53 protein-coding genes and 1 pseudogene (1 of these 54 running past the window's edge) are annotated in these 57389 nt (G+C 71.9%); 35 read left to right on the forward strand and 19 right to left on the reverse strand.

The window, feature by feature from the left end; translation table 11 throughout:
- The coding region (locus AWQ71_RS42895; protein ID WP_218002089.1) for a hypothetical protein at positions 1-678 on the reverse strand (678 nt) is incomplete at its 3' end.
- Here AWQ71_RS42895 and AWQ71_RS34445 point away from each other — a divergent pair.
- A complete protein-coding gene (locus AWQ71_RS34445) occupies positions 667-1599 on the forward strand; it encodes a hypothetical protein (RefSeq protein WP_245658764.1) in 933 nt (310 codons plus the stop codon). The genes AWQ71_RS42895 and AWQ71_RS34445 overlap by 12 nt on opposite strands.
- Positions 1600-1720: 121 nt before the next feature.
- Here the strand turns inward: AWQ71_RS34445 and AWQ71_RS34450 are convergent, their stop codons facing one another.
- Positions 1721-2647: an MBL fold metallo-hydrolase gene (locus tag AWQ71_RS34450; RefSeq protein ID WP_067141934.1), complete on the reverse strand. Its 927-nt coding sequence runs from the start codon at positions 2645-2647 to the stop codon at positions 1721-1723.
- A 91-nt stretch (positions 2648-2738) separates the two neighbouring features.
- Between AWQ71_RS34450 and AWQ71_RS44745 the strand changes: the two are divergent.
- Positions 2739-3005: pseudogene (locus tag AWQ71_RS44745) on the forward strand (single-stranded DNA-binding protein); the annotation flags it as partial.
- A 284-nt stretch (positions 3006-3289) separates the two neighbouring features.
- Here AWQ71_RS44745 and AWQ71_RS34455 read toward each other — a convergent pair.
- The gene (locus AWQ71_RS34455; protein WP_245658765.1) at positions 3290-4516 is read right to left on the reverse strand and encodes a DUF1015 family protein; all 1227 of its coding nucleotides are present in this window, start codon (positions 4514-4516) and stop codon (positions 3290-3292) included.
- A gap of 87 nt (positions 4517-4603) precedes the next feature.
- On the opposite strand from AWQ71_RS34455, the gene AWQ71_RS34460 reads away from it, so the two are divergent.
- Together AWQ71_RS34460 and AWQ71_RS34465 are read left to right on the forward strand one after the other, a co-directional pair.
- The gene (locus tag AWQ71_RS34460; protein WP_067141731.1) at positions 4604-5026 is read left to right on the forward strand and encodes a tetratricopeptide repeat protein; all 423 of its coding nucleotides are present in this window, start codon (positions 4604-4606) and stop codon (positions 5024-5026) included.
- A gap of 8 nt (positions 5027-5034) precedes the next feature.
- Complete coding sequence (locus AWQ71_RS34465; RefSeq protein WP_067141734.1) at positions 5035-6039, forward strand: HAD-IIA family hydrolase; 1005 nt, start codon at positions 5035-5037, stop codon at positions 6037-6039.
- A gap of 96 nt (positions 6040-6135) precedes the next feature.
- Here AWQ71_RS34465 and AWQ71_RS34470 read toward each other — a convergent pair whose 3' ends face one another.
- A complete protein-coding gene (locus tag AWQ71_RS34470) occupies positions 6136-6483 on the reverse strand; it encodes an SCP2 sterol-binding domain-containing protein (RefSeq protein WP_067141738.1) in 348 nt (115 codons plus the stop codon).
- 526 nt (positions 6484-7009) lie between these two features.
- On the opposite strand from AWQ71_RS34470, the gene AWQ71_RS34475 reads away from it, so the two are divergent.
- The 13 genes from AWQ71_RS34475 to AWQ71_RS34535 all read left to right on the forward strand — a co-directional run bounded on the left by AWQ71_RS34475 (position 7010) and on the right by AWQ71_RS34535 (position 20199).
- Positions 7010-7213, forward strand: a complete 204-nt coding sequence (locus tag AWQ71_RS34475) for a hypothetical protein (RefSeq protein WP_067141741.1) — start codon at positions 7010-7012, stop codon at positions 7211-7213.
- 118 nt (positions 7214-7331) lie between these two features.
- Entirely contained in the window at positions 7332-8141 is an 810-nt protein-coding gene (locus AWQ71_RS34480; RefSeq protein ID WP_067141744.1) for a TlyA family RNA methyltransferase, read from the forward strand.
- Positions 8138-9058, forward strand: a complete 921-nt coding sequence (locus AWQ71_RS34485; RefSeq protein ID WP_281196437.1) for an NAD kinase — start codon at positions 8138-8140, stop codon at positions 9056-9058. The genes AWQ71_RS34480 and AWQ71_RS34485 overlap by 4 nt, the downstream gene beginning before the upstream one ends.
- An 80-nt stretch (positions 9059-9138) precedes the next feature.
- The gene (gene recN, locus AWQ71_RS34490) at positions 9139-10857 is read left to right on the forward strand and encodes a DNA repair protein RecN (protein WP_067141748.1); all 1719 of its coding nucleotides are present in this window, start codon (positions 9139-9141) and stop codon (positions 10855-10857) included.
- A 73-nt stretch (positions 10858-10930) separates the two neighbouring features.
- On the forward strand, positions 10931-12127 hold the full coding sequence (steA, locus tag AWQ71_RS34495) for a putative cytokinetic ring protein SteA (RefSeq protein ID WP_067141751.1): 1197 nt from the start codon (positions 10931-10933) through the stop codon (positions 12125-12127).
- Positions 12124-13104: a copper transporter gene (locus AWQ71_RS34500; protein ID WP_067141754.1), complete on the forward strand. Its 981-nt coding sequence runs from the start codon at positions 12124-12126 to the stop codon at positions 13102-13104. Before steA ends, AWQ71_RS34500 begins: the two co-directional genes overlap by 4 nt.
- Before the next feature lie 91 nt (positions 13105-13195).
- Positions 13196-14158, forward strand: a complete 963-nt coding sequence (locus AWQ71_RS34505) for a hypothetical protein (protein ID WP_439650386.1) — start codon at positions 13196-13198, stop codon at positions 14156-14158.
- Between the two features lie 13 nt (positions 14159-14171).
- The gene (murJ, locus tag AWQ71_RS34510) at positions 14172-15857 is read left to right on the forward strand and encodes a murein biosynthesis integral membrane protein MurJ (RefSeq protein ID WP_157570754.1); all 1686 of its coding nucleotides are present in this window, start codon (positions 14172-14174) and stop codon (positions 15855-15857) included.
- On the forward strand, positions 15850-16974 hold the full coding sequence (locus tag AWQ71_RS34515; protein ID WP_067141760.1) for a glycosyltransferase family 4 protein: 1125 nt from the start codon (positions 15850-15852) through the stop codon (positions 16972-16974). Before murJ ends, AWQ71_RS34515 begins: the two co-directional genes overlap by 8 nt.
- A gap of 237 nt (positions 16975-17211) precedes the next feature.
- Entirely contained in the window at positions 17212-18174 is a 963-nt protein-coding gene (locus tag AWQ71_RS34520; RefSeq protein ID WP_067141762.1) for a TerC/Alx family metal homeostasis membrane protein, read from the forward strand.
- Positions 18175-18311: 137 nt separating this feature from the next.
- Positions 18312-18956: a phosphatidylserine decarboxylase gene (locus AWQ71_RS34525; RefSeq protein ID WP_067141765.1), complete on the forward strand. Its 645-nt coding sequence runs from the start codon at positions 18312-18314 to the stop codon at positions 18954-18956.
- Positions 18943-19800: a CDP-diacylglycerol--serine O-phosphatidyltransferase gene (pssA, locus tag AWQ71_RS34530; RefSeq protein ID WP_067141768.1), complete on the forward strand. Its 858-nt coding sequence runs from the start codon at positions 18943-18945 to the stop codon at positions 19798-19800. The genes AWQ71_RS34525 and pssA overlap by 14 nt, the downstream gene beginning before the upstream one ends.
- Positions 19801-19905: 105 nt before the next feature.
- Positions 19906-20199, forward strand: a complete 294-nt coding sequence (locus AWQ71_RS34535) for a hypothetical protein (protein ID WP_067141770.1) — start codon at positions 19906-19908, stop codon at positions 20197-20199.
- A 22-nt stretch (positions 20200-20221) separates the two neighbouring features.
- Here AWQ71_RS34535 and AWQ71_RS34540 read toward each other — a convergent pair whose 3' ends face one another.
- The gene (locus AWQ71_RS34540) at positions 20222-20872 is read right to left on the reverse strand and encodes an MBL fold metallo-hydrolase (protein WP_067141774.1); all 651 of its coding nucleotides are present in this window, start codon (positions 20870-20872) and stop codon (positions 20222-20224) included.
- Positions 20873-21095: 223 nt separating this feature from the next.
- Here AWQ71_RS34540 and uvrA point away from each other — a divergent pair, with 223 nt between their 5' ends.
- The 11 genes from uvrA to AWQ71_RS34595 all read left to right on the forward strand — a co-directional run bounded on the left by uvrA (position 21096) and on the right by AWQ71_RS34595 (position 33490).
- Positions 21096-23936 (forward strand): excinuclease ABC subunit UvrA, encoded by a 2841-nt coding sequence (gene uvrA / locus AWQ71_RS34545; RefSeq protein WP_067141777.1) that lies wholly within the window; start codon positions 21096-21098, stop codon positions 23934-23936.
- Positions 23937-24099: 163 nt separating this feature from the next.
- A complete protein-coding gene (locus AWQ71_RS34550; RefSeq protein WP_084259624.1) occupies positions 24100-24522 on the forward strand; it encodes a Rieske (2Fe-2S) protein in 423 nt (140 codons plus the stop codon).
- Between the two features lie 72 nt (positions 24523-24594).
- Complete coding sequence (gene uvrC, locus AWQ71_RS34555) at positions 24595-26601, forward strand: excinuclease ABC subunit UvrC (protein WP_067141780.1); 2007 nt, start codon at positions 24595-24597, stop codon at positions 26599-26601.
- A complete protein-coding gene (gene rapZ, locus AWQ71_RS34560; RefSeq protein ID WP_067141783.1) occupies positions 26601-27473 on the forward strand; it encodes an RNase adapter RapZ in 873 nt (290 codons plus the stop codon). Before uvrC ends, rapZ begins: the two co-directional genes overlap by 1 nt.
- Positions 27470-28438, forward strand: coding sequence for a gluconeogenesis factor YvcK family protein (locus AWQ71_RS34565; protein WP_439650383.1), 969 nt, complete (start codon positions 27470-27472; stop codon positions 28436-28438). The genes rapZ and AWQ71_RS34565 overlap by 4 nt, the downstream gene beginning before the upstream one ends.
- A 63-nt stretch (positions 28439-28501) precedes the next feature.
- Positions 28502-29482 (forward strand): DNA-binding protein WhiA, encoded by a 981-nt coding sequence (gene whiA, locus AWQ71_RS34570; protein WP_067141786.1) that lies wholly within the window; start codon positions 28502-28504, stop codon positions 29480-29482.
- Positions 29483-29702: 220 nt separating this feature from the next.
- A complete protein-coding gene (gap, locus tag AWQ71_RS34575) occupies positions 29703-30707 on the forward strand; it encodes a type I glyceraldehyde-3-phosphate dehydrogenase (protein ID WP_067141789.1) in 1005 nt (334 codons plus the stop codon).
- The gene (locus tag AWQ71_RS34580) at positions 30707-31897 is read left to right on the forward strand and encodes a phosphoglycerate kinase (RefSeq protein WP_067141792.1); all 1191 of its coding nucleotides are present in this window, start codon (positions 30707-30709) and stop codon (positions 31895-31897) included. The genes gap and AWQ71_RS34580 overlap by 1 nt, the downstream gene beginning before the upstream one ends.
- Positions 31894-32676, forward strand: coding sequence for a triose-phosphate isomerase (gene tpiA, locus AWQ71_RS34585; RefSeq protein ID WP_084259625.1), 783 nt, complete (start codon positions 31894-31896; stop codon positions 32674-32676). The genes AWQ71_RS34580 and tpiA overlap by 4 nt, the downstream gene beginning before the upstream one ends.
- Before the next feature lie 109 nt (positions 32677-32785).
- Complete coding sequence (gene secG, locus AWQ71_RS34590; RefSeq protein WP_061255550.1) at positions 32786-33016, forward strand: preprotein translocase subunit SecG; 231 nt, start codon at positions 32786-32788, stop codon at positions 33014-33016.
- A gap of 126 nt (positions 33017-33142) precedes the next feature.
- Positions 33143-33490, forward strand: coding sequence for an RNA polymerase-binding protein RbpA (locus AWQ71_RS34595; protein WP_084259626.1), 348 nt, complete (start codon positions 33143-33145; stop codon positions 33488-33490).
- Between the two features lie 82 nt (positions 33491-33572).
- Here AWQ71_RS34595 and AWQ71_RS34600 read toward each other — a convergent pair whose 3' ends face one another.
- Both AWQ71_RS34600 and AWQ71_RS34605 read right to left on the reverse strand, forming a co-directional pair.
- Positions 33573-35189, reverse strand: coding sequence for an amidohydrolase (locus AWQ71_RS34600; protein WP_067141798.1), 1617 nt, complete (start codon positions 35187-35189; stop codon positions 33573-33575).
- 107 nt (positions 35190-35296) lie between these two features.
- Positions 35297-36694, reverse strand: a complete 1398-nt coding sequence (locus AWQ71_RS34605) for an NAD(P)/FAD-dependent oxidoreductase (RefSeq protein WP_067141802.1) — start codon at positions 36692-36694, stop codon at positions 35297-35299.
- 191 nt (positions 36695-36885) lie between these two features.
- Here AWQ71_RS34605 and AWQ71_RS34610 point away from each other — a divergent pair, with 191 nt between their 5' ends.
- Entirely contained in the window at positions 36886-37917 is a 1032-nt protein-coding gene (locus tag AWQ71_RS34610) for a GNAT family N-acetyltransferase (RefSeq protein ID WP_067141805.1), read from the forward strand.
- 43 nt (positions 37918-37960) lie between these two features.
- Here AWQ71_RS34610 and AWQ71_RS34615 read toward each other — a convergent pair whose 3' ends face one another.
- The 7 genes from AWQ71_RS34615 to tkt form a co-directional block, all read right to left on the reverse strand.
- The gene (locus tag AWQ71_RS34615) at positions 37961-38320 is read right to left on the reverse strand and encodes a hypothetical protein (protein ID WP_067141807.1); all 360 of its coding nucleotides are present in this window, start codon (positions 38318-38320) and stop codon (positions 37961-37963) included.
- A 61-nt stretch (positions 38321-38381) separates the two neighbouring features.
- A complete protein-coding gene (pgl, locus tag AWQ71_RS34620; protein WP_067141810.1) occupies positions 38382-39158 on the reverse strand; it encodes a 6-phosphogluconolactonase in 777 nt (258 codons plus the stop codon).
- 41 nt (positions 39159-39199) lie between these two features.
- Positions 39200-40114, reverse strand: a complete 915-nt coding sequence (locus AWQ71_RS34625) for a glucose-6-phosphate dehydrogenase assembly protein OpcA (protein ID WP_067141813.1) — start codon at positions 40112-40114, stop codon at positions 39200-39202.
- Between the two features lie 16 nt (positions 40115-40130).
- Positions 40131-41714 carry a glucose-6-phosphate dehydrogenase gene (zwf, locus tag AWQ71_RS34630; RefSeq protein ID WP_084259635.1) on the reverse strand — a complete coding sequence of 528 codons (1584 nt, stop codon included), beginning with the start codon at positions 41712-41714 and terminating at the stop codon, positions 40131-40133.
- A gap of 180 nt (positions 41715-41894) precedes the next feature.
- Positions 41895-43520 (reverse strand): phosphoglucose isomerase-related protein, encoded by a 1626-nt coding sequence (locus tag AWQ71_RS34635; protein ID WP_067141818.1) that lies wholly within the window; start codon positions 43518-43520, stop codon positions 41895-41897.
- A 1-nt stretch (position 43521) separates the two neighbouring features.
- Complete coding sequence (gene tal / locus AWQ71_RS34640) at positions 43522-44625, reverse strand: transaldolase (RefSeq protein ID WP_067141821.1); 1104 nt, start codon at positions 44623-44625, stop codon at positions 43522-43524.
- Between the two features lie 7 nt (positions 44626-44632).
- Positions 44633-46735: a transketolase gene (tkt, locus tag AWQ71_RS34645; protein WP_439650384.1), complete on the reverse strand. Its 2103-nt coding sequence runs from the start codon at positions 46733-46735 to the stop codon at positions 44633-44635.
- A gap of 282 nt (positions 46736-47017) precedes the next feature.
- Here tkt and AWQ71_RS34650 point away from each other — a divergent pair, with 282 nt between their 5' ends.
- Positions 47018-47968, forward strand: coding sequence for a heme o synthase (locus AWQ71_RS34650; protein ID WP_439650385.1), 951 nt, complete (start codon positions 47018-47020; stop codon positions 47966-47968).
- 25 nt (positions 47969-47993) lie between these two features.
- On the opposite strand, the gene AWQ71_RS34655 is transcribed toward AWQ71_RS34650, so the two are convergent.
- Positions 47994-49574 (reverse strand): N,N-dimethylformamidase beta subunit family domain-containing protein, encoded by a 1581-nt coding sequence (locus tag AWQ71_RS34655; RefSeq protein ID WP_218002086.1) that lies wholly within the window; start codon positions 49572-49574, stop codon positions 47994-47996.
- Positions 49575-49766: 192 nt separating this feature from the next.
- On the opposite strand from AWQ71_RS34655, the gene AWQ71_RS34660 reads away from it, so the two are divergent.
- Complete coding sequence (locus tag AWQ71_RS34660) at positions 49767-50993, forward strand: PrsW family intramembrane metalloprotease (protein WP_067141827.1); 1227 nt, start codon at positions 49767-49769, stop codon at positions 50991-50993.
- Between the two features lie 39 nt (positions 50994-51032).
- On the opposite strand, the gene AWQ71_RS34665 is transcribed toward AWQ71_RS34660, so the two are convergent.
- From AWQ71_RS34665 to AWQ71_RS34675, 3 genes are read right to left on the reverse strand one after another with little or no spacing between them, the layout of a single operon-like run.
- On the reverse strand, positions 51033-51743 hold the full coding sequence (locus AWQ71_RS34665; RefSeq protein ID WP_067141830.1) for a SanA/YdcF family protein: 711 nt from the start codon (positions 51741-51743) through the stop codon (positions 51033-51035).
- Between the two features lie 24 nt (positions 51744-51767).
- Complete coding sequence (locus tag AWQ71_RS34670; RefSeq protein ID WP_067141833.1) at positions 51768-52436, reverse strand: response regulator; 669 nt, start codon at positions 52434-52436, stop codon at positions 51768-51770.
- Between the two features lie 17 nt (positions 52437-52453).
- Positions 52454-53656 carry a histidine kinase gene (locus tag AWQ71_RS34675; protein ID WP_067141836.1) on the reverse strand — a complete coding sequence of 401 codons (1203 nt, stop codon included), beginning with the start codon at positions 53654-53656 and terminating at the stop codon, positions 52454-52456.
- Positions 53657-53766: 110 nt separating this feature from the next.
- Between AWQ71_RS34675 and AWQ71_RS34680 the strand changes: the two genes are divergently transcribed.
- The 3 genes from AWQ71_RS34680 to AWQ71_RS34690 are packed head-to-tail and all read left to right on the forward strand — an operon-like array spanning position 53767 to position 55996.
- The gene (locus tag AWQ71_RS34680; protein ID WP_067141839.1) at positions 53767-53991 is read left to right on the forward strand and encodes a hypothetical protein; all 225 of its coding nucleotides are present in this window, start codon (positions 53767-53769) and stop codon (positions 53989-53991) included.
- Positions 53988-54482 (forward strand): PH domain-containing protein, encoded by a 495-nt coding sequence (locus tag AWQ71_RS34685; protein WP_067141842.1) that lies wholly within the window; start codon positions 53988-53990, stop codon positions 54480-54482. Before AWQ71_RS34680 ends, AWQ71_RS34685 begins: the two co-directional genes overlap by 4 nt.
- Positions 54479-55996, forward strand: a complete 1518-nt coding sequence (locus tag AWQ71_RS34690; protein ID WP_067141845.1) for a PH domain-containing protein — start codon at positions 54479-54481, stop codon at positions 55994-55996. Before AWQ71_RS34685 ends, AWQ71_RS34690 begins: the two co-directional genes overlap by 4 nt.
- A gap of 4 nt (positions 55997-56000) precedes the next feature.
- On the opposite strand, the gene AWQ71_RS34695 is transcribed toward AWQ71_RS34690, so the two are convergent.
- A complete protein-coding gene (locus AWQ71_RS34695) occupies positions 56001-57044 on the reverse strand; it encodes a COX15/CtaA family protein (RefSeq protein WP_245658768.1) in 1044 nt (347 codons plus the stop codon).
- A gap of 124 nt (positions 57045-57168) precedes the next feature.
- Between AWQ71_RS34695 and AWQ71_RS34700 the strand changes: the two genes are divergently transcribed.
- Positions 57169-57389, forward strand: partial view of an NAD(P)/FAD-dependent oxidoreductase gene (locus AWQ71_RS34700; protein WP_157570755.1) — the 5' end (the start) only. Its footprint extends 940 nt past the window's final position; the window shows 221 of its 1161 coding nt (coding positions 1-221); the start codon lies at positions 57169-57171; its stop codon lies beyond the right edge, outside the window.

Below are 57389 nucleotides of genomic sequence, written 5' to 3' on the forward strand. Positions count from 1 at the left end.
GATGATCGTGGTCCGCGGCGTGAGGGCGGCGGCTTCGGCGGCCGTTACGGCTCCCGGGACGACCGTGGTCAGCGGTCCTTCGGTGACCGGCCGCAGCGTTCCTATGGTGATCGGGACAACGATCGTCCGCAGCGTTCCTATGGGGACCGGGACAACGATCGTCCGCAGCGTTCCTATGGGGATCGGGATGCGGCGCGTGGTGACCGGCCGCAGCGTTCGTACGGGGACCGGGACGCGGCGCGTGGTGACCGGCCGCAGCGTTCCTACGGCGACCGGGATTCTGCTCGTGGTTTCCGTGATCGTGATGATCGTGGTCCGCGGCGTGAGGGCGGCGGCTTCGGCGGCCGTTACGGTTCCCGGGACCGCGACGCGGATTCGCGCCCGTCGGGTGGACGTTTCCAGCGGAACGATGAGCGCGGTGGGCGCCCGTTCCGGGAGCGTGACGGCGAGGCCGGTTTCCGCGACCGCCCGCGCGAGGACCGCGGCGGGCCCAGGCCGTTCAGCCGCGATGATTTCTCGGGCGGGAGCCGCACCCGATACGGGCAGGAGGCCGAGCCCACTGAGCGCGAGAAGCTGCCCGAGCTGCCGCCCGACATCACGCCGGACGAGCTGGACGGCGAGGCACGCGCTGAGCTGAGGTCGCTGCCGAACGACCTGGCCAAGCTGGTGGCCAGCCACCTGGTGGCGGCCGCCCGCGCGCTGAGCGAGGAGGAGCCCGAGCGGGCGTACGAGCACGCGAAGGTCGCACGCCGTTTCGCCGGCCGGATCGGCGTGGTGCGCGAGGCGGTCGGGATCGCGGCCTACCACGCGGGTCAGTACGCCGAAGCGCTCGGCGACCTCCGGGCCGCGCGGCGGCTGACGGGTTCGGACGAGTACCTGCCGATCATGGCGGACTGCGAGCGGGGCCTCGGCCGACCGGAACGTGCTCTGGATCTGGTCCGCTCCCGCGAGGCCGAGCGACTGGACCGGGCCGGGAAGATCGAGCTGGCGATCGTCGAGTCCGGCGCGCGCCGTGATCTCGGCCAGCACGACGCCGCGGTGATCACGCTTCAGCGGGTGCCGGAGCTGCGCGATCCGCAGCCGCGGCCGTGGTCGGCCCGGCTCGCGTTCGCGTACGCGGACGCGCTCGCCGACGCCGGTCACCACGCCGCCGCTGCTGACTGGTTCGCCAAGGCGATGGCGTTCGACGAGGACGGCGAGACCGACGCGGCCGAGCGCTATGCCCAGCTGACCGGTGGCGTCATCGAGGACCTCGAAGAGGACTACGACCTCGACGATTCCGGCGACTCCGACGATGCTGCCGTGGCAGAGAAGGTCGCCGAGGAGCTCCCGTCCGGCGAGGATGAGGTCTCCGGTGACGCGGAGGCAGGGGACGAGAGCGAGCCGGCGCTGGAAGCGGCCGCTCCGGAGCCCTCCGCCGCACCGGTCGCCGAGGAGGGCGACGCGGTCTCCGCTGAGGAGAAGGGCGACGCCGTCTCCGATGAGGAGAATGAGGAGGCGGCCAAGGGGGAGGCGGGCGCTCTGGGGCCGGCCTTCATCGAACCGCACTTCGGTGACGTCCTGGATGGCCCGGAGGACCGGGACAAGCCGGCGTCCTGACGGATACATGCTGAAGGGCGGTGCCACCGGATCTGGTGGCACCGCCCTTTTCCGTACGCGTATCGGTCTCGAGCTCGCGTGCCTGTCCCGGACCGTACGGGGTACGGCACGCGCCGGGAGATCAGCCTGACGTGCGGTCCAGCCAGTGAATGATGCCCGCGACGTTGGACGGAGCGCCGCTGAGCAGCTCGAACTGCTCGGCGGTCGCCTCGTCTCCCCGCAGGGCGGCGTACCGCTCGTGCGTCCGCTCGCGGACCATCGCGACCGCGTGATCCAGGTCGAGACCTTCTGATCGGGCCTGGCGGGTGAGGTCCACCCATACGCGGAGTTCCTCCGCCGACCGTTCAAGGGTTTCCGTCACGTTCGACACCGGTCCGTAGTGGCTGAAGAGCAGCCGCTGCGGACCAAGTGCCTCGAACAGGGCGATCGAGTCGAGCGCGACCCCGAGGTCGAAGTCCGGCGGCGGAGTGGCGGGGCGGAGGTCGCCCGTCTCGGGCAGGTAGACACCGGCGGCGTCACCGACGTAGAGGTCGCCGCTGAGCGAGTCGAGCAGACCGACGTGGTGCTTGGCGTGGCCCGGGGAGTAGTGGCTCGACAGCGTCCGCCCGTTACCCAGGTCGATGCTGCCGGTGTCGCCGAGCGCCCGGATCCGGGCCGCGTCGGTGGGCGCCAGGGTGCCGAAGAGCACGTCCAGCTTGTCGCCCCACACCATCTTCGCGCTCGCCATGAGCCGCGACGGGTCGGCGAGGTGCCGGGCGCCCTTCTCGTGTACGACGATTTCGGCCGAGGGATAGAAGCGGGAGATGTCTCCGACACCGCCCGCGTGGTCCAGATGGATGTGCGTCACGACGACGGTGGCCAGGTCGTCGGGGCCGACGCCGAGTGACGTCAGCGCGTCCCTGACGATCGGCGCTGAGGTGGAGGTTCCGGTCTCCACCAGACAGGGCCGGTCGCCCAGGATCAGATAACCGGCGGTGATGCCGGAATATCCCGCCATCCTCGTGTCGATCTCGTAGACGTCCGCGCCCAGCGGTGTCACGTTGTCCACAGTCACCCCAATATCCCCAGAATCTGGTTCGGGCAAAGCTCCTTCAGCCTAGTGAAGGACAGTGGTCTCTCGACGAGAGGGGAGAGATCACATGCATCTGAACTCTGTGTTCCTGCGCGGACGGCTGTCCATGGTGCCCGAGCATCGGGAGCTGCCCAGTGGGGTCGTGCTCACGCGCTGGCGGCTCGCGGTCCGGAGGCCCGATGACCATCCGGGCAGTCAGCGCGCCGACGCCATCGAGTGCGTGACGTTCGAGGACGACGTCCGCGCGATCGTGTCCGGCTGGCGCCTCGACGACATCGTCGAGGTCGAGGGCGCGGTGCGCCGCCGCTGGTGGCATGGTGGCAGTCGCTACGAGATCGAGGTCTGTACGGCGCGCCTGGTCGAACGCCGTTCTGCCCGGAGAGCGCGCGCCGGCAACGATGAGCTCGGCGCGGCTGAGCGCGCCGGGGAGACGTCTGGAGCGGACGACCGCCCTGCGGCCCCGCCGCCCGACACGCTGTCTCCGGTCGGTCCTTCTTCCCCGTCGGCGTCACCGGCGTCCTTCGCGGCAACTGCCGCCCCATCTGCGACACCGGCCGATGCTGGAGACGTACCCGCGGTGGAGACGCGTCCGGAGGTCGAGGCCGTCGCGGAGAAAGGTCACTCCACGGCGAAGAGGCGCATGACGAGTCCGGTTCGGGGCTTGGGGCTGAACGAGGTGGACTTCCGGGGGACGCGCTCACCCTGGGCGGCCACGGCCAGCGCGTCCTCGGTCGCCAGCGGATTGAGCAGGACGGCGGTCCCGGACAACTGGCACGCGAGCCGTACGGCGGCATAGGGGTCGTGATGGACCACCAGCACCTGGCGCTCGTTGTCGGAGATGCCCCAGACCTTGGGCAGGAGAAACTCGGCGAGGATCGATGTGTCCAGCGCCCGCCAGCGGGCGGACCGCTCGGGCGGCATCGCGTGTTCGACCTGCAACGGGTCGGGGTTGGTCAGCAGGTGCGCGTGGCCGTCTCCGGCGAGCACGAACGCCGGCCCCGTCGCCGTGGCGAGCCCGGACAGCGCGTCGTCGAGCGAGACGAACTCCTGCACCTGCCAGGCTCCCTTGGCCCGCGCCGCCGCCTCCGACAGCGCCAGGCCGGGGATCACCCGGTGGATGGCCTTCAGATCGGGTGGGTAGACCGTGGAGTCCACCAGGAGCGCCAGCCCGTAGTCCCATGGGCCGGACTCCTCGTGCTCCTCGCACAGCTTCTGGTACGTGGAGTAGCGGTGGTGTCCGTCCGCGATCAGCGCCTGCCGGTCTCGCAGGTCTTCGCCGATCGCCGCGATCTCCACCGGGTCGGTCACCGGCCAGAGGCGGTGACGGAATCCGTCGTCCGTCTGGACGTCGAGGATCGGGACGCGCAGCGCGGCGACCTCGTCCACCAGCCGCGACGCGGCCCCCCCGCCCTCGTACAGCAGGAAGATCGGTTCGAGGTTCGCCTCCGTCGTCCGCATCAACGCCAGGCGGTCGGCGATCAGGCCCGGCATGACGTCCTCATGCGGCAGCACCGAGGGGGAGCCCACCCCCAGGGCGCCGATCAGGCCGCGTTGGAGGATCCCGGCTCCACTCTGCTCGTACACGTAGAGCGCGGGCAGCGGGTCCACGGTGAGGGCCCCGGACGACAACCACTCGTCCAGTTCGGCTCGCGCGTCCGCGTAGTGGCTCACACCGGGAAGGATCAGGCGCACCACGTTGTTGGGGTGGACGTCGAGCAGATCCTGAGCGTCATCGGGGGAGACGAGGTCGTACGGCGGCGAGGTCACCGCAGCGAGATCGTCCACCGTGAAGCGCACACCGCGGAACGGACGCAGCACCAGGGCCGGCCGTTCAGAAGTCTCCATACCGGGCATGTTGCCATAAATGCCCAGTCTTCCCGAGGCTGCGGTGGCCCGTTGGTCAGGAATTCGCATTGCAGGAGGCCCCACAGAATGATCCAGGGACGACACGGACCATCGGATGACCAGCAGAACGGCCCGGCTGGAGGTGTTTACGAGTGGTTCCAGCGTGGTGTCAAGCTCCTGGAGGAGGGCAGTCCGGCCGCCGCGGCGGCACTCCTGGAACGTGCGGCTCAGGTGGAGCCCGATTCCCGCAGCATTCGTGAGGCGCTGGCACGGGCGCAGTTCAACTCCCGCAGGTACGTCGACGCGATCGGCAGTTTCCGCTGGATCGTGGACGCCAACCCGGCCGAGGACTACGCCTACTACGGGCTGGGCATGGCATTGTGGCGCACTGGTGACATCGAGGGAGCTCAGGAGCCGCTGGCCGTCGCCGTGGCCATGCGTCCCGATCTGCGACACTACGTCTCCGCGCTGACCCAGGTGCGGGCCACCCTGCGGTCGAGGGAGGCGTGAGTCCCGACATGCCGGCAAGCCTGCTCGAGGCGTACGACACTCTCCTGCTCGACCTGGACGGTGTCGTCTACCTCGGCCGCCATGCCGTCCGGAACGCTCCCGAAGCCCTCGCCGAGGCGCGGGAGCGCGGGGGACGGCTCGCCTTCGTCACGAACAACGCCTCCCGGACGCCGGGCGCGATCGCCGAGCATCTCACCGGTCTCGGCATCCCGGCGACCTCCGACGACGTGGTGACGTCCGCCCAGGCGGCCGCCCGGCTGGTGGCCGAGCGGTTCCCGGCCGGATCTCCCGTGCTGGTCGTCGGCGGCATGGGGCTGCGCGGTGCGGTGCGGGCGTACGGGCTGCGTCCCGTGACCACCGCGCTGGACGGTCCCGTCGCTGTCGTCCAGGGCATCTGGGACGGCCTGTCCTACGGCCTGCTCTGCGAGGGGACGCTCGCCGTACGGGCGGGGGCCTGGTTCGTCGCGGCGAACGGGGACACGACGATGCCGACCAATCGGGGCGAACTGCCGGGTAACGGCTCGATGAGCAGGGTGATCGCCACCGCGGCCGGCGTCGAGCCGGTCGTCGCGGGCAAGCCCGAGCCGCCGCTGCATCGAGAGTCGATCATCCGAACGGGGGCGGAGCGGCCACTGATCGTGGGCGATCGGCTCGACACCGATATCGAAGGCGCGACCCGGGCGGGCGTGGACAGCCTGCTCGTCCTGACCGGTGTGACGGGGCCGCTGGACCTGCTCACCGCGCCGCCAGAGCATCGGCCCACGCATGTGGCGGCGGACCTGTCCGGGCTGCACGAGCCCCCGGCCCGCGTACGGCGCGGCTCCGGCGGATGGGAATGCGGAGGGTGGACGGCCCGCTGCGAAAGCGGCCGGCTCGACCTGTCCGGCGGCGGTGAGCCGATCGACGCGCTGCGCGCGGCGTGCGCGGCGGCATGGGATGCGGCCGGCGACGGCAGGGTGGACGAGGACGCGGTGAAGCCGGTCCTCGCGGCCCTCGGGTCGCTGACACGATAACCGCGAACCTCGGCCGGGCGGGCGACGATCGTCACGCCTGGCCGAGGGAGCCTCAGGGAGGGGAGGGAACCGTCGGAGCGGGCATCCGCGGTGACGTCAGAGAAGCTTGCGGAGCCGCAAGAGGTCGCCGAGGCTGGCGTCGATCTTGACCCGGCCGCCGAAGAGCGCGCGGCCCATGTCGAGTTCGCCGTTGACCATGGAGATCAGGTCCGAGCTGGCGATTGTGATCTTGACCTCGCTGGGCCGGCCGTCCTGAGGAGGGGCGTCGGTGAACGGGTCCAGCCCCGACCGGTGGATCCGGCCGTAGAAGGTCATGCCGAGGTCGGAGATATGGCAGGTAAGCCTGCGCTCGACGACGTGCCTGGCACGGTCCTCGTCGCTGATCTCATCGAACTGCTCGACGAGTTTCTCGAGCGCCGCCCGGCATTCCTCGACGGTCGCCATGCGTATGCCTCTCTTCCCACGGCCGATCAGATGCCTCTGTACCTACGGACGGTAGCGTTCTTCATGAGCGCTGCGCGAAATGTGACACGTACCGGAGGATCAGCGACAAGGGGGCCGCATGGTGGTCGAGGCTCTGCCAGGCTATGTGCGACCGGCCGATGCCCTCACCACGGCCGCCCCGTTCTCGCCGTGGGGCCGTGCCGTGCACCGAGCGCGCCGCCCCTGCCGGGGTGGCGCGCCCGCCGCGCTGTACGGACCGTACCCGGCCGACAGGACCGCGCTGTACGCATCGCGTCCCAATCACCGGAACCGTGATTTCCGGGCCCGCGTGGGAGAGCCGCCGGGTGGCACCCGGCGAGGCGCCCACCACGAGGCTGTGCCGGACGGAGTCCGCTACGGTCGGACTGACGAGCGTCAGGCGTGCCCGCCGTCACGGCGCGGAACCGGACGGGCGGCCGCGATGGCGCACGGGGAACCATCCAGCACGACCAGGATCGGCGCAGGCCGGATCCATCGGAGGGGACGAATGACCGAGACCGGCGCAGAGCCGTCGGAGGGGCAGCCGACGCCGCGTGGGGGCGACGAGGCTGTCCAGGGGGCGCTGTCCGCGCTCCGGCGGCTCGGGGACCTGCCCGTCGCCGAGCACGTCGGCGTGTTCGAGGAGGCGCTGACGTGCCTGGAGGGCGCGCTCGCGTCCGTGGACGAGCCCACCGGAGAGCCGCGCAGGTGAACCGCCGATCACAAGAGGCGGCGTCGGCCTCCTGCGTCGCGTCCCGCCCAGCTTCCCGTTGTGGGCCCGCCTGCGGGCGTGGTGTGTCGGAGATGTTTCTTATGGGCTGGTGGGGCCGATGAAGCGGGTGCGTCTGGACAGCGAACTGGTCCGTCGCGGGCTGGCCCGCTCGCGGGAGCAGGCAGCGCAGCTCATCGAGGCGGGCCGGGTGTCGGTGGGCGGCCGTACGGCGGCCAAGTCGGCGACCCAGGTGGACACCGCCGCCGCCATCGTGGTGGCCGAGGACGTCTCGGGACCCGACTACGTCTCGCGTGGCGCGCACAAGCTGCTCGGCGCGCTGGCCGCCTTCGAGGGGCTCAAGGTCGAGGGACGCCGCTGCCTGGACGCCGGCGCCTCCACCGGCGGGTTCACCGACGTGCTGCTGCGGCACGGCGCCGCCCATGTGCTCGCGGTGGACGTCGGGTACGGCCAGCTCGCCTGGTCCCTGCGTACGGACGAGCGCGTCACCGTGATGGAGCGGGTCAACGTCCGCGACCTCACCTCCGACATGGTGGGAGAACCGCCGACCCTGGTCGTGGGCGACCTGTCGTTCATCTCGCTTCGCTTGGTCCTGCCCGCGTTGACCGCCTGCGCCGCCGAGGTGGCCGAGTTCGCGCTGCTGGTCAAGCCGCAGTTCGAGGTGGGGAAGGAGCGCGTCGGAGCGGGCGGCGTGGTCCGCGATCCGGCGCTGCGCGCCGGGTCCGTCCGGGACGTCGCCATGGCCGCGCTGGAGCTGGGCCTGGTCGTGAAGGGCGTCACCGCGAGCCCCCTGCCCGGCCCGTCCGGCAACGTGGAGTACGTCATCTGGCTGGGCAAGGGGCCGGGACACGAGTCGGTGGCCGACCTGGACGCGGCCATCGAGCGGGCAGTGGCGGAAGGGCCGCAGTGACGACAGAGAAGGCCCCCACGCGGACCGTCATGGTCACCGCCCACACGGGCCGGGAGCAAGCCGTCGACAGCGCCAGGCTGGTGATCCACCGGTTGCTCGGCGCCGGGCTGCGCGTACGCGTGTTCGACGTTGAGGCGGAGGAGATCGCCTGCCCCGGCGTCGACGTCGTGTCCGCCACCCCCACCTCGCTCCACGAGTGCGAGCTGATGATGGTGCTCGGGGGCGACGGCACGCTGCTGCGCGCGGCCGAGATGGCCCGCCCGGCCGCGGTCCCGCTGCTCGGGGTCAACCTCGGGCACGTCGGGTTCCTCGCCGAGGCCGAGGTCGCTGACCTCGGCGCCGCCGTGGACCGCGTGGTTGACGGCCGCTACGAGGTCGAGGAGCGGATGACGGTCGAGGTCGCCATCCGGCTGAACGGCTCCACGCTCGCGGACACGTGGGCGCTGAACGAGGCCACGGTCGAGAAGGTCGACCGGATGCTCGAACTCGTCGCCGAGATCGACGGCCGTCCGCTGTCGCGCTGGGGGTGCGACGGGGTGATCTGCGCGACGCCGACCGGCTCCACGGCGTACGCGTTCTCCGCCGGGGGGCCGGTCGTGTGGCCGGAGGTGGAGGCGCTGCTGATGGTGCCGATCAGCGCGCACGCCCTGTTCGCGCGGCCGATGGTGGTCTCACCGCGTTCCACGCTCGCCATGGAGATCGTGCCCGAGACCAGCGCGGGGGTGCTGTGGTGCGACGGTAGGCGCCGCTTCGACGTCCCGCCCGGAGCCCGGGTGGAGGTGCGCCGGGGAACCGTCCCCGTACGGCTGGCCCGGCTGCTGGGCGTGGAGACGACCGGAGCGCCGTTCACCGACCGCCTGGTCGCCAAGTTCGGCCTGCCGGTGGAGGGCTGGCGCGGGCGCGTCCGCTCCCCCTGACACCCTCCTTCCTCGAAAATCTTGGCGATTTGTGCGTAGGATCTCTGGGCGAGATCTGTCGGCGAAACGGGAGGGGACCAGTGCGGCCACGGGTCGAGGAGGTCCGGATCCAGGGGCTCGGCGTGATCGACGAGGCCGTACTGGAGCTGTCACCGGGGTTCACTGTGGTGACCGGTGAGACGGGCGCGGGCAAGACGATGGTCGTCACCGGGCTCGGCCTGCTGTTCGGCGGCCGGGCCGACCCGGCGCGGGTCCGTCCCGGGGCGGACCGGGCGACGGTCGAGGGCACCCTGATCGTCGCCACCGACGGCAAGGTGGCCCAGCAGGTGCACGACCTCGGAGGCGAGGTCGAGGACGGCGAGCTGATCATCTCAAGGACGGTCTCCGCCGAGGGGCGATCCCGCGCCTGGCTGGGCGGGCGCACCGTCCCGGTCGGGACGCTCACCTACATCGCCGACGACCTCGTGGCCGTGCACGGCCAGATGGACCAGCAGCGCCTGCTCCAGCCGGGCCGCCAGCGCGCCGCGCTGGACCGGTACGCCGGGGACGACCTGGTCAAGCCGCTGCGCGCGTACGAGCAGGCGTACCGGCGGCACCGGCAGGTCGTCGAGGAGCTGCGGGAGCTGACCACCCGGGCCAGGGAGCGCGCGCAGGAGGCCGACGTGCTGCGCTTCGGCCTGGACGAGATCGAGAAGGCCGACCCCAAGGTGGGTGAGGACGCCGAGCTCAGGGAGGAGGCCGAGCGGCTGGCGCACGCCGACGCGCTGCGCACGGCCGCCACTACGGCGCACTCCGCGCTACTCGGCGACCCCATGGCCGGCCCGCAGATCGCGCAGGACGCGGTGTCCCTGGTCGGGCAGGCCCGGGCGGCGGTGGAGGCGGTGCGCTCCTTCGACCCGGAGCTCGCCGGGCTCGCCGACCGGCTGGCCGAGGCCGGATACCTCATCTCGGACGTGGCGACCGAGCTGGCCGCCTACGCCGAGTCCGTCGAGGCCGACCCGGTCCGCCTCGCGGCCGTGCAGGAGCGCAGGTCGCTGGTGACGGGGCTGACCCGCAAGTACGGCGAGGACGCCGCCGCGGTGCTCGACTGGGCGCGGAACGCGGCGACCCGGCTGGGTCAGCTGGACGGCGACGACGGACGGATCGAGGAGCTCACCCGCGAGCAGGATGAGCTCGTCGCGCGTATGGAGGAGCTCGCCGCCGACCTGACCGCGATCCGGGAGGCCGCGGCCGAGCGGTTCGGGGCCGCCGTCACCGCCGAGCTGGCGGCGCTCGCCATGCCGCACGCCCGGGTGAGCGTCGCCGTGACACGCGGCGACGGCTTCGGGCCGCACGGCGTCGACGAGGTGGAGCTGCGGCTGGCCGCGCATCCGGCGGCGCCGCCCCTGCCGCTGGGCAAGGGCGCCTCCGGAGGCGAGTTGAGCCGGGTCATGCTGGCCATCGAGGTCGTCTTCGCCGGAGCGGATCCCGTGCCGACGTTCGTCTTCGACGAGGTCGACGCCGGCGTCGGCGGCAAGGCCGCGGTGGAGATCGGCAGGCGGCTGGCCCGGCTGGCCAGGAACGCCCAGGTCATCGTCGTCACCCACCTGCCCCAGGTGGCCGCGTTCGCCGACCAGCACCTGGTCGTGGAGAAGGCGAGCGACGGCAGCGTGGTGCGCAGCGGTGTCGTCGCGCTGACCCAGGAGGGCAGGGCCCGCGAGCTCTCCCGGATGCTCGCGGGACTGGAAGACTCCGAGCTGGGTAGAGCGCACGCCGAGGAACTCCTCTCGATCGCTTTGGCGGACAAGAACACACCCTGACACAGTGTGACAAAGCTGACACGCTCTGAGCTGCGGGACCATCTTGGTCGCCCACTCTGGCAGGATGGTCACGATGAAGGTCCCGAGCTTGAACGTTCCGGGCCTCCGCCGCAGGAAGGCAGACGACCTTCCCGGGGTGACGGCAGTGGCGAGAATCGACAGGCGGACCAAGAGGCTGACCAAGCGCCTCAAGGCCGGGGAAATCGCGATTATCGATCACGTTGACGTCGACCGAGTGAGCGCGGAGGCCCTTGTCGCGTGTGGCGCGGCCGCGGTGGTCAATGTCGCGGCGGGTATCAGCGGGCGCTACCCCAACCTCGGGCCGCAGATCCTCGTCGAGGCCGGTGTCGCGGTCGTCGACAACGCCACCCCCGAGCTGTTCGAGCGGATCAAGGACGGCGACGTCGTCCGCGTCCATGAGGGACAGATCCACCTCTGTGACGAGCTCGTGGGCAAGGGCGATGTGCAGACCGTCGAGTCGGTCGAGGCCGCCATGACGGAGGCCAGGGCCGGGCTGTCGGTCCAGATCGAGGCGTTCGCCGCCAACACCATGGAGTACGTGCGGCGCGAGCGCGATCTGCTCATCGACGGCATCGGCGTGCCCGAGGTCCGCACCGTCATGGAGGGCCGGCACGTCCTCATCGTCGTCAGGGGCTACCACTACAAGGAAGACATCGCGACGCTGCGGCCGTACATCCGGGAGTACCGTCCGGTGCTCATCGGCGTGGACGGCGGGGCCGACGCCCTCGTGGAGGCCGGCTACCTGCCCGACATGATCGTCGGCGACTTCGACTCGGTGTCGGAGAAGGCGCTGTGCTGCGGCGCTGAACTGGTGGTCCACGCCTACCGGGACGGCCGCGCCCCAGGTCTTGAGCGCGTGCACCAGCTCGGGCAGCAGGCCGTCGTGTTCCCGGCCACCGGCACCAGCGAGGACATCGCCATGCTGCTCGCCGACGACAAGGGGGCGTCGCTGATCGTCGCCGTCGGCACGCACTGGACGCTCGTCGAGTTCCTCGACAAGGGGCGGTCCGGCATGGCCAGCACCTTCCTCACCCGGCTCCGGGTGGGCAGCAAGCTCGTCGACGCCAAGGGCGTCAGCAGGCTGTATCGCAGCCGTATCTCCACGCCGTCATTGCTGCTCCTCGTCGCCACCACGCTGATCACGATCGGTGTGGTGCTCTCGGTCTCGCCCGTCGGCCGCATCTGGCTGAACGGGCTGATCGAGGCGTGGAACGGCTTCACCTTCTGGCTGGTCGGACTCTTCTCGTGATCGATTTCCGTTATCATCTCGTCTCCATCGTGGCGATCTTCCTCGCGCTCACGGTCGGCATCGTGCTCGGCAGCACCGTCCTGGAGACGCCGTTCTACCGGACGGCGGAGGAGATCACCGGCCAACTGCGCCAGGCGAACACGGAGAACCGGGAGACGATCACCGCGTTGCAGGCGCGGGAGAAGGGCGCCGCCGCCTTCGTCACCGCGCACACGGCCGATCTGGTCCGCGGCCAGCTCCCCGGCGAGCGGGTCGTGCTCGTCGAGGCCCCCGGGGCCCCGGCCGGCCTGCGCGACGACCTCGTTAAGGTCCTCGGCGACTCCGGCGCCGTCTACACCGGACGGGTCAGCCTGACCGAGAAGTTCCTCGAGGCCGACCAGACCAATGTCGTCGACCAGCTCGCCGGCACCGTCGCCCCCGCCGGCACGCGGTTCCCCGACGAGGCCACGCCGTACGAGAAGGCGGCGGTGGTGCTGGCCGGCGCCCTCGTCACCGGCGACCGGGGCCAGGCGGGGCGGGACGACCCGGCCGCCGTGAGCGTGCTCGAGGCGTTCCAGACCGGCGGATTCCTGGCTACGGCGGGCTCCCCGGCGCAGCGGGCGAACGTCGCCATCGTGGTGGCGCCGACCCAGCCGTACGAGGGGGAGACCGCCGAAGGCCAGACCGCGGCGGTCGTGGCCCTCACGGCCGGGCTCGACTCCGCCGGCCTCGGCGCCGTCCTGGTCGGCACCACCACCGCCTCCGGCACGGGCGGCACGATCGCCGCCCTGCACGACGCGGGCGAGGCGGCGTCGAACGTCTCGACGGTGGACACCATCGATATGCCCGCGGGCCGCATCACCGTCGTCTACGCTCTGCGGGAGCAGCTCGCCGGCCGCTCCGGCGCGTACGGCGTCGGCAGTGAGACCACCGCGTTCTCGCCGCCGGTGTCGCCCGGCGTCGGCCCCACCCCCAAGCCGGTGGCCTCCGGCGGCTGACCCAACGCGTCCCGAGCACGATCGAGGAAGATCCGAGGAAGAGGAGCCTGCTGTGGCCAGTCGTCCCTGGACCGGTCTGGTGGTGAGCGCTCTGCGGCGCACGCCAGCGGGAGCGCGTCCCGGATCGGCGATCGGCGCCCTCGCCGCCGCCGTCGCGGGCGCGGCCGCAGGAGCGGTCGCCGCCCGCGTCGCCTACGCGGCGTTCCGTCGCCGCCCCCCGATCGGCGACGAGAAGACGTGGACGAGGACCAACCACAGAGGCGAGCCGATCACCCTGCTGGAGGGCCCGGCCCTGGTCGCCGGAGCCGGCGCGGCGGCGGCGCTCGCGCCGGGCCTGCCCGCGCGGCTCCGCGCCGCCGCGCTGCTCGCGGGTCTCGGCGGCGGCGCCCTCGGCGCGTACGACGACGTGCTCGGCACGACCGCTTCCAAGGGCTTCAAGGGGCACCTGACGGCGCTCGCGCGCGGCGAGGTGACGAGCGGAGCCGTCAAGATCATCGGGATCGGCGCGACCGGCCTCGCCGCGGCGGCGCTCGCCCGCGACCCGGCCGCCCGTCCCACGGGCGCGGCGGCGGGCGCGATGGACACGCTGCTCGACGGCGCCGTCATCGCCGGGAGCGCCAATCTGGCGAACCTCTTCGACCTCAGGCCGGGGCGGGCCATCAAGGTCGCGTTCCTGGCCGGGACGCCGCTGCTCGCGGTCTCCCTGGCGACGCGCCCGACCGGCGTCCCCGCACGGAACACGACGGCGGCCGTGCTGACCGCGATCCCGCTGGGTGCCGCCGCCGCGCTGCTGCCGGAGGACCTGGGGGAGCGGGCCATGCTGGGCGACGCCGGGGCGAACGCGCTCGGCGCGCTGCTCGGGCTCGCCGCCACGGTGCGGCTGGGCCGTACCGGCCGGCTGGCCGTGCTCGGCACGGTCGCCGCGCTCACCGCCGCGTCGGAGAAGGTGAGCTTCACCAAGGTGATCGCCGCCAACCCCGTGCTCAACCGCATCGACATGCTGGGCCGGCGTCCCGTGCCGCCACCGCCCGCGGTCGTCTCCCCGACCCCGTGAGATGCGGCTCCGCATGACCCGCCGTCTGGGCGCGGGCGTCGCCGGCGCGGCGGTGCTCATCGGGGCGATCAGCATCCTCGCCCGCGCCACCGGCTTCGCCAAGCAACTGGTCTTCGCCCGCGCCGTCGGCACGAACTGCCTGTCCACCGCGTACGTCACCGCGAACAACGTGCCGAACATCGTGTTCGAGATCGTCGTCGGCGGGGCGCTCGCCGGGATGGTCGTGCCGGTCCTGGCCGGGGCCGCCGGACGCGGAAACCCCACCCCGGGGGCGGGCGCCGACGAGGGGGCGCGTGAGGAGGTCGGCTGGATCTCCTCGGCGCTGCTGACCTGGGCGGTCGTGCTCCTGGTGCCGTTCGCCCTGCTCACCGCGCTGCTGGCCGGGCCGCTCGTCGGCCTGGTCGCCTCGACGGTCCCCGGGTGCGACGCGGGCCAGGTGGCCGAGATGGCGACCCGGATGCTGGTCGTCTTCGCCCCGCAGATCCCCCTGTACGGCGTGGCCGTCGTGCTTTACGGCGTGCTCCAGGCCCACCGCCGCTTCTCCGCCCCCGCCGTCGCCCCGCTGGTCTCCAGCGTGGTCGTGATCGTCGCGTACCTGCTGTTCGTGCCGCTCGGAGGGGTCGGCGCCGACCTGGCCGAGCTGCCGCGCCCGGCCGAGCTCGCGCTCTCCGTCGGCACCTCGCTGGGGGTGCTCGCCCTGGTCGTCACGGTGATCGGGCCGGTCTCCCGGCTCGGCCTGCGCCTGCGGCCGACGCTGCGCTTCCCTCCCGGTGTCGCCGCGCGGGTGCGCGGGCTCGCCCTGGCCGGGCTCGGCGCGCTGGTGGCGCAGCAGGCGGCGACGGCGATCCTGATCCCCGTGGCCAACCGGATCGGGGGCGGCGTGCTCACCGCGTACGGCTACGCGTGGGCGATCTACCAGGTGCCGTACGCCGTGCTCGCGGTGCCCATCGCGACGAGCGCGTTCCCGGTGCTCTCGTCCCGGGCGGCCGGCGGCGACCGGGAGGGCTTCGCCGCGCTGTCGGCCCGTACGACGCGGGCCGTGGTGCTGGTCTCCGGGCTCGCCGCGGGAGCGCTCGCCGCTGTCGCCGCTCCCGCCGCGGAGGTCTTCCTGGCGCAGGCGGACTCCCGCGTCGACATCGCCGAGTTCGCCCGCGCGGTCGCGCTGTTCGCGCCGGGACTGGTCGGCTACGGCCTGACCGCCCACCTCAGCCGGGTGCTGTACGCGGACGGCCGGGGCAGGCAGGCCGCGCGCGGCCTCGTCGCCGGATGGCTGGTCGTCATCGCCGCCCAGATCGCCTTCGCGGCCGTCCTGCCCGCCGGATGGAAGCTCGCCGGGCTGGCGCTCGGCCAGGCGGTCGGCATGACGGCGGGGGGAGCGCTCCTGCTCGTCTCGGTGTTGCGGGCCCGCGGTGGGGAGGCGCTGCGCGGCGTACCCAAGGCCGCGGTCGCCGCGCTGGCCGGCGGAGTCGCGGGCTGGCTGGCCGGCGCGGGAGTCGTACGGCTCGTGCACGGGAGTGGGCCGTGGGCCGGCGCGGGAGCGGCGATCCTGGCCGGGGCCGCCGCCGTCGCCGCGGGGGTCCTGGTGGCGGCGCTGCTCGATCGCGAGGACCTGCGGGCGGTCAGGCCGCGCCGGAAAGCGGCGGCCGGAACAGAGGAGGCCGGGACAGAAGCGGCCGGAACGAGGGGGGACGGTGTCTGATCACGACGTGCGCCGCATCGCGCTCGTGCTGGGGACCAGCGCGGGAGGCGTGGGCCGGCATGTGAGGATGCTCGCCGAGCGGCTCGCCGGGGACGGCCGCCAGGTGGTGGTCGCGGGGCCGCGCGCGACCGAGGACGCCTTCGACTTCACCGGAGCCGGCGCGCGGTTCGCGGAGGTGCCGATCGCGGACCGGCCGCGTCCTCTGGCCGATGCCGGGGCCGTCCGGCGGCTGCGCGGCGCTCTCAGGGGCGCGGACGTGGTGCACGCGCACGGGCTGCGGGCGGGCGCCTTCGCCGCGCTCGCGCTGATGGGGTCCGGGCGCGGGCCGCGCCTCGTGGTCACCCTGCACAACGCCGTCACCGCGGGCGGGGCGATCGGCGCCATCTACGGCGTTCTCGAGCGGATCGTGGCGCGCCGGGCCGACGCGGTGCTGGTCGTGTCCCCGGATCTCGGCGAGCGGATGCGGGCCAGGGGAGCGCGGCGCGTCGCCGCCGCCGTGGTGCCCGCGCCGCCCCTCACGCCGCCCGCCCGTACGCCCGAGGATGTGCGGCGCGAGCTGGCCGAGCGGGCCGCGGGTTCTTCGGGCTTCTCGGCGGACCGGCCCGTCGTGCTCACGACCGCCAGGCTGGCCCAGCAGAAGGGTCTGGAGACGCTGCTGGATGCGGCCGCCGGGCCGTTCGAGGCGCGGCCGTTCTTCGTGGTCGCCGGGGACGGCCCGCTGCGGGAGGAGATGCGGGAGCGGATCGACGCCGAGCGGCTGCCCGTCCTGCTGTATGGCTGGGCCGACCCGGCGGACCTGCTCCAGGTCGCGGACGTGATGCTGGTGCCGAGCCGCTGGGAGGGTCAGCCGCTGACCGTCCAGGAGGCGCTGCGGGCCGGGACGCCGATCGTCGCCACCCGGGTCGGCGGCATCCCCGACCTCGTCGGAGACGCCGCGGTTCTGGTCCCCGAGGGGGACGCGGCGGCGATGCGCGCGGAGGTCGACCGGCTGCTCGGAGACCCGCGGCTGCTCGCGGCCCTCGCGGAGCGGTCCGCCCGGCGGGGCCGGGAGTTGCCGGACGAGGCGGACGCGCTGGCCTCGGCCCTGCGGGCCTACTCCGCCGGGGGGCCGCTCTGACGGCCCGCGGCCGGGCAAGGCACCGTCAGGTCGTCGCTGACCTGGTGATGCGGTCTTCTTGAACGTTGGATTAGGAGCGTCCCCACCTGATCCCTATACTGGGCGCGTTGGGGGGAGTATCCCTTCGCGGCGGTTTCGTCATCACGGTGTCAGCACACCCGGAGCCGTCGGTCCGGCTTGCCTGCGGGCGGGAGAGACTCCGGCAGTGTGTTTCGCGCGCGCCGGAGGTTAAAGATCTTGAACGTTTCCGTGTGGATCTGGGTCGCAGTGGTGGTCGGGCTGCTCCTCGTCCTGGCCTTCGACCTGTGGATCGTCGATCGCGGTGAACCCCGCGAGTTCTCCATGCGGCAGGCTACGTTCTGGGTCGCGTTCTACGTGGCGTTGGCGGTGCTCTTCGGCATCGGCCTTCTCGTGTTGCGGAGTCCCGAGGCGTCGGGAGAGTTCTTCGCCGGGTACATCACCGAGTACAGCCTGAGTGTCGACAACCTGTTCGTCTTCTTCATCATCATGTCGCGGTTCTCGGTGCCGCGGTTCTACCAGCACAAGGTCCTGCTGGTCGGCGTCCTGCTCGCCCTGGTGATGCGGGGGGCGTTCATCGCGCTCGGCGCGGCGGCCCTCGCGCAGTTCAGCTGGCTCTTCTACATCTTCGGCCTCTTCCTGATCTACACGGCGTACACGCTGGTCCGGGATCACAACAAGGAGGACGACGAGTTCACCGAGAACTTCCTGCTGCGCACCGCCCGCCGGGTCTTCCGCACCACGCCTGACTACGTCGGCTCGCGCGTGACGGTGAAGGTGGACGGCAAGCGGCTGGTCACCCCGATGCTCATCGTGATGATCGCCATCGGCACCACCGACCTGCTGTTCGCGCTCGACTCCATCCCGGCGATCTTCGGCCTCACCCAGGACCCGTTCATCGTCTTCACCGCGAACGCGTTCGCCCTGATGGGACTGCGTCAGCTGTACTTCCTGCTGGGTGGTCTGCTGCAGCGCCTGGTGTACCTCAGCTACGGTCTCGCGTTCGTGCTCGGGTTCATCGGGGTTAAACTCGTTCTCGAGGCGTTGCATGAGAGTCATGTCTCATGGGCGCCGCAGATCCCGATTTGGGTGTCTCTGGCGGTTATCGGCGTCACGATGACCGTGACGACGGTCGTCAGCCTGATCAAGGCTCGTCGGGATGAGGTAGTCACTCCCCGCTGAGGGCCCACAGGGCTAGCGCAACGGGAACTGACACTGTTTGCTTGTCTCGTTGTGCCGTACAAATGACCACGGGATCGGTAATATCGATCGTTAAGGCGCATATCGGTCCCCTGTCGCAAAGAGTACAAAGGTTCCCTGTGTCCAACGATTCCGAAAATCCCCGAGGCCGGGTCCGGCTCGCACGCGGGGTGTCGCCGTGGCTGGCACCTACCGTCGCCGCGGCGGTCGTCAGCACGGCCCTCGTCCGCAAGTCCCCCCGGTGGGCCCTGGCCGCGGTGCCGCTCACGGCGCTCACCGGCGCGATGCTCTGGTTCTTCCGTGACCCCGAGCGTGTCCCCGGCGAGGGGCGGATCGTCTCGCCGGCCGACGGGGTGGTGCAGAGCATCGACCCGTGGCCCGACGGCCGCACCCGGGTGGCGATCTTCATGAGCCCCCTGAACGTGCACGTCAACCGCGCGCCTGCGGCCGGCACGATCACCTCGGTCGAGCACGTGCCCGGCGGGTTCGTCCCGGCCTTCAACAAGGACAGCGACAAGAACGAGCGCGTCGTGTGGCACTTCGACACCGCGCTCGGCGACATCGAGATGGTGCAGATCGCGGGCGCGGTCGCGCGCCGGATCGTGCCGTACCTGTCCGCGGGCACGAAGGTGGCGCAGACCGAGCGGGTCGGCCTGATCCGGTTCGGTTCGCGGGTGGACGTCTACCTGCCCGAGGGCATCGAACCGGCGGTGAGCGTCGGCCAGAAGACGGTAGCGGGGGTGACTCGGATTGACCACGCCTGAGCTGCGCGCTGAGAGCTGGCCCGTTGGCGAGCTGGAGGAGGAGGAGCCTCGCGGCCCCGTGGGCAAGGCGTTCCGCCTGTCCGCCGCGGACTCCCTCTCGCTCGGCAACGCGCTCAGCGGATTCCTCGCCGTCTGCGTCCTGGCGTGGTCGGCCATCTCCGACCTTCTGCAACGGTCCGGCGCCAAGTTCGAGCCCGACCCGCGGTTCTTCGGCACCGCCGTGGTCCTCCTGCTCATCGGCGCGACCTGCGACCTGTTCGACGGCCTGGTCGCCCGCAAGTTCCGCGCGTCCGCGATGGGCGCGGAGCTGGACAACCTCGCGGACGTGATCAGCTTCGGCTTCGCGCCCGCTTTCATGGTCGTGATCTGGGGCGGCTTCTCCGGCCGGCTCCCGTTGTGGCTTGTGCTGTGCGCGGCCGCGTCCGTCCTGCTCGCCGGCGTCGTACGGCTGGCCCGCTTCGCCTGCGTCAAGACCAAGAGCGGCGACTTCATGGGTCTTCCCATCCCCATGGGCGCCATGACGGTCGTGTCGCTCGTGCTGCTCTTCCAGCCCAACTACGTGACGATCGCCGGCATCTTCGCGGTCGCCTGGCTCATGGTCAGCCGCATCGAGTACCCCAAGCCCAAGGGCAACGTCGCGGCGATCGTCCTCGCCTGGATGATGATCAACGTCGCCTGCCTGAGCATCTGGGCGTCCGGCCTGGCCGGGGGCGACCAGCTCATCACCGTGGGCGCGGTCATGCAGATCGCCATCGTGGCCGCCATCCCGCTGCGTGTGCTGATCTTCAAGTGGGAGCGCCGCCGGGCGCGCCGCTCCGAGCACGAGCACGAGCACGTCGGCTGACCGCGTGACGCGGAACGCGCATGGTGAGGGGCCCGGATGTGAATCCGGGCCCCTCCGCTTTCGTGTCCGGCTTCCGGCCCAAGCGATCACCTTGTTTAATGAGGCATGACCGCTACCCCGCCTCGTGAGCACACCCGGACGTACTTCCTCGGCAAGCTGGCCGAGGTGTTGGAGATCAGGGGACTCGACGTCGCGCTCCGGTCAAATCCTCCCTCGCTGAAGGCCACCGATCCGGGCGCGACGATGCTCAGCGAGACCGTCGACTGCGTGGCCACCCCGGACGGCTGGTTCTACCGGTGGTCCTGGGGCGAGATCGTGGAGAGCGCGGACGACCCGGAGGCCGCGGCCGACCGCATCCTGAAGGTGTTCGCCCTCCGCTCGGCGGGCGGGCCCGCCTGAGGCGGCCGGCGGATCCCCGCCGTCACCAGCCGCGGGCGCGCCACTCCGGCAGCGACGGGCGCTCGGCGCCGAGGGTCGTGTCCCTGCCGTGGCCCGGATAGACCCAGGTCCCGTCCGGCAGCCGATCGAAGAGCCGCTCGACGACGTCGGCGTAGAGCCGGTCGAACCGCTTGGGGTCCTTCTGCGTGTTGCCGACCCCGCCGGGGAACAGCGAGTCGCCGGTGAACAGGTGGCCGCCCGCGCCTTCGTACAGCAGCGCGATCGACCCCGGCGTGTGCCCGCGCAGGTGGATGACCTCGAGCGGGATCCGGCCGACGGTGATCCGGTCGCCGTGCTCGACCGTACGGGCCACGGCGACCGGCAGCTCCGGCGCGTCGAGAGGATGGGCCATCACCCGCGCCCCGGTCGCCGCCGCCACCTCCTTCAGGGCCATCCAGTGATCCCCGTGCCGGTGGGTCGTCACGATGGTGCCGATCGGGCGGTCTCCGATCAGGTCGAGCAGGCGGCGCGGCTCGGCGGCGGCGTCGATGAGGAGGCCTTCGCCGGTCTCCGTGCAGCGCAGCAGATAGGCGTTGTTGCCGAAGTCGCCGACCTCGATCTTGGAGATGGTCAGGCCGGGCAGCTCGCGCACATCCGCGGGGCCGCCCTTGGTCACGTCACCGGTGTAGCTCATGCCACTCCTTCATCCTCGGTCCGGGCGTAGGTCATCATCGCGGACTCGGGGGCGTACGGTCGCAGGAGCCCATACCCTGGACAGACAGGGGACACGACCATCGGAGCGTCCGCGGAGGCCCGGCGGCGAACCGGGGGCTGCTCCGGCCCCCACGAAATTGTCGGTGCCTCCAGATAGCCTCCCCGTGCACCTCTGTTGACTCCAACGACCTATCGGGACCGCTGTGGCTGACCGCCTGATCGTGCGTGGCGCACGTGAGCACAATTTGAAGGATGTCTCGCTCGACCTCCCGCGAGACGCTCTGATCGTCTTCACCGGGCTTTCTGGCTCGGGCAAGTCCAGCCTGGCCTTCGACACCATCTTCGCCGAGGGCCAGCGGCGCTATGTCGAGTCGCTGTCCTCCTACGCCCGGCAGTTCCTCGGGCAGATGGACAAGCCCGACGTCGACTTCATCGAGGGGCTGTCCCCGGCCGTCTCCATCGACCAGAAGTCGACGAGCCGCAACCCTCGCTCCACCGTGGGCACCATCACCGAGGTCTACGACTACCTCCGTCTGCTCTGGGCTCGCATCGGCAAGCCGCACTGCCCCACCTGCGCCCGGCCGATCGCCAAGCAGATGCCGCAGCAGATCGTGGACCGGGTGATGGAGCTGGAGGAGGGCACCCGGTTCCAGGTGCTCGCCCCCGTCGTGCGCGGCCGCAAGGGCGAGTACGCCGAGCTGTTCCGCGAGCTGCAGACCAAGGGCTTCGCCCGGGCCCGGGTGGACGGCACCATCGTCCGCCTGGAGGAGCCGCCCACGCTCAAGAAGTACGAGAAGCACGACATCGAGGTCATCGTCGACCGCCTCTCGGTCAAGGAGAGCGCGCGCCGCCGGATGAACGACTCGATCGAGACGGCGCTCCAGCTCTCCGGTGGCACGATCACGCTCGACTTCGTCGATCTGCCCGAGGACGACCCGGGCCGCGAGCGCTTCTACTCCGAGCACCTGTACTGCCCCTACGACGACCTGTCGTTCGAGGAGCTGGAGCCGCGCTCGTTCTCGTTCAACTCGCCCTTCGGCGCGTGCCCCGAGTGCACCGGGCTCGGCACCCGGATGGAGGTCGATCCGGATCTTGTCGTGCCCGACCCGGAGCGGGCCCTCGGCGACGGCGCGATCAGCCCGTGGTCCGGCGGCCACACCAGCGACTACTTCGTCCGGCTGCTCGAAGCGCTCGGGTCCGCGATCGGGTTCGACCTCGACACACCCTGGGAGCGGCTGCCGAAGAAGGCGCAGAAGGCGATCCTGAACGGCCACGCCGAGCAGGTGCGCATCCGCTACAGCAACCGGTACGGCCGGCAGCGTGACTACTACACCACCTTCGAGGGCGTCATCCCGTGGGTGCAGCGCAGACACGCCGAGTCCGAGAGCGACGCGATGCGCGAGCGGTTCGAGGGCTTCATGCGGGAGATCCCCTGCCCCACCTGCAAGGGGTTCCGGCTCAAGCCGGTCTCCCTGGCCGTGACGGTGGAGGACGCCTCGATCGCGAAGGTGTCGGCCATGTCGATCGCGGACTGCGCCGCCTTCCTGTCCTCCCTGAAGCTGTCCGACCGCGACGCGCACATCGCCGAGCGGGTGGTCAAGGAGATCAACGCGCGGCTCGGCTTCCTCCTCGACGTCGGCCTCGACTACCTCACCCTCGACCGGGCCGCGGGCACGCTCGCCGGCGGCGAGGCGCAGCGCATCCGCCTGGCCACCCAGATCGGCTCCGGCCTGGTCGGCGTGCTGTACGTGCTGGACGAGCCGTCGATCGGCCTGCACCAGCGGGACAACCACCGGCTGCTCGAGACCCTCATCCGGCTCCGTGACATGGGGAACACGCTCATCGTCGTCGAGCACGACGAGGACACCATCGCGGCGGCCGACTGGGTCGTCGACATCGGCCCCGGCGCGGGTGAGCACGGCGGCCAGGTGGTCGTGTCCGGCACGGTCGAGGAGCTGCTCGCCAGCGAGCAGTCGCTCACCGGCGCCTACCTGTCCGGCCGCCGGGCGATCGAGGTCCCGGACAAGCGGCGCAAGCGCGACCGCAAGCGGCAGCTCGTCGTCAAGGGCGCCCGCGAGCACAACCTCAAGGGCGTCGACGTGGAGTTCCCGCTCGCCGTCTTCACCGCCGTCACCGGAGTCTCGGGCTCCGGCAAGTCCACGCTGGTCAACGACATCCTGTACGCCGCGCTGGCCAAGGAGCTGAACGGCGCGCGCACGGTCCCCGGACGCCACTCGCGGGTGACCGGCACCGACTTGGTGGACAAGGTCGTGCACGTGGACCAGTCCCCGATCGGACGCACGCCGCGTTCCAACCCCGCCACCTACACCGGCGTCTTCGACCACGTGCGCAAGCTGTTCGCGGCGACCACCGAGGCGAAGATCCGCGGCTACCTGCCGGGCCGGTTCAGCTTCAACGTCAAGGGCGGCCGGTGCGAGGCCTGCGCGGGCGACGGCACCATCAAGATCGAGATGAACTTCCTGCCGGACGTCTACGTCCCGTGCGAGGTCTGCCACGGCGCGCGCTACAACCGGGAGACCCTGGAGGTCCACTACAAGGGCAAGACGATCTCCGAGGTCCTGGACATGCCGATCGAGGAGGCGCTGGGGTTCTTCGAGGCCATCCCGGCGATCCGGCGGCACCTGCAGACGCTCCACGACGTCGGCCTCGGCTACGTACGGCTCGGCCAGCCGGCGACCACGCTCTCCGGAGGCGAGGCCCAGCGCGTGAAGCTCGCCTCCGAACTGCAGCGCCGCTCCACCGGCCGGACCATCTACGTCCTGGACGAGCCGACCACCGGTCTGCACTTCGAGGACATCCGGCGGCTGCTCGGCGTGCTCAACCGGCTCGTGGACAACGGCAACACGGTCATCGTCATCGAGCACAACCTGGACGTGATCAAGACCGCGGACTGGATCATCGACATGGGCCCGGAGGGCGGCTCGCGGGGCGGCACGGTCGTCGCCACCGGCACCCCGGAGGAGGTCGCCGACGTCGAGGGGAGCCACACCGGCATCTTCCTGCGCAAGATCCTCGGCGTCTGACCGCGACCCGTGCGCCGGGGCGTCGAACGGCCCCGGCGTCGTCGTGGAGAGCACCGTTACCGCCCCGGCAGGTGTCGTCTCGCCCCCGGCCGGGGCGGATGCGGGGGCAGCGGCTTCCGTCCATAGGCTGGAGCCACACCCCGATCCCGAGAAGGAAATCACCATGACCAGCACCTCCCCCTCCATGCCCACGCGCCGTCAGGTGCTCGGGACCGCGGGCGTCGCCGCGTGCGGCGTCGCGCTCGCCGGATGCGGCGTGGGCGTGCCGCCGGAGCCGGTGGTGCCGCCCGGCATCAAGGGGAAGGTCATCGCCAAGGTGGCCGACGTCCCGGTCGGCGGCGGCACCCTGATCAGCGACTGGAAGATCTTGATCACCCAGCCGGCGGAGGGCGTGTTCAAGGCGTTCACCGCCGTCTGCCCGCACAAGGGCTGCGCTGTCGGCCGGTTCGCGGACAAGGCCGTGGAGTGCCCCTGCCACGGGAGCGCGTTCGCGCTCGACACCGGCGCCTGCCTGCGCGGCCCGGCCGAGGCGCCGCTCAAGGAGTTCCCGCTCCGGGTGGACGGCGACGGCATCGTGATCCTCTGACGGGCGGTCCCCGGCCCGTCCGCCGCTCGATCGCGATCTGCTTTGTCGGTCGCTGACAGTAGGCTTGCATTTGTGGCGGATCCGGCAACCTATCGACCAGCGCCTGGAGCGATTCCCGACTCCCCGGGCGTCTACCGCTTCCGCGACCCCGGCGGCCGGGTGATCTACGTCGGCAAGGCCAAGAGCCTGCGCCAGCGGCTCAATTCGTACTTCGCGGATTTCGCCGGCCTGCACCCGCGGACCCAGACGATGCTCACCACGGCGGCCGGCGTCGACTGGACGGTGGTCGGCACCGAGGTCGAGGCGCTCCAGCTCGAATACTCCTGGATCAAGGAGTTCGACCCCCGGTTCAACGTGAAATACCGGGACGACAAGTCCTATCCGTACCTCGCGGTGACGATGGGGGAGGAGTTCCCCCGCGTGCAGGTGCTGCGCGGCGCCAAGCGCAAGGGGACGCGCTACTTCGGGCCCTACTCCCACGCCTGGGCGATCAGGGAGACGGTCGACCTGCTCCTGCGCGTGTTCCCGGTGCGCACCTGCTCGGCCGGGGTGTTCAGGCGGGCCGGCCAGATCGGGCGGCCGTGCCTGCTCGGATACATCGACAAGTGCTCCGCCCCCTGCGTCGGGCGGGTCACCCCGGAGGAGCACCGCGCCCTCGCCGAGGACTTCTGCGACTTCATGTCGGGCAACACCGGCCGGTTCATCAAGCGGCTCGAGAAGGCCATGCGCGAGGCCGCCGCGGTGGAGGAGTACGAGCGGGCCGCCCGGCTGCGCGACGACATCCAGGCGTTGCAGCGGGCCCTGGAGAAGCAGACCGTCGTGCTCGGCGACGACACCGACTGCGACGTGATCGCCCTGGCCGAGGACCCGCTTGAGGCGGCCGTCCAGGTCTTCTACGTGCGCGGCGGCCGCATCCGGGGCCAGCGCGGCTGGGTGGTCGACAAGGTCGAGGACGCCACCCCGGGCGACCTGGTGGAGCACTTCCTGCTCCAGATGTACGGCGAGGCCGCGATCCCCCGGGAGATCCTGGTCGCCGCGCTGCCGCCGGACGTGGAGGCCCTGGCCGAGCTGCTGTCCGAGCAGCGGGGCGCCCGGGTCGATCTGCGCGTGCCGCAGCGCGGCGACAAGAAGAGCCTGATGGAGACCGTCGAGCGCAACGCCAAGGAGTCCCTGGCCCAGCACAAGCTCCGGCGCGCGAGCGACCTCACCACCCGCAGCCGGGCGCTGCAGGAGATCGCCGAGGCGCTCGGCCTGGACCAGGCGCCGCTGCGGATCGAGTGCTACGACGTCTCGCACATTCAGGGCACCGACGTGGTCGCCTCCATGGTGGTGTTCGAGGACGGCCTGGTCCGCAAGAGCGAGTACCGCCGGTTCTCCATCAAGCAGGCCGAGGGCGACGTCGCCTCCATCCATGAGGTCATCTCGCGCAGGTTCAAGCGCTATCTGGAGGAGCGGTCGGCGACCGGCGAGCTGGGCGCCGAGCCCGCCCCCGAGTCGGCGACCGGCGACGGGCGGGAGAGCGAGGGCGCCGACGGGCCGGAGAGCGAGGGCGCCGACCCCCGCACCGGCCTGCCGATCGACCCCGACACGGGGCGGCCGCGCAAGTTCGCGTACCCGCCGAACCTGGTCGTGGTCGACGGCGGTCCCGCGCAGGCGGCGGCCGCCCAGCGCGCGCTGGACGAGCTCGGCGTGGATGATGTCGCGGTCTGCGGCCTCGCCAAGCGGCTGGAGGAGGTGTGGTTGCCGGGCGACGACCTGCCGGTGATCCTCCCGAGGTCGAGCGAGGGCCTTTACCTCCTGCAGCGCGTCCGGGACGAGGCGCATCGGTTCGCCATCGCCTACCATCGTTCGAAGCGGTCCAGAGCCGTGAAGGAGAGCGCGCTTGACGAGGTCCCCGGCCTCGGTCCCGCCCGCAGACAGGCGCTTCTCCGGCACTTCGGGTCGCTGAAGCGGCTGCGCGAGGCGGGCGTGGCCGAGATCCGAGAGGTCCCCGGCATCGGTCCCGCGACGGCCGAAGCCATCGTGGCCGCGCTGAGCGGCGCGCGGGACGCCGACCGAGAGAAAGCGGTGAACGACTGATGTGCGCTGCGAGAGAGCCGGCGTTCGTGATCGTCACGGGCATGTCGGGGGCGGGCCGCAGCACCGCCGCCAAGGCCCTTGAGGATCTGGGCTGGTTCGTCATCGACAACCTGCCGCCAGGGCTGCTGTTCTCCCTGGCCGAGGAGGCGGGCCGGGTCAAGCTGGCCGCGGACAAGGTGGCGGCCGTCGTCGACGTCCGCAGCCTCGCCTTCACCTCCGACCTCAACGCGGCGATCGGCGAGCTGGACGGCCGCGGGGTCGGGTTCCGCGTGGTCTTCCTGGAGGCCAGCGACGAGGAGCTGGTGCGCCGGTTCGAGAACGTGCGGCGTCCCCACCCGCTGCAGGGCGACGGCCGGCTGGTGGACGGCATCGCCCGCGAGCGCGGCATCCTGCGCGAGGTCCGGGCCAACGCCGACCTCATAATCGACACCTCCTCGCTCAACGTCCACGAGCTGCGCAACAAGATCGTCTCCTTCTTCGGTGGCGAGGACCGGCCGGGCCTCAAGGTCAACGTGGTCTCCTTCGGCTTCAAGTACGGCCTGCCGGTGGACGCCGACCTCGTGGTGGACTGCCGCTTCCTGCCCAACCCGCACTGGGTCCCCGAGCTGCGCCCGATGAGCGGCCTGGACGCCTCCGTCCGCGAGTACGTCCTCGGCCAGATCGGGGCCAAGGAGTTCCTCGACGCGTACGAGGAGGTCTTCGGGGTGGTGGCCGCCGGCTACGCGCGCGAGGGCAAGAGCTACGCGACGCTCGCCGTCGGCTGCACCGGCGGCAAGCACCGCAGCGTGGCCATGGCCGAGCAACTCGGCGCGCGGCTGCGCGACCGGGGCATCGAGGTGCAGGTCAGCCACCGCGATGTGGGGCGCGAGTGACGGTTCAGGACGAGGGGAGCGAGGACGGCGGCTCCTCCGGCCCGAAAGTGGTCGCCCTCGGCGGAGGACACGGCCTGTACGCGTCCCTGTCGGCGCTGAGGACGGTGACGGGGAACCTCACGGCCATTGTCACCGTGGCCGACGACGGGGGCTCCAGCGGCCGTCTCAGGCGTGAGCTGGGCGTCATCCCGCCGGGTGACCTGCGCATGGCCCTCGCCGCGCTGTGCGGCGACGGTGAGTGGGGCCAGACGTGGAGCCGGGTCGTCCAGCACCGCTTCCGCAGCGAGGGGGAGCTGCACGGGCACGCGGTCGGCAACCTGCTGATCGTCGCGCTGTGGGAGCTGCTCGACGACCCGGTCCAGGGGCTCGACTGGGTGGGACGGCTGCTCGGCGCCCATGGCCGGGTGCTGCCCATGGCGTCGGTCCCGCTGGACATCCAGGCCGAGGTCGAGCTGGACGGCGAGGTCACGACCGTGCGCGGCCAGGTGGCGTGCGCGCTGACGCCCGGCCGGGTCCGGGCGATCTCGCTGCTCCCGCCGGACCCGCCGGCCTGCCCCCAGGCGGTGGAGGCCATCCACGAGGCCGACTGGGTGGTGTTCGGGCCGGGGTCCTGGTTCACCAGCGTCCTGCCGCACCTCAAGGTCCCCGAGCTGGCCCAGGCGCTGCACGCCACGACCGCGCGGCGGCTGGTGATCCTCAACCTGGCCCCCCAGCCGGGTGAGACGGACGGTTTCTCCCCGGAGAAGCATCTGGAGGTGCTCAGGGAGCACGCCCCATCGCTGACCGTGGACGCGGTGCTCGCCGACAACGGTCTGGTCGGCGACCCCCGCGAGCTGGAGAAGGCGGTGGTGTCGCTGGGAGCGCGTCTGGTATTGGCCGATGTGGGTGCTTGTGACGGATCTCCCCGGCACGACGGACCACGTCTTGCCAACGTCCTGGACGAGATTTTCCGTGAGAAGCGGTGAGACCGGCCCTCCTAGGTGCGAGAGACTGGCTGTCAAAGTCTGTTTGGGGGAGGACACGCGCAGATGGCCATGACGGGTGTGGTGAAGGACGAGCTGAGCCGCCTTTCGGTGCTGAAGCCCTGCTGCCGTAAGGCCGAGGTCTCGACGCTGTTGCGGTTCGCGAGCGGTCTTCACCTGGTGGGCGGGCGGATCGTGATCGAGGCGGAGCTCGACACCAACGTCACCGCCCGCCGCCTGATCAGGGACATCGGCGAGGTGTTCGGCCACAAGGCCGAGGTGCTGGTGCTGGCCCCGGCGGGGCTGCGCAAGGGCTCGCGCTACGTCGTCCGGGTCTACCGCGACGGCGAGGCGCTGGCCCGGCAGACCGGCCTGATCGACAACCACGGTCGTCCGGTCCGCGGGCTGCCCCGCCAGGTGGTCTCGGGCGCGACGTGCGACGCGGAGGCGGCCTGGCGCGGCGCCTTCCTGGCGCACGGCTCGCTGACCGAGCCCGGACGGTCGATGTCGCTGGAGGTGACCTGCCCGGGACCCGAGGCGGCGCTGGCGCTGGTCGGCTCCGCGCGGCGGCTGAAGATCCACGCCAAGGCGCGCGAGGTGCGCGGCGTGGACCGGGTCGTGGTCCGCGACGGCGACGCGATCAGCGCCCTGCTCACCCGGCTCGGCGCGCACGACAGCGTGCTGGCCTGGGAGGAACGGCGGATGCGCCGCGAGGTCCGGGCCACGGCGAACCGGCTGGCCAACTTCGACGACGCCAACCTCCGCCGGTCGGCCAGGGCCGCCGTCGCGGCGGGCGCCCGGGTCCAGCGGGCGCTGGAGATCCTCGGTGACGACGCGCCCGAGCACCTGGTGATCGCCGGGCGGCTCCGGGTCGAGCACAAGCAGGCGTCGCTGGAGGAACTCGGCCAGATCGCCGACCCGCCGCTGACCAAGGACGCCATCGCGGGGCGGATCAGGCGGCTGCTCGCGATGGCCGACAAACGCGCCCAGGATCTGGGTGTCGCCAACACCGAGGCCAACCTCACGGCCGAGATGCTTGCCCCCTGACCTCGGCCTTTTCCTCTCGCTTCCATGGCGGCCGGTTTGCGTGTGCAAACCGGCCGCTTTGCCGCGCGCACGCCTTGCTGACGCCCGCTTTGCCGGTTCCGATCAGCGGTGGGGCCGCGTTGGTCTAAACCAATTTGAGTCGGATAAGGTCTGTGACTGAGGTTTCAAGCCAGCCCTGTCGCCGGGCAGCCGGCGCACGACGTACGAGGAGACCGATTCCGTGAGCATCCGCGTAGGCGTCAACGGCTTCGGCCGTATCGGCCGCAATTTCTGGCGCGCTGTGGCAGCCAGCGGTAAGGACATCGAGATCGTCGCGGTCAACGACCTGACCGACAATGCCACTCTTGCCCACCTGCTGAAGTACGACAGCATCCTTGGCCGCCTGCCGTACGAGGTGAAGGCCTCGGCGGACGAGATCACCGTGGACGGCAAGGCCATCAAGGCGTTCGCCGAGCGTGACCCCGCCAAGCTGCCGTGGGGCGACCTGGGCGTCGATGTTGTCGTCGAGTCGACCGGACTGTTCACCGACGCCACCAAGGCCAAGGTGCACGCCGACAACGGCGCCAAGAAGGTCATCATCTCCGCTCCGGCGAAGAACGAGGACGTGACGATCGTCATGGGTGTCAACCACGACATCTATGACCCGGCCGCGCACACGATCATCTCCAACGCGTCGTGCACGACCAACTGCCTGGCCCCCATGGCCAAGGTCATCAACGACACCTTCGGTATCGAGAAGGGTCTGATGACCACGATCCACGCGTACACGCAGGACCAGAACCTGCAGGACGGCCCGCACAAGGACCTGCGCCGGGCCCGCGCCGCCGCGCTGAACATCGTCCCGACCTCCACCGGCGCCGCCAAGGCGATCGGCCTGGTCCTGCCCGAGCTCAAGGGCAAGCTCGACGGCTTCGCGCTGCGCGTGCCGATCCCCACCGGCTCGGCCACCGACCTGACCGTCGAGGTCCGCCGCGATACCTCGGTCGAGGAGGTCAACGCCGCGCTGAAGGCCGCCGCCGAGGGCCCGCTCAAGGGCGTCCTCAGCTACACCGAGGACGAGATCGTCTCCGCCGACATCGTCACCGACCCGGCCTCCTGCATCTTCGACGCCGGCCTCACCAAGGTGATCGGCAACCAGATCAAGGTCGTCGGCTGGTACGACAACGAGTGGGGTTACTCCAACCGCCTCGTCGACCTCATCGAGTACGTGGGCGCCTCGCTCTGATGCGGACCATCGACTCGCTCGACGTGAAGGGCCGGCGCGTGCTCGTGCGCGCCGACCTCAACGTCCCTCTCGACGGGGAGACGATCACCGACGACGGGCGGATCCGGGCCTCGGTGCCGACGATCAGGAAGCTGCTCGACAGCGGCGCCAAGGTGATCGTCTGCGCCCACCTCGGCCGCCCCAAGGGATCGCCCACCCCGAAGTACTCCCTCGCGCCGGTCGCGCGCCGGCTGTCGGAGCTGCTCGGCGAGCACGTCGCGTTCGCCACCGACGTGGTCGGCGAGTCCGCGCAGGCCACGGTGGCCGCGCTGCAGGACGGCCAGGTGGCGCTCCTGGAGAACCTGCGCTTCGAGCCGGGTGAGGAGTCCAAGGACGACGAGGTCCTCGGCGCGTTCGCCGACCGGCTGGCCGCCCTGGCCGAGCTGTACGTCGGCGACGGCTTCGGCGCCGTGCACCGCAAGCACGCCAGCGTCTACGACGTGCCCAAGCGGCTCCCGCACGCGGCCGGCGGCCTGATCGTGGCCGAGGTCGAGGTGCTCAAGCGGCTCACCGAGGACCCGGCCCGGCCGTACGTGGTGGTGCTCGGCGGCGCGAAGGTCTCCGACAAGCTGGGCGTCATCGCCAACCTGCTGTCCAAGGTCGACCGGCTTCTGATCGGCGGCGGTATGGCCTACACCTTCCTCGCGGCGCAGGGCCACGAGGTCGGCGGCTCGCTGCTGCAGGAGGACCAGCTCGACCAGGTGCGCGGCTTCCTGTCGGAGGCGAAGGATCGCGGCGTCGATCTGGTGCTCCCGGTGGACGTGCTGGCGGCGACGGAGTTCGCGCCGGACGCGCCGCACGAGGCGGTGGACGCGACCGAGATCCCGGCCGACCGGCAGGGGCTCGACATCGGCCCGCGTACCCGCGAGCTGTTCGCCGCCAAGCTGGCCGACGCGCGGACCGTCTTCTGGAACGGCCCGATGGGCGTGTTCGAGTTCGACGCGTTCGCGGGCGGGACCCGGGCCGTGGCCGAGGCGCTGATCGCCTCCGGCGCGTTCACCGTGGTCGGCGGCGGCGACTCCGCGGCGGCCGTGCGCCGCCTGGGGCTGCCGGAGGACGGCTTCTCGCACATTTCCACCGGTGGCGGGGCGAGCCTCGAATACCTCGAGGGCAAGACCCTGCCCGGACTCGCAGCTCTGGAGGACTCGTGAGCCGCAAGCCGCTCATCGCCGGCAACTGGAAGATGAACCTCAACCACCTCGAGGCCATCAACCTGGTGCAGAAGCTGGCGTTCTCGCTCACCGCCAAGGACTTCGACGCCGTCGACGTCGCGGTCCTCCCGCCGTTCACCGACCTGCGCAGCGTGCAGACCCTGGTGGACGGGGACAAGCTCCAGATCACGTACGGCGGGCAGGACCTGTCCCGGCACGACGCGGGGGCCTACACCGGGGAGATCTCCGGCGCCATGCTGGCCAAGCTCGGCTGCACCTACGTGCTGGTCGGCCACTCGGAGCGGCGGCAGTACCACGCCGAGGACGACGCCGTGTGCAACGCCAAGGTGAAGGCGGCCTACCGGCACGGGATCACGCCGATCCTCTGCGTCGGTGAGGGCCTGCCGGTCCGCAAGGCCGGCGAGCAGGTGCCGCACACCCTGGCCCAGCTCGACGGCGCTCTCGACGGGATCTCCGCCGAGCAGGCGAAGTCCCTGGTCGTGGCGTACGAGCCGGTCTGGGCGATCGGGACCGGCGAGGTCGCCACCCCGGAGGACGCGCAGGAGGTCTGCGGGGCGATCCGGACACGACTCGCCGAGCTCTACGACGGCGAGGTGGCCGCGGCCGTCCGTATCCTTTACGGAGGATCGGTCAAGTCCGACAACATCGCCGGGATCATGGCGCAGCCCGACGTGGACGGTGCCCTCGTCGGAGGGGCCAGCCTCGACCCGGGCGGGTTCGTGAAGATTTCCCGTTTTGGCGAGATGTCGGCGGGCTGAGCCGTTCGGGGGGTGCGACTTGACAACAAGCCGTACCCTCATAAGGCAAGATTGAATCGTCACACCGCTGGTGTCGCGCACCCGCGCGAGTCATAGGAACAGGTCAACGGTGATTATCGGAATCTCCATCGCCCTCATTCTGTCGAGCGCCCTGATGGTGCTGCTCGTGCTGCTGCACAAGGGCAAGGGTGGTGGTCTCACGGACATGTTCGGCGGCGGGTTCTCGTCGTCGTTCGGCGGGTCGGCGGTGGTCGAGCGTAACCTCGACCGCCTCACGATCATCACAGGCGTGGTGTGGTTCGTCTGCATCATCGCGCTGGGCCTGCTGCTCAAGCCGTAACGGCCGTAACGCCAAAATCGGTCAGGCTGTAAAAAATAGGGCAGAAACGGCTCATCTGCGGCGACACGTGACATAGATTCATCTTTCCCCCGTGTCCCGCGGGGCGTGAGAGCGAGGAGTTCATTCGTGGGTAGTGGCAACGCGATCCGTGGCAGCCGAGTCGGTGCGGGCCCCATGGGGGAGGCCGAACGCGGCGAGGCGGCCCCCCGAGTGCGGGTCTCGTTCTGGTGCGCGAACATGCACGAGACGCGTCCCAGCTTCGCCAGCGACGCGGCCGTCCCTGAGCACTGGGACTGCCCCCGGTGCGGACTGCCGGCCGGTCAGGACGAGGCGAACCCGCCCGCTCCGCCGCGAAACGAGCCGTACAAGACGCATCTCGCGTACGTGAAGGAGCGGCGCAGCGACAAGGACGGCGCGCAGATCCTGGCCGAGGCCCTGGAGCGGCTGCGGTCCTCGTCGCGTCCGATCTACTAGACCGGACAGATCTCCAGGCCCGTCTCACGGCATCGCGAGGCCCCCGTTCCCCAGTGGAACGGGGGCCTCGTCGTGTCCAGGGTCAGGCGGAGCCGTTGTCCGCGACGCACTCGCCGTCAACGAAGGTCATCCGCACGCCGGTCGTCCAGATGTCCTTGGGGTCGAGGACGAAGGGGTCGCGGTCGAGCACCGCCAGGTCGGCGGGGCGGCCCTCCTCGATCACCCCGGCGGGCGAGCGGTTCAGCCAGGCCGACCCGGCGGTGTACGCCGTCAGCACGGTGCGCAGGTCGATGCTCTGGCCGGGTAGGAACGGGGTCTGCGCGGTCGGGTAGGACGCGTGGACCGAACTGCCGGGTTCGGTCCGGTTGACCGCCACGTGGACCGCCTGCAGCGGGTCGGCGGACGAGACCGGCCAGTCCGATCCGGCCGCCAGCCGGGTGCCGTGCCGTACGAGATCGGCGAAGGGGTACTGCCAGGTCGAGCGCTCCTCGCCCAGGTAGGGGAGGCACAGCTCGTCCATCTGGGCGTGGTGCGTGGCCCACAGCGCCTGCAGGTTCGCGGTGACGCCGAGGGCGGCGAAGCGCGGCACGTCCTGCGGCGTGACGATCTGCAGGTGGGCGATGTGGTGGCGGTTCTGCGGGGACGTGCCGGTGAGCGCGTCCAGCGCCTCCCGCACGGCGCGCTCGCCGATGGCGTGGAAGTGCACCTGGAACCCGTGGGAGTCGAGCTCCTTGACGTACCCCTTGAGGAGCTCCGGGTCCACGTACGACAGCCCGGTGCCGCCGCAGCGGCAGTAGGGCTCGATGACGGCGGCGGTGAAGTTCTCCGCGATGCCGTCCTGCATGATCTTGATCGAGGTGGCGCGGAAGCGGTCCAGGCCCTCGGCGCGGGCGCGCCGCTCCAGCAGCTCGGGGATCTGCTCGGCCCCACGGGAGCGGTCCCACCACAGGGCACCCACCACGCGAGCCTTGAGACGGCCGCTGGAGGCCGCGGAGAGGTACGCGGGGAGCTGGTCGTCCGAGCCCGCGTAGGAGCCCACGATGGCGTCCTGCCATCCCGTGATGCCGAGCGAGAACAGGTACTGCTGCGCCTCAAGCAGGGCCGCCTCGATGTCGGCGGCGGTCGGGCGCGGCGTGAGCAGGCCGACGAGGTCCATCGCCCCCTCGTGCAGCACGCCGCTCGGGGTGCCGTCGGGGTCGCGCTCGATCCGTCCGTCGGCCGGGTCGGGCGTGTCCTTGGTGATCCCGGCCAGTTCGAGGGCGCGCGTGTTGACCCACGCCGCGTGGTGGTCGCGCTGGATCAGGTACGCGGGCCGGTCGAGGAAGTCGAGCTGGGTGCGGTGGGGGAGCCCGCCGGGGAAGGCCGCCATGTCCCAGCCGCCGCCGCTGATCCACGTCTTCTCGGGGTGCGCGGCGGCGAACGACGCGACATGCGCCAGATAGTCGTCGAGGCCGTAGATCTCGGCCAGGTCGCAGGCGGCCCGCTCCAGTCCCGCCTGCACGGGATGGATGTGGGCGTCGACGAAGCCAGGCGTCAGCAGCCCGCCGCGCAGGTCCACCGGCTCGGCGCCGGGCGAGAGCCGTACCAGGTCGGACTCGGCGCCGACGGCGGCGATGACGCCGTCGCGCACGAGCAGCGCCTCGGCGAATCCGCCCGGGGTGAGGACCCGGCCGCCGCGAAACAGGATGGAGGAGCTCACGATCGCCCTCTTTCTTGATGTGCTCGTGGTCGTTCCACGTCACCCGCGCCGACGTGGTGGCGAAACGGTATCCGCGCGCCCGGAGTGCCCGGGCCGCGCGGGAGAGGTCAGTGACCGGTGATCATGTCGGCGACGCGGGCCAGCACGGAGGTCTTGCGCATGCCCTTGGCCTCGCGGGCGTCGGCGACGCGGTACAGGCGGTACATCGAGTGGACCCCGAGCCAGCGCAGCGGCTCCGGCTCCCACGCGCGGACGCGGCGGTCCACCCAGGGCAGGCCGGTCAGCGGAGTCTCCCGCCCGAGCACCAGGTCGCGCAGCGTCCGCCCGGCCAGGTTGGTCGTGGTCACGCCGTGCCCGGTGTATCCGCCCGCCCAGCCGAGCCCCGTCGCGCGGTCCAGGCCCACGGTCGCGCACCAGTCGCGCGGCACGCCGAGGACGCCCGACCAGGCGTGCGCCACCCGCGAGGACGCCGCGGCGGGGAAGAACGACGTCAGCAGGCCCCACAGAGCGTCCACGGTCCAGTCGTGGGTGTGCCCGCGGTCGTCCACGCGCGAGCCGTAGAGGTAGGGGCGGCCGCGCCCGCCGAACGCGATGCGGTCGTCCGCGGTGCGCTGCGCGTACATGTAGTAGTGCGCCATGTCCCCGAGCAGTTCGCGGCCCTCCCAACCGATCGTCTCCCATACCTCGGGCGGCAGCGGCTCGGTGACGATCAGCGAGCTGTTCATCGGGAGCCAGTCGCGGTGGTGGCCCGGGACCGTGGCGGTGAACCCCTCCGTGCAGCGCAGCACGTGCGCCGCCCGCACGGCGCCGTACGGCGTGACCGCGCGGCCCGGCTCGATCGCCGTCACCGGCGTGCCCTCGAAGAGGTCCACGCCCAGGGCGCGTACGGCGTCCGCGAGCCCCCGGGCGAGCTTGGCGGGCTGGATCCTGGCGCAGTGCGGGCTCCAGGTGGCGGCGACCGCCCCGGACACGCGCAGCCGCTCGTCCCTCTCGGCGGGGGAGAGCGGGCGGACGTCCTCCTCGGTCCAGCCCCACGCGCGCTGCCCGGCGATCTCGGCGCGCAGCCGGGCCTCCTGGGCCGGGCCCCGCGCGACGTTGAACAGTCCTCCCTTGACGATGTCCGCGTCGATGCCCTCGGCGGCGCAGACCGCGATGACCTCGTCGACCGCGGCGAACATCTCCCGCTGCAACCGCTGGGTGGCCTCCCGCCCGTGGGTCTTGGCGTACCGTTCCGGCGAGCCCGCGAGCGCCCCCGTCAGCCAGCCGCCGTTGCGTCCGGACGCGCCGAACCCGGCGAACTCCTTCTCCAGGACCGCCACCCGCAGCGAGGGGTCGGCCTTCTTCAGGTAGTAGGCGGTCCACAGGCCGGTGTAGCCGCCGCCGACGATCGCGACGTCCGCCTCCCGGTCGCCGTCGAGCCGGTCGCCGGGGGCGGGGATACCCAGGGATCGGAACCAGAAGGACACATCGCCGTTGACGAAATCTGGGGACAGCGGAGCGCTCATGAGGCATATCCTGCTATATCCGTACCAGTTGGAGAACCTCGCTGCGGAAGTCGTTGCGAAACGTCGGCTGGCATGCCGATAACGTCGCCAGTGGCAGGATTTTCCAGGGCGAAACGGTCGGCACACCTTCGTGTAGCAATCGCGTAACAGATCTACGACAGGATTGCCTCATCACGGAGGGAGCGGTATCGATGGGGTTCTTGCGGATCAGGACGACGGTGGACGAGCGACCCGGGCGGCTGGCCTCCCTGGCGGCGGCGCTGGCCGACAAGGGCGGGAACATCCTCGGCCTGTCCGTCCAGCCGGACACGGACGGCACGGTGGACGAGTTCGTCGCCGAGATCCCCGCCTCCGCCGAGACCGTGCGCGCCGCCCTGGAGTCCGCCGGCGGGCGCCGCGTCCAGGTCGTCACCGCGACCGCCCACGACCTCACCGACGAGCCCACCCGCGCGCTGCTGCTCGCCGCCCGCCTGCGCTCCACGCCCTGGCGGCTCCCGGAGATCCTGCGCGAGCTGATGCGGGCCGACGACGCCCGCTGGGTCTACGGCGCGGACCTCTCCGACCTGCCCGACCCGACCCTGCTCACGGTGCCCGTGGCGCCGAAGCGCGCGATCCGGCTGCGCCGGGCGGGGCTGCCGTTCACCCTCACGGAGGCGGCCCGTGCCGCCGCGTTCGCCCGGCTCGCGCAGCCGCCCGCCGAGGCGCAGAGGTCCGAGCGGCCGGTACGGCTCGGCGACGGGGCCGAGGTCGTGATCAGGCCGCTGACCCCGCTCTACCGCGAGGCGGTCCGGGACCTGCACGAGCGCTGCTCGCCCGAGTCCCGCAGGTTCCGCTATTTCACGGCCATGCCCACGCTGCCGCCCCGGATGTTCGACCGGCTCTGCGACCGCGGCCGCGGCCACTCCCTCGTGGCCGGGTACGACGGCCAGGTGGTCGCCATGGCCAACCTGCAGTTCAGCCCGGAGCCCGGAACCGCCGAAATGGCCCTGCTGGTGGAGGACAGCTGGCAGGGACGCGGTCTCGGCCGGATCCTCGCCCAGATGCTCCTGGAGGCGGCGCGCGACCTCGGCCTCGCGGAGGTCAGGGCCTCGTTCCTCTCCGACAACGCCCGGATGCGGGCGCTCCTGCTCTCCCTCGGCGCCACGCTCACCTACACCGAGGACCCCGGTGTGGTCGAGGCGCGGATGCCCGTGGGCGTGCTGGCGCCGGCGTCCCCGAGCTGAACCGGGGCACGCCGAGAACACCTGGACCGTGGCGCGGTGGTCCCTACCGTCGCCTGCGCTGGCCGAGGGCGTAGGCGACGTTGACCGCGACGATGCCGGTCCACACGATCACCAGCCCGGACAGGCCGGCGGAGTACGAGGCCGCGCCGGTGAGCGGGATGGCGATGCCGAGCGAGCCGAGGGCCAGGCCGAGGTGGCGTTTGCGCTCCTGCTGCTCCGCCCACGTGGAGTGGCGCGGGTCGGGAAGCCGGCTGTCGGCTTCCGCCTTGACCCGTTGCGCGATGGTGGCCTCGATGCGGTCGAGGAAGGCCTCCGTCAGCGCGGATTCGTACTCGGGACCGAGCTCGCGGCGGGCTTCGACGGTCGCGCGCAGCTCGTCGCGCGGCAGAGGGGTGTCCGGCATAGGTCTAATCTGCCAGATTTCTCGTGATCACGCGCCTACCGGCCGTCGCGCTCGCCCGGGGTCAGGGGGAGGCGATGCGGCCGAGGCCGGGCGGGATCTTGCCGGCCGCGGCGCGGTCGAGCAGGAACAGGGTCCGGCGGCTGCCGCGGGCCCCGGCGGCCGGAACCTGGATCGGCCCCGCCCCCGACAGCGCGAGGTGGACGGCCTGCGCCTTCTCCGCGCCCGCGGCGACGATCCACACCTCGCGCGCGGCCTTGATCGCCGGGAGGGTGAGCGAGAGGCGGGTGGGCGGCGGCTTCGGTGCCCCGTGCACCGCGACGACCGCGCGCTCCTCCTCGTAGAGGGCGGGCTGCCCGGGGAACAGCGACGCGACGTGGCTGTCCGGGCCCATGCCGAGCAGCAGCACGTCGAACGACGGAACCGGGCCGTGGTCCTCGGGACGGGAGGCCTTCTCCAGCTCGGCCGCGTAGACCTCGGCCGCCTCCTCCGCGATCAGCCCGGAGTCCGCCGCCGGCATGGCGTGGACCCGCGCCGGGTCCACGTCCACGTGGTCGAGCAGCGCCGTGCGCGCACCGGTCTCGTTGCGCTCGGGGTCACCCGCGGGCAGGAACCGCTCGTCGCCCCACCACACGTCGAGGGCACGCCAGTCGATGGCGTCGCGTGCCTTCGACCCGGCGAGCGCCGCGAGCGTCGCGATGCCGACGGTGCCGCCGGTCAGCACGAGATGGGCCGACCCGCGGGCCGCCTGGGTGTCGGCCAGGCGGGTGATCAGGCGGGCCGCCACGGCCTGGGCGAGCACCTCCGCGTCGCGGTGGACGATGACGTTGGGGACACTCACGGCTGTTCCTTCTCCATTGGGGCACTACGGGCGGTTCGGGCTCAGGAGGCCGGGGACTTCGCCAACCACTGGATCGCCGATCCGTAGACGTCGTCCGAGTCCAGCCGGCGCAGCTCCTCGGCGAGCAACTCGGCGGTCGGCCGGCGGGCCAGGGCGACGCGCCGGTTCGGCTGTCCCGGCCGGGACAGTGTCGCCAGCCGGGCGTCCGTCCTGGAGATCGCCAGCTCGCCGCCCTCGGCGAGGGTGAGCCGTGCCTCGGTGAGGCCCGGTCCCACGCTCTCGGCCACCTCCACCGAGGCGTTGAGCCGTTCGGAGAGCCAGGCCGCGAGCAGCGGCACGCTGGGGTTGCCCGCCGCGCCGTACACCGCGCCGGACAGCACCCGCCCGGGAGGCCGGTCGAACGCGGACGCCAGGAGGCTGCGCCACGCCGTGAGCCGCGTCCAGGCGAGGTCGGTGTCGCCCGGGAGGTAGCCCTTGTGGCGGCCCGCGATGGCGGCCAGGGAGTCGGCCGCCGCCCGGGCGTCGGTGATCCGCCGGGTGGCGAGCCGGCCCACGGCGTCCTGCGACGGCGCCGGAGGCGCGTCGCCGGGCCACCACGCCACCACCGGCGTGTCGGTCAGCAGCAGCGGGCTGATCACCGAGTCGGCGTGCTCGGTGAGCCGGCCGTACAGGCGGAGCAGGACGACCTCGCCCGGGGACGACTCGCCCATCCGTACCTCGGCGTCGAGCCGGTCGGGCTCGTTCGGGTCACGCTTGATGACCGTCAGCACCCGGGAGGGGTGCTCGCGCGCGGCCTCGGTGGCCGCGCGCACGGCGTCGTACTGGCCGGCCTCGTCGCACACCACGACAAGGGTGAGCACCATGCCCACCGCCGGCGCGCCCATCTGGTGGCGCAACTGGGTCAGTGTCGACGAGATCTTCGAGGCCGTCGTGTCGGTCAGGTTGAAGGTGGTCACGGCGCCTTCCGTTCACTCACAGCCGTCGCCACACGCGCCCGTCACGCGTGATCATGGCGTCGGCGGACGGCGGGCCCCATGTGCCCGCGGGATAGCCCTCAGGACGGCCGGAGGCCGCCCAGTGCTCCTCGATCGGGTCGAGGATCTTCCACGACAGCTCGACCTCGGCCTGGTGCGGGAACAGGGGCGGATCCCCGATGAGGACGTCGAGCAGCAGCCGCTCGTACGCCTCCGGGGAGGACTCCATGAACGACTCGCCGTAGGCGAAGTCCATGCTGACGTCCCTGACCTCCATGGCGGTGCCCGGCACCTTCGAGCCGAAGCGCACGGTGATCCCCTCGTCCGGCTGGACGCGGATCACCAGGGCGTTCTGCCCGAGTATCTCGGTGTCGGTCGAGCTGAACGGCAGGTGCGGCGCCCGCTGGAACACCACCGCCACCTCGGTGACCCTGCGGCCGAGCCGCTTGCCGGTGCGCAGGTAGAAGGGGACGCCCGCCCAGCGGCGGTTGGCCACCTCCAGCCTGACGGCGGCGTAGGTCTCGGTGATGGAGTCCGGCGAGATGCCCTCCTCCTCCAGGTAGCCGGCCACCGACTCGCCGCCCTGCCAGCCCGCGGTGTACTGCCCGCGCGCGGTGCCGAGCGACAGGTCGGCCGGCAGCCGGACCGAGCGGAGCACCTTCTCCTTCTCGCGCCGCAGCGAGTCGGCGTCGAAGGACGTGGGGTCCTCCATCGCGACCAGGGCGAGCAGCTGAAGGAGGTGGTTCTGGATCACGTCGCGGGCGGCGCCGATGCCGTCGTAGTATCCGGCCCGGCCGCCGATGCCGATGTCCTCGGCCATCGTGATCTGGACGTGGTCCACGTAGCCGCGGTTCCAGATCGGCTCGTACAGCGTGTTCGCGAACCGCAGGGCCAGGATGTTCTGGACGGTCTCCTTGCCCAGGTAGTGGTCGATGCGGAAGACCGACTTCTCCGGGAACACCGCGCTGGTGATCGCGTTGAGCTCGCGGGCGGTCTTGAGGTCGCGGCCGAACGGCTTCTCGATGACCACCCGGCGCCAGGCGCCCTCGGGGGCGTTGGCCAGGTTGGTCCGCTTGAGCTGCTCCACGACCACCGGGAAGAACTTCGGCGGGACCGACAGGTAGAACGCGTAGTTCCCGCCGGTGCCGCGCGTCTCGTCGATCTCCTTGAGCATCATCGCGAGCACGTCGAAGGCGCCGTCGTCGCTGAACTCGCCGGGGCAGAAGTGGATGCCCTCGGCGATCTGCCGCCAGACCTCCTCGCGGAACGGCGTCCGCGCGTGCTCCTTCACCGACTCGTACGTCACCTGGGCGAAGTCCTCGTGCGCCCAGTCGCGGCGGGCGAAGCCGACCAGGGAGAACCCCGGCGGCAGCAGGCCGCGGTTGCCCAGGTCGTAGATCGCCGGGAGCAGCTTCTTCTTCGCGAGGTCGCCGGTCACACCAAACAGGACGAGCACGCAGGGGCCGGCCACCCGGGGCAGCCGCTTGTCGCGCGGGTCCCGCAGCGGGTTCGCCACGCCCTCCTCGTCGGCGGCCAGGCCGAGGGCGGCCGCCAGGTCACGCTCCTCCGATGTCTCCGACATCTCGGACACGTCGGGCACCCGCCCGCCGTCGTGTGTCTCCGCCGGGCCGGCCGGCCCGGCCGCCGCCGGGACGTCAGGCGTCCCGGCGGCGGCCTGCGCCGTCTCGGCTGGGCGGTTGTCCCGCTTACCCATCGGATCTCCTCGCCCTGCGGCTCGTGGCCAGTGGCGTGCTCATCGAGGTCAGAGCTCCTCCGCCACCGACAGCAGGTGCCTGACGCCGGCCACCCGGTCGGTGAGGTGCAGGCGCACCGCCGGACGGCCCCGCGAGGCCAGCGCCCCGAAGTCGCCCAGGGCCTGGGCGAGCTGGAGCCGGCCCAGGGTGTACGGCTTGCCGGGCACCTCGACGTCCTCGGTGACCGCGCCGGTGATCTGCAGGAAAACGCCCACCTCCGGACCGCCCTTGTGGAACTGGCCGGTCGAGTGGAGGAAGCGCGGTCCCCAGCCGAACGTGACCGCGTGGTCGGTCCGGTAGTCGAGCAGCGCCCGCAGCGTGGCCGGATCGGCCGCCGCCCACGCCTCGGTCAGCTCCTCGAACGAGGCGTCGCCGACCCGGGCCGCGTCGAACGCCGCCTCCCGGTCCAGGTACGCCATGACCGAGAGGTAGCCGTGCTTCGGGATCGCCCGCAGCAGCCACGTCAGCACGTCCGCCAGGTTCTTCGGGCCGCCGGGCACGTCGCCGTAGACCTCGACCGGGCCGTCGGTGAGGAGCGGCGTGCCGGTCGGCAGCGGCCCGTCGCCCGCCTCGCTCAGGATGCGGGTGGTGTTCTCCTTGGACTCGGCGACGTTCGGCTGGTTGAACGGGTCGATCCCGAGCAGCCGGCCGGCGATCGCCGTGGCGTACTCCCAGACGAGGAACTGCGCGCCCAGCGGGCCGTCCACCGAGGTGCCGCTGTCCCGGCCGATGTTCACCAGGAACTGGTCCCCGGCCTCGGCCGCCTCGGCGCCGACGACGGGCAGGATGCCCGTGCCCGACTTGCCGGTCGACTCCGCGATGAGCTGCTCGATCCAGTCGGGGAGCCCGTTGATGTCGGTCATGCTGTCGCGCAGGACCATCTTGTCGCGCCCCGCGAGCGCCTCCGCGCCGAGCAGCACGCCCAGGTCGAGGCCCGGGTTGCCGTCGTCGTGGGACAGCAGCGGCGCGACCGCCGCCGCGTCGTCGAGCAGCCGCGCGATGTCGGCGCCGGCGAGAGCGCTCGGCACCAGCCCGAACGCGCTGAGCGCGCTGTAGCGGCCCCCGACGTTCGGGTCGGCCAGCACGACCTGGTAGCCCGCCTCGATGGCCGACTGCTCCAGCGGAGAGCCGGGATCGGTCACCACGACGATGCGGTCGGCCGGGTCGATCCCGGCCTCGCGGAACGCCTTCTCGTAGATCCGCCGGTGGCTGTCGGTCTCGACGGTGCCGCCGCTCTTGCTGGCGACGACCAGCAGCGTGCGCTCCAGGCGGTCCGCCAGCGCCCGCCGGACCTGCCCGGGGTCGGTGGTGTCGAGCACGGTCAGCGGGACGTCCTCGGTGGCGCAGATCACCTCCGGGGCCAGCGACGAGCCGCCCATCCCGGCCAGTACGACGTGGTCGAGGCCCTCCGCGCGCGCCTTCTCGACGAGCTTGGTGATCTCGGGCAACAGCTCCCTGCTGGTGAGGGGGAGCTTCAGCCAGCCGAGGCGGACGGCCGCCTCGGTCCTGGCCTCGGACCCCCACAGGCCGGGGTCGCCGGCGGCCAGCGCCGCCGGCACCCCCTCCGCCACCAGCTTCTCCCGGAGGGCGCGTACGCTCTCCGGCTCCGGGCCGAGAGTTACCTCGATGGTCATCTCAGGCCTTCCCGAGCTCGGCGGTCACAGTCTCCAGGAGCTCCTTCCAGGAGACCTCGAACTTGTCCACGCCCTCGCTCTCGAGCACCCGTACGACGTCGTCGTAGTCGACGCCGGCCTCCTTGAGCGCGGCCATGGTGTTCCACGCCTGCTCGTAGAAGGGACGGATCGTGTCGCCCGAGATCTTCCCGTGGTCGGCGACCGCGTCGAGCGTCTTCTCCGGCATCGTGTTGACCGTGCCCGCCGTGACGAGCTGGTCCACGTACAGCGTGTCCGGGTAGTCGGGGTTCTTCACACCGGTCGAGGCCCACAGCGGGCGCTGCGGCCGGGCGCCCGCCGCGCGCAGCGCCTGCCAGCGCGGGCTCGCCATGATCTCCTCGAACGCGGCGAACGCGAGCCGCGCGTTGGCCACGGCGGCCTTGCCCTTCAGCGCGGCCGCCTCGGGCGTGCCGACGCGGTCGAGGCGGGCGTCGATCTCGGAGTCCACCCGGCTGACGAAGAACGAGGCGACCGACTCGATGGCGGCGAGGTTGACGCCGTTCGCCTTGGCCTTCTCCAGGCCCTCCAGCCAGGCGTCCATGACTGCGCGGTAGCGCTCGAGGGAGAAGATCAGCGTGACGTTGACGCTGATGCCCTCCGCGAGGCACTGCGTGATCGCGGGCAGGCCCTCGACGGTCGCCGGGATCTTGATGAACAGGTTGGGCCGGTCGACCAGCCACCAAAGCGCGCGGGCCTCGGCGATCGTCCGCTCCGTGTCCCGGGCCAGGCGCGGGTCGACCTCGATGGAGACCCGGCCGTCCACGCCGTTCGTCGCGTTGAAGACCGGGCGCAGCACGTCGGCGGCCCAGCGGATGTCGAACGTGGTGATCGACCGGACCGCCTCATCGACCGAGACGCCCCGCACCCGCAGGTCGTGGAGCTGCGCGTCGTACGCGTCGCCCTTGGTCAGGGCCGCCGCGAAGATCGTGGGGTTGGAGGTGACGCCCACGACCTGCTTGTCCCGGATCAGGGCGGCAAGATTGCCGGTGCGCAGGCGATCACGGCTGATGTCGTCCAGCCAGATCGACACGCCGGCCCCGGTGAGGCGCTTCAGGTTCTCGCTCATGATCTCCTCAGTTTCCGGTCGTCTCGCCCTTGTCGGCCCCCGTCTTGGCGAGGCTCGCCTTGGCGGCGGCCACCACACGGTCGGCGGTGAGGCCGAACTGCTCGAACATGGTCCTGTACGGCGCGGAGGCGCCGAAGTGCTCAAGGCTGAGCACTGCCCCCGCATCACCGACGAACTCGTGCCAGCCGAGGGAGATTCCCGCCTCGACGGCGACCCGGGCGCGGACCGCCGGGGGCAGCACGGACTGCTGGTAGGCGGCGTCCTGGGCGCGGAACCACTCGACGCACGGCATCGACACGACCCGGGTCGGGACGCCCTGCTCCTCCAGGATCCGGCGGGCGCCGACGGCCAGCTCGACCTCGCTGCCCGTGGCGATGATCACGACGGCGGGCTGGCCGGTGGAGGCGTCCTGCAGGATGTAGCCGCCGCGCGCGACCCGGTCCGCGTCGCCGGTGCCCTCGTAGACCGGCAGGTTCTGCCGGGTCAGTGCGAGCGCCGCCGGGCGGTCGGTGTGCTCCAGGATCACCTTCCAGGCCGCGGCCGTCTCGTTGGCGTCGGCCGGGCGCACCACGTCGAGGCCCGGGATCGCGCGCAGCGACCACAGGTGCTCGATCGGCTGGTGGGTCGGGCCGTCCTCGCCGAGGCCGATCGAGTCGTGCGTCCACACGTAGGTCACCGGCAGCTTCATCAGCGCGGCGAGCCGGACCGCCGGACGCATGTAGTCGCTGAAGACGAGGAAGGTGCCGCCGTACGGGCGGGTGCCGTTGTGCAGGGCGATGCCGTTGAGGATGGCGCCCATGCCGTGCTCGCGGATGCCGAAGTGCAGCGTGCGGCCGTACTTGTTGCCCGGGAACTCGTGGGTCTGGTACTCGTCCGGGATGAAGGACGGCTCGCCCTTCATCGTGGTGTTGTTGGAGTCGGCGAGGTCGGCGGAGCCACCCCACAGCTCGGGCAGCACCGGCGCGAGGGCGCTCAGGACCTCGCCGGACGCCTTGCGGGTGGCGATGGAGGAACCGACCTCGAACGACGGCAGCGCCTTGGACCAGCCGTTCGGCAGGTGGCGGGCCGAGATCCGGTCGAACAGCTCGGCGCGCTCGGGGTTGTCCGCCCGCCAGCTCTGGTAGCCCTTGTCCCACTCGGCGCGCAGCTCGCGGCCGCGCGTGACGACCTCCCTGGCGTGGTCGAGGACGTCCGCCGGGACCTGGAAGGTCTGCTCGGGGTCGAGGCCGAGCACCCGCTTGGTGGCGGCGACCTCCGCGTCGCCCAGCGCCGCGCCGTGGATCTTGCCGGTGTTCTGCTTGTTCGGCGCGGGCCAGCCGATGATGGTGCGGAGCTTGATGAACGTCGGCCGATCGGTCTCCGCGCGGGCCGCCTCAAGCGCGTCGTACAGCGCCTGGACGTCCTCCTTGTACTCCCCGGTCGCGGTCCAGTCGACCTCGAGGACCTGCCAGCCGTACGCCTCGTAGCGCTTGGCGATGTCCTCCGACAGGGCGATCTGGGTGTCGTCCTCGATCGAGATGTGGTTGGAGTCGAAGACGACCGCGAGGTTGCCCAGCTTCTGGTGGCCGGCGAGGGCGCTGACCTCGTGGCTGATGCCCTCTTCGATGTCGCCCTCGGAGGCGATGCACCAGATCATGTGGTCGAACGGCGACGTCCCCGGAGCCGCGTCCGGGTCGAACAGGCCGCGCTCGCGGCGGGCCGCCATGGCCATGCCGACCGCGTTGCCGATGCCCTGGCCGAGCGGGCCGGTGGTGGTCTCCACGCCGACGGTGTGGCCGTACTCGGGGTGGCCGGGGGTGAGACTGCCCCACTGCCGCAGCGCCTTGAGGTCCTCCAGGCCCAGGCCGTACCCGGACAGGTAGAGCTGGATGTAAAGGGTCAGGCTGCTGTGACCACAGGAAAGGACGAACCGGTCGCGGCCCGCCCACTTGGCGTCGCACGGGTCATGCCGCAGGACTCGCTGGAAAAGGAGATAGGCCGCGGGAGCCAAGCTCATCGCAGTTCCGGGGTGACCTGAGCCGGCCTTCTCGACCGCGTCCATGGCGAGTGCTCGCACCACGTCGACCGCGCGCCGGTCGAGGTCGGTCCACTCAAGGCTTGCGCTGCTCAACTGCTGATTCCCCTCTACGTTCATTGCGCCGGATTTGGCATTTCCCGCCCACACGGGACCCTAACGGGTCGGCGCTCCTACCGTTCGGTAGACCACCGCCGTACCGGCTGTCCGGTGCGGCGAGCAGGGCGTACCGGCGGGGTCGCGAAGGCGCCCCTCCCGGCCCCAGTTCAGGGACCATCGGTTCTCCCGACTACAGTGAGTCCTCAAGTGCCTGGCTCCTGCCTGGAGATCCGCTCAATTCAGAGGTTACGCGTTGACCCCGCACACGCTGGAAGCGCCTTGACGGTGCTGACGAAGATGGAATCGGTGCCCCCGCTCGGAACGGCGGTGGCGACCGCGCCGCGCTCCCTGGGCGCGCTTGTGCGGGCGTACGTCGCGCTCACCAAGCCGCGGATCATCGAGCTGCTGCTGATCACAACCCTCCCCGTCATGTTCCTTGCCGCGCGCGGCCTGCCGCCGTTGTGGACCGCCATCGCGACGATGGTCTTCGGCACGCTGTCCGCGGGCAGCGCCAACGTGCTGAACTGCTACATCGACCGGGACATCGACAAGACGATGCGGCGCACCCGCCGCCGTCCCCTGGCCAAGTCGGAGGTCTCCCCGGCGGGCGCGCTGGTCTTCGGCGTGGTTCTCGGCGTCATCTCCACCGTCGGCCTCGGCCTGGCCGTGAACTGGCTCGCCGCCGCGCTGTCGCTGGGCGCGATCCTTTTCTACGTCCTCGTCTATTCGATGGTGCTCAAGCGCCGCACCGTCCAGAACATCGTCTGGGGCGGCATCGCGGGCTGCATGCCCGTGCTGATCGGCTGGGCGGGCATCACCGGCAGCCTCTCCTGGGCCCCCGTCGTGCTGTTCGGTGTGGTGTTCTTCTGGACGCCGCCGCACACGTGGACGCTGGCCATGCGCTACCGCGAGGACTACGCCTCGGTGGACGTGCCGATGCTGCCGGTCGTCGCGACCGAGCGCCGCGTGGTGCGCGAGGTCATCGCCTACACCTGGGCGACCGTCCTGTGCTCGCTGCTGCTGTGGCCGGTGGCCGGGACCTCGCTGCTGTACCCGGCCGTCGCCGCCGTCCTCGGCGCCGCCTGCCTGTGGGAGGTCTACCGCCTGCTCGGCCGGCTCAACGCGGGCAAGACCGGGGTGGACCTGCGCCCGATGCGCTTCTTCCACTGGTCGAACATCTACCTCGCCCTGCTGTTCCTCACCGTCGCGGTCGACTCGCTCCTGGTCTGACCGGGAGCGGAGGCCCGCGCCCCGCTCAGGCGTAGAACGCGTGGACGTTGTCACGCGGAGCCGCCCGATGCTCGCCCGCCGGACCGCGCGCGAAGGCGCGCAGCAGGTTCGCCGTCGTCCTGGTCACGAACTTGCGGGTCCGCGCGTCCATCCCGTGCAGCTGCGGCCCTCCCGGATAGCCGGCCCTGAGCGCCTCCACCCACCGCATCGTGCCCGTCGCGAAGACCCCGGCGCCGCTCGGCGTCGTGTAGTACGCCGAGTCGGCGAAGCTGGGCCGGTTCCCGCACATCAGGGGCGAGTGGGCGATGATCTCGATCGGCCGGGGCGTCGGCACGCTCGGCGTCACCCGGTCGTACTCCACGCCGACCAGGTGCGGGAACGCGTCGCCGCGCCGTACCCCGGTCCCCTCGAACAGCCAGTGGTGCGGCGCCGTCACCACGTAGGGGGCGTCGGCGGGGAACCCGTCGTAGTAGACCCCCGTGAGCGACGACTCCGGGTCGGGCGCGGGCGCCGACCGGAAGTCCGCGGTCACCTCGGCGGGGCGCCGCCCGTACATGGGGTCGCTGGCGTACTGGTCCTTGTAGCAGACGATCAGGCGGCCCCGGTCCTCGATCCGGATGCGGCGGTAGCACGTGTTGGCCCCGAGGAACGCGATGTTGGAGCCGGCGTCCCTGACCCGGGTGACCTGCCTGCGGGCCTGCGGCGTCCAGTACTCGTCGTGGCCGAGGAAGACGACGGCCGCCGCGCCCTTCATCACCTCGGGCGTCAGGTCCAGGCCCGTCGTGTACGCCAGCGGGACGCCGAGGCGCTCGGCGAGGACGACCAGCCCCCGCTCGTAGACGAGGAACTTCTCCGCGCCGCTCTTGTCGTAGGGGCGGTCGAAGCTGACCGCGAGCGAGCGGGCGCCGTAGCTGCCGTCCTTGCCGTAGTAGAGGCTGTAGCCGCCCCACTGGTTGTACGCCTGCCAGGTGGCCGCCGCGTGCACCAGCAGCGTCCGCCCCGTGGCGTCCGTGGAGCGCACGATGAGCGGCACGTACCGCTGGTGCCCCTTGGCGGAGTCGAGCCGCAGCAGGTAGGCGCCCTCCGGCCAGCCGGCCGTCGGCACCGTGAGGGAGCGCCGCCAGTTCGCGTGCACCGTGCGGGTCGCGCCGTCGATGTCGCCGCGCCCCTGCCTGCGGCCGGGCAGCCACTCCGACCGCCACACCCGGCGCGCCTCGGCCCCGCCGTACCAGCCCATGCGGTACGCGGTGACCCGGTAGCGGTCGGCGGTGGTCGAGACGCGCAGCTCGACCGGGTGGCCGGGAAGCACGCTCACCTGGTCGCAGTACCCCTCGATGGCCTCGGCGGGGCCGTACGAGCGGGCCCGCCAGGCGGGGTCGCCGGGCCGGAGCCGTTCGTAGCGGGTCGGCGGCGGGGACGCCGCCGGGTCGGGGGAGGGACTCTGGGACGGCAGCAGGAGCGGCCCGGACGCCGGCGTTCCGGCCGCGCCCGCCCGCGTCGCCTCCTCCGCGGCACCGGACCCGCAGGCCGTGGCCCCCGCGCCGGCGGCGGCCACCACACCGAGGAAGGTCCGGCGGCTCAGCCTGCCGCCGTCGTTCTCGCCCATCCGCTCCGCCCCCTGTGACGAACGGCACACATGAAGATCACTTCGACAGCACGTTACCCGCGGCCGGGAAAGGCCCGGTCGAGCATATGGTCAGGCGGTGGTCCGCATTGGGGAAAGCCGAAGGACATCCTCGGCCAAGGGATCTTCGGGGGCGGGGCGGACAGCGGGTCCCCAGTCGGTTACATTCGCGGAGTGGCGAGCCTGGATCCGCGTACCGTGCTGAAGGAACGTCCGTCGGTCGGGCTGATCATCGGTCTGGTTCTGGCAGGCGTCTGCGCCCTCGTGACGCTCTCGTTCGACATCTTCGACGGCGAGCCCGTCCAGTTCTTCATCGCCCTCGTGCTCGCGGTCGCCCCCGTCCCGGTGCTGCTCGCCGGGGTGCTCGCCCTCGACCGGATGGAACCCGAGCCGCGCGCCAACCTCGCCTTCGCGTTCGCCTGGGGCGCGGGGGTGGCCGTGCTCTTCGCCGGTCTGCTCAACTCGCTCAATCTGATCTATATCGAGCACCAGATCGGCAACACCACCGACGCCCGCAACCTCGTCGCGACGTTCGGCGCCCCGCTGGTCGAGGAGACCATGAAGGGCCTGGTGCTGGTCGGGCTGCTCCGGTTCCGCCGCCAGGAGCTCGACGGCCCGACCGACGGCATCATCTACGCCAGCATGGTCGGCCTGGGGTTCGCCATGTCGGAGAACGTCAGCTACTACCTGGCCGCGCTGTCCGAGCACGGCCCGGAGGGGCTCGCCGCCACGGTCGTGCTCAGGGGCGTGCTCTCGCCGTTCGCGCACCCGCTGTTCACCTCCTTGATCGGCATCTCCGTGGCGTACGCGGCCCAGCGGCGCGGCGCGACCGGGGTGGTGCTGGCGGGCTGGGCCGGCGCGATGGTGCTGCACGGCCTGTGGAACGGCCTCGCCTCGTTCGGCGGCTTCCCCGGGCTCGCGGTCGCGTACCTGGTGCTGATGGTCCTGCTGTTCATCGAGTTGGGCGTGATCTTCCGGGACCGCAAGCGGATCGTCGCGCTGATCCACCACTACCTGCCGCCGTACGAGCGCAACGGGCTGATCAACGAGGCGGACATCTTCATGCTGTCGTCGCTCAAGGGCCGGCGGCAGGCGCGCCAGTGGGCCAAGGCCCACGGGGGCAAGGCGGGGGTGCGGGCGATGAGCGACTACCAGCTGGCCGCCACCGAGCTGGGGCTGCTGCACGCGCGGGCGTCCCGCGGAGGGATCGACGAGAGGTCCTTCCTGGAGCGGCAGCGCGAGCTCGCCGGCCTCATGGCGCACGCGCGCATGTCGTTCCCGCGGCCCACGGCCGCCCAGGGGATGCCGCCGCCCGGATACGCGCCCGGGGCCCCGCCCCCCGGGCAGCCCCCTCCGCCGCCTCCGGGGCGTCCCCGCTGGACCCCGCCATCTGGCGCGTAGCGCACGAGATCCCCGCGACCCCGGGCCGTACCCGCGCGATCAGGAGGCGAGGGCGCGGTCGAGGGTGACCTCGCGCGGACCGAGCAGGGGGTCCGTGTGGAGGATCCGCGCCTCCAGGAGCGCCTTCGCGGAGGCGAAGAACTCGCGGGCGGCGTAGATGGACGTCTGCAGCGGCCAGTCCGTGAAGGAGTCGTCGCCGACGCCGAAGGCGTCCAGCCCCGCCGTACGGCACAGCGCGACGGCGCGCGGCAGGTGGAAGTTCTGCGTCACCACGACCGCCCGCGACGCCCCGAAGATCTTCCGGGCGCGCACGCAGGAGGCCCAGGTGTCGAACCCGGCGTAGTCGAGGACGACCTTCTCCGCGGGGACGCCGTGGGCGGTGAGGTAGTCGCGCATCGCCGTCGGCTCGTCGTAGCCGACCCGGCTGTTGTCGCCCGACACCAGCAGCGCGCGGACCTTGCCCGCGTGGTAGAGCCGGGCGCCGATGTCGAGCCGGGTGCGCAGCATCGGCGTGGGGGCGGCGTGCGCGGTGAGCCCGGCGCCGAGCACGACGGCGACCGGCATCGCGGGCACCGAGGAGAGCCAGGCGTCCGAGCGGTCCGCCGTGACGCGGTGCCCGGAGCTGTCCAACCACGCCCAGGTCATCGGGGTGAGGGCCAGAACGCTCAGCGCGACCAGGACCTGGAAGCCGCGTCGCAGGCCGCCGCGCGACCAGGTCCAGGGGAGCAGTCGACTCGGGAGGGCGCTCATGGAGCGCCAAGTCTAGTGCGCGGGTCAGGACCGGTCGGCCGCTTCGGCGTCATGGACGATGAGCGCGATCTGGACCCGGTTGTTCAGCCCCAGCTTCGTGAGGATCCGCGACACGTGGGCCTTGACCGTCGGCACGCTCAGGTAGAGCTCGGCCCCGATCTCCGCGTTGGACTTGCCCTCGCCGAGCGCGACGGCGACCTCCCGCTCGCGCACGCTGAGCTTGTCCAAGTGGACGCGGGCCCGATCCCGGCGGCCTCCCGCGCCACCGTCGGAGACGTGCGAGATGAGCTGGCGGGTGACCGCGGGCGACAGGATGGGCTCACCCGCGGCGACCTTGCGTACGGCGGACACCAGGTCGGCCGGGTGGATGTCCTTGAGCAGGAACCCGGCCGCGCCCGCCCGCAGCGCCCGCAGCACCTGCGCGTCGGCGTGGAAGGTGGTCAGCACCACCACCTCGGGCGGGCCGGCCGTCGCGCGCAGCGCCTCGGTGGCGGTCAGCCCGTCCACCCGGGACATCCGGATGTCCATGAGCACCACGTCCGGCCGGTGCTCGGCGACCATGAGCGGCACCTGGTCGCCGTCGGCCGCCTCGCCGGCGATCTCGATGTCGCCCGCGCCCGCCAGGATCATCGACAGCCCGGCGCGCACGAGCGCGTCGTCGTCCACGATGAGCACCTTGATGCGACGGTCCATGCCCTCCCTTTCTCGAGTCACGACCACGGCAGCCAGGCGCGGAGCACGAACGCGCCCTCGTCCGCCAGGTGGTGGTCCAGTCGTCCGCCGGCCAGCTTGGCACGTTCGGCCAGGCCGATGAGCCCGGTGCCGGCGCCCGGGATCTCGGAGGCGGTCTGCCGCCGGTGCGCCGCCGCCGGCACCGGGTTGGCGACCTCGACCGTCAGCCCCGCGCCGGGCGTTCCGGTCACCCGTACGGTCACCGGGGCGCCGGGGGCGTGCTTGCGGGCGTTGGTCAGCGCCTCCTGGACGATGCGGTAGGCGTTGCGGCCCAGCGCCTCGGGCGGCGCGGGCGCGGACGGCGCGGGCGCGACGAGGTCGAGTGCGACGTCCATCCCGGCCTGCCGCGACTCCTCCACCAGCGCGGGCAGGTCGGCCAGCGTCGGCTGCGGGCGCTCCGGCCGCGCGTCCTCCGGCGCCTGTCGCAGGACGCCGATCACCTCGCGCAGGTCCTGCAGCGCCTGGTGGGCGCTGGTCCTGATGGCGCTCGCCGCCCGCTGGATCTGCTCGGGCGGGGCGCCGGGGCTGTACTCCAGGGCCCCGGCGTGCAGGCTGAGGATCGAGATGCGGTGGGCGAGCACGTCGTGCATCTCGCGGGCGATCCGTTCCCGCTCGAGCTGTCTGGCCTCGTCGGCGGCGGCGGACGCCCGGGCCCGCAGGGAGATGACGAGCTGCCGCCGGGCCCGTACGACGATCCCCCACGCGAAGATCATCATGACGACCGCCGTCAACAGCAGGAACGAGCCCCACACGCCGAACTCGGGGTCCGGCCAGATGTGCACGTAGGGGATCGCCGTCAGGAGGAAGAAGGCGGCGACCGGTCCGGCGACCTTGAAGGGGCGGTGCACGGCCACGGTGAACAGGGCCACCACGCCGGCGCCGCCGATCAGCGTGAACACCGAGCCGAGCAGCGACGTCGCCAGGGCCAGGGTGACCGGCCACCGGCGGCGCAGCCACACGGCAGCGCAGGCCAGCGCGCCGAGCACCTGCTCGGCGACGACGTACGCCCGCGGCTTGCCGGCGATGTCCGGCGCCGAGGCGATCGCCAGCCCGCAGGCGGACAGGAACAGCGCCGTGTCCACGATCCAGTCGCGTGTGGAGCGCCGCGCGGGCCGCTCGCCCTCGCCCTCGCCGAGGAGGACCGAGGGCAGCAGCCACCGGTACTCCGTCCTCGACTTCATGTTCACCGAGGTTACGGCGTGATCGCGGGTGCGCGACAGCGACCAAAGTAGCCGGTCTCGGCTACTTCGGGCAGAAGCGGCCGCTCGCGCCGCTCCCTGAGGCTTGCACCATGAAGACGTTGCTGGAGATCGCGGGCTGGGTGGCGCTGGTGCAGGGGGTGGGCGGCGTCGGCAACACCCTGCTCGGCTGGTGGCGGTGGGCGCACGACCTGCTGATCGTCCACCGGCTCGACGTGCTGGCGGGATACGAGGTGTTCGCCTCGATCGCGCTGGCGGTGCTCGGCCTGGCCCTGCTCGGGACGGCCGGCGCCCTCAAGAAGGGCCGGGCCTCGTGACGGCCTCTCTCCGGCTGCGCCCGCCGCGTCACCGGGCCGATCCGCGCGCGGTGGCGTGGTGGACGGTCCAGGCGCTGCTGGCCGCCGTCCCGGTGGCGGGCGCCGCGATCTCGGCGTACTGGCGGTTCACGGACCGGCCCGCCTGGCTGGGCGCACTTCTGGTGGTGTTCGTCCTACTCTGCGCGGGCTTCGTCTTGGTGGTGCCCCGGGTGTACTACCGGACCGGGCGGTGGGAGGTCACCGAGGACGCGGTCTACACCCGTACCGGCCTGCTGACCCGGACCTGGCGGATCGCGCCGATGTCGCGTGTCCAGACGGTGGACACCGTACGCGGGCCGGTGCAGCGCCTGTTCGGCCTCGCGGACGTGACGGTGACGACGGCCTCGGCCGCCGGGCCGCTCAAGATCGAGGGGCTCGACGAGGAGCTGGCCGCCGAGCTGGCCGAACGCCTGACCGCGATCACGCAGAGCACCCCCGGAGACGCGACATGATCCCCGACATCGAGGAGACCGCCACGGAGGAGGACGCCGCCTGGCGGTCGCCGCACCCGCGCGTGGTGGTCGCCGCCGCCGTCTTCTCCCTCGCCGTCGCGGTCCCCGCCGCGATCGCCCTGGCGCGGTTCCTGGTCGGCAGGGGCGTCGCCCTGGACAGGGGCGTCGCGGCCGCGGCGGCCGCGGCTCTCCTCGTCGTCGGCGCGGCCGCGGTCTACGAGACCGCCCGCAGGCGCGCCACCCGGTACCGCCTGACCGGCCGGCGCCTGGAGCTGCACAGCGGCATCTGGACCAAGGAGTACCGCGCCGTCCCGCGTGAGCGCGTGCGCAGCGTGGACGTCACCGCCGATCCCGTACGGCGGGTGCTCGGCCTGGCCGTGGTGAAGGTGGCCACGGGGGAGAAGGACGCCTCGGGCGGGCCGGCCGAGCTCACCCTCGACGCGCTCGCGGTCGCCGAGGCCGAGGCGCTGCGCGGCATCCTGCTCGGCGGGCGCGCGGAGCGGCCGGACGACGGGCCGCTCGCCGAGCTGCGCTGGTCGTGGATCAGATACGCCCCACTGACCGTGTGGACGTTCGTCGGCGGGGGCCTGGCTCTCGGCGGGCTGTACAAGCTGCTCGACACGCTGGGATTCGAACCCGCGAAGTGGGAGACCGCCGCGCGGGTCTGGGAGTGGATCACCGCCACCCCGTGGATCACCGTGCCGCTCCTCCTGGCGGCCAACGCGCTCCTCGGGTTCGCGGGGGCGATCGTCCTGTACGCCGAGTCGTGGGGGCGGTACCGCCTGGAGCGCCGGCCGGGCGTCCTGCGGCTCCGCCGCGGCCTGCTCACCACCCGCTCTCTCACGCTGGAGGAGCGGCGGCTGCGCGGGGTGGCGGTGACGGAGCCGCTGCTGCTGCGGCTCGGTGGCGGGGCCAGGGTCACCGCGGTCACGACGGGGCTGCGGAAGGCCGAGGAGAACGCGACCGAGGAGGTCGCCGCGCTGACGCCGCCGCTGCCCGCCCGCGAGGCCCGCCGGATCGCCTCCGCGGTGCTGAGGGAGGAGCTCGACCCGGCCGGGCTGCGCGGCCATCCGCGCGCGGCCCGCGGCCGGCGGGTGCGCCGGGCGCTGGTCGCCGCGGCGGCGCTCGCGGCCGCGCTGGACGTGCTGGACGCGTGGACCGCGTGGGTGCCCGCCTGGGCCTGGGCGCTGCCGGTGCTGGCCGTACCGGCCGGATGGGCGCTCGCGGCCGAGGGCTACCGATCGTTGGGACACGGCCTGACCCGGCGGTACCTGGTCACCCGCTCGGGCGCGGCCCGGCGCAGGACGGTCGCCCTGGACCGCTCCGGGATCATCGGCCTGACGATCAGCGAGTCGCTGTTCCAGCGGCGGGCCGGCCTGGTGACCGTGTCGGCCACGACCGCGGCGGGCGAGGGCCGGTACGACGTGCTCGACGTGGGGCGGGACGAGGGGCTCCGGCTGGCCCGCCACGCGGTGCCGGGCCTGCTGGAGCCGTTCGTCGAGGAGAGCGGCTGACCGCTCAGGCGGTGGCGTCGCCCGGCGTCGACGGCGTGAGGACGCGCGGATCGTCCGTGTCGCGCTCGCCCGCCGCGTCGTCGGCGGCGTCGCCGACGGGGAGCGGGTCGCGGGTGCGCATGAGGAAGACGACGCGCAGTGTGCCGATCCAGACCAGGCTCGCGCCGAGCACGTGCAGCAGCACCAGCAGGGCCGGGATGGCCAGGAAGTACTGCACGTAGCCGATCACGCCCTGCGCGAGCTCGATGCCGAACAGCGCGAGCGCGGCCCGGCGGACCCGGGCGGGGGAGTCGGTCAGGTGGAGCGCGAACAGCAGCGCGAAGGTGAGGCCGACGACGATCCACACGACGTCGGCGTGCAGCCGGGCCACCGTCTCGATGTCGAAGCCGAACCGCGAGGCGGCCTCGTCGCCCGAGTGCGGCCCCGTTCCGGTGACGACGACGCCCGCGACGAGCAGCACGCCGACCGCGCCGAGCAGCACGTAGCCGAGGGTGCGGATGTCGCGGTGGACGACCCGCCGCGGCGGCGCGTCGCCCTCCCCGGCCCGCGCGAACAGGGCGTACGCGGCGACGATCATGGCGATCGACAGCAGGAAGTGGACGCTCACCGTGACCGGGTTGAGCATCGTGCGCACGACCAGGCCGCCCCACAGCCCCTGGGCGAGCACGCCGGCCGGCTGGAGCCAGGCGAGCCACACCAGGTCGCGGCGGCCCCTGCCCCCGGACTCCTCGCGGACCAGCCGGACGGCCGCGAGCACGCAGGCGACGCCGACGGCGAGGACGAGGAAGGTCAGCAGCCGGTTGCCGAACTCGATCGCCATGTTGAACGCCGAGTGCCCGTCGTGCTGCGCCGGGACGAAGCTGTCCGGCGTGCATTTCGGCCAGGTCGGGCAGCCGAGGCCCGATTTGGACACCCGCACGCCGGCCCCGGTGACCGTGATACCGGCGTTGACGACGATGCCGGCGAGCGCCCATCGCCGCAGCGAGGCCGCTGTGGGCAGCCAGTACGACCGGTGGAAACCGCGGATCTGGGCGGAGAGGCTGGTCACGCTCAAATGGTAGGCGGCGGTGGGGGTGGTCCCGCCTTCGCCCCATCTGGAGGAGATCGGGGGGTATTGCCAGGCGGCAATAAAATATGACACATTACAGGCCGCCGAGAAGGAGGTGGCGTGCGTGCCCGACGTCGTGGTGATCGGGGCGGGGATGGTCGGCGCGGCCTGCGCCTACTACGCCGCCCGCGAAGGCCTGAGCGTCACCGTGGTGGACCGGGCGTCGGTCGCGGGAGGTACCACGGGATCGGGGGAGGGCAACGTCCTCGTCTCCGACAAGGAGCCGGGCCCCGAGCTGGACCTCGCGGTGCTGTCCTGCCGCCTCTGGACCGAGCTGGCCGCCGA

This window comes from Microtetraspora malaysiensis (genome assembly GCF_001528665.1).
GTDB lineage: Bacteria > Actinomycetota > Actinomycetes > Streptosporangiales > Streptosporangiaceae > Microtetraspora_A > Microtetraspora_A malaysiensis.

Coding starts and splice junctions, on each gene's coding strand:
- AWQ71_RS34480 (WP_067141744.1), top strand. CDS start 7,332: ATGAAGCGGGTGCGTCTGGACAGCGAACTGGTCCGTCGCGGGCTGGCC.
- AWQ71_RS34535 (WP_067141770.1), top strand. CDS start 19,906: ATGACCGCTACCCCGCCTCGTGAGCACACCCGGACGTACTTCCTCGGC.
- murJ (WP_157570754.1), top strand. CDS start 14,172: ATGACCCGCCGTCTGGGCGCGGGCGTCGCCGGCGCGGCGGTGCTCATC.
- AWQ71_RS34655 (WP_218002086.1), bottom strand. CDS start 49,574: ATGGGCGAGAACGACGGCGGCAGGCTGAGCCGCCGGACCTTCCTCGGT.
- AWQ71_RS34455 (WP_245658765.1), bottom strand. CDS start 4,516: ATGGAGACTTCTGAACGGCCGGCCCTGGTGCTGCGTCCGTTCCGCGGT.
- AWQ71_RS34470 (WP_067141738.1), bottom strand. CDS start 6,483: ATGGCGACCGTCGAGGAATGCCGGGCGGCGCTCGAGAAACTCGTCGAG.
- AWQ71_RS34475 (WP_067141741.1), top strand. CDS start 7,010: ATGACCGAGACCGGCGCAGAGCCGTCGGAGGGGCAGCCGACGCCGCGT.
- AWQ71_RS34690 (WP_067141845.1), top strand. CDS start 54,479: ATGATCCCCGACATCGAGGAGACCGCCACGGAGGAGGACGCCGCCTGG.
- AWQ71_RS34665 (WP_067141830.1), bottom strand. CDS start 51,743: ATGAGCGCCCTCCCGAGTCGACTGCTCCCCTGGACCTGGTCGCGCGGC.
- AWQ71_RS34675 (WP_067141836.1), bottom strand. CDS start 53,656: ATGAAGTCGAGGACGGAGTACCGGTGGCTGCTGCCCTCGGTCCTCCTC.
- steA (WP_067141751.1), top strand. CDS start 10,931: ATGAAGGTCCCGAGCTTGAACGTTCCGGGCCTCCGCCGCAGGAAGGCA.
- AWQ71_RS34605 (WP_067141802.1), bottom strand. CDS start 36,694: ATGAGCGCTCCGCTGTCCCCAGATTTCGTCAACGGCGATGTGTCCTTC.
- AWQ71_RS34610 (WP_067141805.1), top strand. CDS start 36,886: ATGGGGTTCTTGCGGATCAGGACGACGGTGGACGAGCGACCCGGGCGG.
- AWQ71_RS34550 (WP_084259624.1), top strand. CDS start 24,100: ATGACCAGCACCTCCCCCTCCATGCCCACGCGCCGTCAGGTGCTCGGG.
- AWQ71_RS34540 (WP_067141774.1), bottom strand. CDS start 20,872: ATGAGCTACACCGGTGACGTGACCAAGGGCGGCCCCGCGGATGTGCGC.
- zwf (WP_084259635.1), bottom strand. CDS start 41,714: ATGTCGGAGACATCGGAGGAGCGTGACCTGGCGGCCGCCCTCGGCCTG.
- whiA (WP_067141786.1), top strand. CDS start 28,502: ATGGCCATGACGGGTGTGGTGAAGGACGAGCTGAGCCGCCTTTCGGTG.
- AWQ71_RS34465 (WP_067141734.1), top strand. CDS start 5,035: ATGCCGGCAAGCCTGCTCGAGGCGTACGACACTCTCCTGCTCGACCTG.
- AWQ71_RS34615 (WP_067141807.1), bottom strand. CDS start 38,320: ATGCCGGACACCCCTCTGCCGCGCGACGAGCTGCGCGCGACCGTCGAA.
- AWQ71_RS34670 (WP_067141833.1), bottom strand. CDS start 52,436: ATGGACCGTCGCATCAAGGTGCTCATCGTGGACGACGACGCGCTCGTG.
- AWQ71_RS34580 (WP_067141792.1), top strand. CDS start 30,707: ATGCGGACCATCGACTCGCTCGACGTGAAGGGCCGGCGCGTGCTCGTG.
- AWQ71_RS34635 (WP_067141818.1), bottom strand. CDS start 43,520: ATGACCATCGAGGTAACTCTCGGCCCGGAGCCGGAGAGCGTACGCGCC.
- rapZ (WP_067141783.1), top strand. CDS start 26,601: ATGTGCGCTGCGAGAGAGCCGGCGTTCGTGATCGTCACGGGCATGTCG.
- AWQ71_RS34460 (WP_067141731.1), top strand. CDS start 4,604: ATGATCCAGGGACGACACGGACCATCGGATGACCAGCAGAACGGCCCG.
- AWQ71_RS34680 (WP_067141839.1), top strand. CDS start 53,767: ATGAAGACGTTGCTGGAGATCGCGGGCTGGGTGGCGCTGGTGCAGGGG.
- tal (WP_067141821.1), bottom strand. CDS start 44,625: ATGAGCGAGAACCTGAAGCGCCTCACCGGGGCCGGCGTGTCGATCTGG.